Origin of the sequence: Algibacter pacificus (assembly GCF_008033385.1) — a bacterium.
Taxonomy (GTDB): Bacteria; Bacteroidota; Bacteroidia; order Flavobacteriales; family Flavobacteriaceae; genus Algibacter; species Algibacter pacificus.
Map to the genome: position 1 here is coordinate 1 of NZ_VOGY01000006.1, position 57,671 is coordinate 57,671.

Below are 57,671 nucleotides of genomic sequence, written 5' to 3' on the forward strand. Positions count from 1 at the left end.
GTAGGTCTAAGGTTGGTTTATTTCCTTGGCTGGTGCTTGCGGGAGCGATAGTAGTGGCATCCTTTTTACGAATGACTTTATGGTATTAATGGTTTTGAGACTTTGGTTAAGCATGACTACTCATAAGCAAGTTGTAAATACACTCGTAAAAAGATATAACGGATAGCGCGGTTTTTATTTTTCTTAAAAACCCGCCCTAAAAAATAGTATTAATGCTCGTATACCTAGTTTTTTATAGCACGCGGGGTGTTAATCTATGGCATTTTTGGTGACATAATGACGCCAGGCTATTATAGCTAATTGTAGTTTTGTAGCTTTTGCTAAATTAATTTGTTTTTTTGAATAACTTGGTAGTACTGCTTTGTTAACCTTTGCTAAAATTTTGAATGCTTGCTTTTTCATGGTAACCACTTTTTTGTAAAAATAGTAAAACTTATTCTAGACTAAGTTTTACTGGTTTTGTGGTTAAATGCTTGTAATGATTGTAATGATTGTGATTATTAAATCGATTACAAGTTTTGCAAGGGTCATCATAGATTTTTGGTTTTAAAGGTTAATATTATACTCGGTTTCTTGATTGAGTTTTCAATATATAAGTTTAGGATGTTCCCTTGCAAGTGGTTTGCTATAAATTGGTGAAATTGAATACGGATTTGTAAGTGTAAAAATGATTTTTGTTTTAATATTTGAGTGACGTTCTTCAACAAAGTTTTAGATTGTTATTAAAGTCGTTTTATTTGTTTTAGATTGAAATAATTAAAGGGCTTTTTGGGGTTGTGTTAGTGAAACCAAGAGGTTTTTTGTATAAAACAGAACTGTTTTTGATAGTTTCGTCTTTTTTGAATTTCAAAAGATAAAAAAAGACACTCATTTCTGAGTGTCTTAAATTCTTATTTTATTGAAACGTAATTACTATTTTATAAAGAATTCTATAACGCCTTTTAAAATTTTATAGAATCGTTAACTTTTATATTGTTCATTGGTTTCCCAATTATAAAACGAGTTTGCCATTTTTTGTTGTAATTTCTATAACACCGTTTTTACCTTTGTTGCCGTATTTTTTAGTTGCCGTTATTCCTTTAAGAACGTTAAAACGTTCTATATTTTTTGGATTAAGGGATTCTACTTCTTTAAGTGTTGTTTTCTTACCATCAATAAACATTAATATTTCATTGTTTTTTATTTTAAGTATGGCATTACTATCATAAGTAATTAGGCTTCCTTTTTCAGAGGTAATTGTTTTTGCTTTGTTAATTAGACTTTTATTGTTCATTTCAATTTTGTGTTCTTTATTTGTAGTACCAGCATTTATTTGAGACTCTGAAGTTAGTTCCTCTTCTTTATCTTGAATTTCGGAATTGCAGCTTATTGAAAAAGCTAGTAAAAACGGGACTACAAAAACATACTTAAATAAATTAATGTTCTTCGATTTTGATTTGTGTAACATAACGATTCGTTTTTTGATTAATGATGTGTGAAAATTATTGGTTAAAGCCATTTGATGCGATGGCAAGCTTGTTTTTAATAATGTGGTTTGATAACTTTTTTTACAATCTATTCGATGTTGGGTTTCATGGTCTGCTATAAATTCTAAATTTTGCTTTAGCGCTTTGGTATAAAACCAGATAAACGGATTAAACCATAACGCAATGCAGCTAAGTTGCGCGATTAAAACATCGATGGAATGCTTTTGATTGGCATGAATTTTTTCATGAATAATTATTTGTTCTAACTCGCTGTCGTTAAAACTATTTGGGGTGAAAATAATCCAGTTGAAAAACGAAAAAGGCGATTGGTCTTTGTGTGTTTTAATGTAAGTGTATTTTCCGTGCTTTTCTTTTTTACTTTTAAAAAGAACTATTCCTAAAGCGGTGAGTTGAATTAAAAAACGAATGGAGAAGCAAGCGACACCGAGTAAATATATTGTAGGTAGATAATTGAATATACTAAAGGAGGCTTGTATGTTTTCATTGGCTGTGATTAGAAGAGGATCATAATTTGTGATATCTACAGGTGTATATTCAGCATAAATAGGGATCACTAAAAAAGGTAAAGCAAAAGCTGTAAAAATACCTAATATTAAAAACGCCCTGTTTTGGTTGAAGAAGGTATCGCGTTGTAAAAATATTTTATAGCAGACATAGAAAATGGTAATTACTGCACTTACTTTTAACAGGTATTCCATGGTTATTTGTTCTTTTCTATTAATGCAATAATCTCTTTAAGCTCGTCTACACTTATCTTTTCTTCTTTAGCAAAAAATGACACCATGTTTTTGTAAGAGTTATTAAAATAATTGTTAATGGCGGTATTCATAAACCCTTTTCTGTAATCTTCTTTAGAAACAATAGGGAAGTACTGGTGAGTTTTGCCGTAAGCAGTATATGCCACATATCCTTTTACCTCCAAATTTCTAATTATAGTAGAAAGGGTGTTATAGTGGGGATTATCATTTTTAATTTCTTTTAGTACATCTTTTACAAAAGCTTTTTCGAGCTTCCATAAAATATGCATAACTTCTTCTTCTTTGTTTGTTAATTTCTCCATTGATACAAAATCTTAATTATCAGAATAAAGCAAATATATAACTATATTTGTAGTTGTAAAACTAAATTAATAGTTATTTAACTATATTTTAAGTTTTCAAAAAAATGTATTGCATATTACTTTTCATTTTACTTATAATTATCTTCGCAAAAAAATATAGTTATGAGTATCCTTTGGGTTGTCCTTGGTTTTATTTTATTAGTTGTTGGTGGAGAGTTTTTAGTACGCGCATCGGTGGCTTTATCTTTTAAGTTTAACATCTCGAAAATGGTTATTGGGATGACGGTGGTCTCCTTTGCCACATCGGCACCAGAGTTATTGGTGAGTTTGCAAGCGGCATTATCTGGTTCTCCGGCTATTGCTATAAATAATGTTGTGGGGTCTAATATTGCAAACATTGGTTTGGTATTAGGAATCACGGCTATGGTAAGTGTTATTGCTGTAGATAAATCGTTTTACAAGCTTAATTGGCCCGTGATGATGGTGTTTTCTATAGCGTTGTATTATTTTCTTAAAAATGATAATGTATTATCGGCCATAGAAGGCGGAGTGTTATTTTTAGGTCTAATTGTTTTTTTAGTGTATTTAATTCGAAGTGCAAAAAAAGACGCGGTTTTAGATGATGTTGATGATACTTTAGCGGTGGTTTCAAACTTTAAAATTGCAATATGGTTGTTAATTGGAGCAGGAGCGCTTTATTTTGGTAGCGAATGGTTGGTAGATGGTTCTAAGGCTATTGCACGTTCTATAGGGGTGTCCGAAGCTGTTATTGGTGTGTCTTTGATAGCTATTGGAACGAGCGTGCCGGAATTAGCGGCATCGGTTATAGCAGCAGCAAAGCAAGAAAAAGCCATTTCTTTAGGGAATTTAATTGGTTCTAATATTTTTAATATTGCTTCTGTCCTTGGTTTAACAGCTATGGTAAAACCTATTCCGGTGACTGAAGCTTCCATTTTAAGTACCGATATGTTTTGGATGGTTGGTTTTTCGGCAGTTTTAATTCCGTTAATTTTTCTTCCACAGCGTTTACAAATTAGCCGTCTTAAAGGCTTTGCTTTAGTAGTTGGGTATGGGGTTTTTATGTTTTTAGTGTTTACTGCTAAGTAGCGCTTTAAAAAAAGAAATATTAATAACTTATTTTCATAATTTACTTGTAAGAAAATGAATTTATTCCTAATATTGGAATTGATTTTTTAGGAATAAATTATTCGGGATGTGGCGCAGTCCGGTTAGCGTACACGGCTGGGGGCCGTGTGGTCGCAGGTTCAAATCCTGTCATCCCGACAAAATGAATATCAAGAGATGTTAATAAAATATATTTGTTTGATATTTAATGGTTGTTTTTTCAGCTTTATAAAATGAGTTGAAATATCAAAAATAAAATTAGCCTATTCTTCTATCTGCTTTCGGTTAAAACTTTTATTATAAAGGGGAGTTTCCATTTCACTTCAATTTGATTTTATATAACGTATTATTTATCATCAACCTAGAGCAAAGGCGGGTTAAAATTCAATAGAAAAACTTTTGAATAGGAGTTTCAAAAAACAGGTAGAACGATTATGAATTTGTCCTGATTATACGCTTAATAATATGAGGTAATTTAGGTGTTTTTTTACAAAATTATTCGCTGGATACTAACCAAAAAAGCAAGGCTAATTATTGTACTACCATTACTTGTAATTATAGGTTTAACTATACCGATAATCAATGGTTTTTTTAAAATGGAGTTTATTCAATCTAAAGTATAGTCTAATTTGTGCTTAGTGAAAAATAAGCTACAACTACATAAAATATGGATAAAGCTACGAGATACTCCATTGAAATGTGGAGAGATTTTGGACCATTAGAGGGTGGTGATATATATTATAAATTAGGAATAAATTAAATATTAATTACTTAACCTTGAGAGGTGTATTATAGGAATGAGTTTTTTTATAAAGAATGAGGTTTGCTATATGTTTTGTTTTATTTTGTAAAACGTAAAAAATAATTAACACAAAGTATTTAACAGTTTTCAATATTCGTTATTCGATAGAAACAAAACAATATAGCAGCAATTAAAAAGAATCTTCTTAACGTATTCTTTACTTTTAGGTAATCTTGGTTCCTTGTATTTTGATTTCTTTTGCTTCATGCATAGACCATCTAACAATATTAATTTCTACAAAGAATTAATGTCCAAGATTAAGCGCTCAGATGAGTCTGCTTTCACCGTACTGTATGATAAATTATGGGAAAGTATGTATGCCCTTGCTTTTTCGTTATTAAAGAATAAAGAGGTGTCTAAAGATTTAGTTCAAGAGGTTTTTGTCGATTTTTGGATTAGACGATCGGAAATAGAAAACAATAATATAGAAGCGTATCTTAAAAAAGCAATACGGTTTAGAGTATATAAAGAATTGAGAGATACAAAGTTTAATAACAATATAGATTTATTAGATTCAACTAAAGTACCACAAGCTAGTGGGATATTAGATAATCTTCAATTAAAAGAAACTAAAAACCGTATAGATAAAGCTATAGGGAACTTACCCAAAAAACGCCAGCAGGTTTTTACGTTAAGCCGTTATAATGAGCTTAATAATTTAGAAATATCTCAAAGGTTAGGTATTTCAAAACGAACGGTTGAAACTCAAATTTCCTTAGCAATTAGAAGTATTAAAAGCGAAATAAATTTTTAAAAAATTTGTTTTTAAATACTTTTTTTATCAGTGATTAATTGAAATTACTCTAATTTCAAATGGTATTATCCCGCCTTAAATAACTTCAAAATTTTATTTATCGTAAAAAAACATATTTTTTTTACGTGTAAACTATCTATTTGGGTATCTATCTATAGATACTTTATTATGACTGAAAAAGAGTTTAAAATCCTTTTGGATAAATTTTTAAATGGAACGATATCCAAAGAAGAAGAGGCACAGTTAATAGCTTACGAAGAACAAGCTATTAACGATACTAAAGCAGATCTCTTTTTAAGTGATTTAGAAAAAAAGGAAGTAAAAAAAAACATGTATTTCGCTATAAAAAAGAAGATAAAACCCAAACGTGTCTTTAAAATAAGTATTGCGGCATCTATTGTTTTGCTTATAGGTTTAGGTAGCATGTTGTTTTTTAAACAGCAAAAAACTTTAGAACAGATAACGGTATCCAACAACTCGAATGGTGTTAAAGAAGTTATTTTAACCGATGGTAGTTTGGTTATTTTAAATAAAAATAGTGCATTAAAATATAATAATAACTTTAATGGTACAAGGCATTTAGACTTGGTTGGAGAAGCTTTTTTTAAAGTAAAAAGAAATGAGAAAAAACCTTTTATTGTTAAAACGCAAAATGTAAACACCAAAGTTTTGGGAACTAGTTTTAATATCGCAGATCACGATTCTATAATAAATGTTACTGTGGCAACTGGTTTAGTACAGGTTTTTGATGCCAATTATACTGTATTGTTAAAACCTAACGAACAAACGATATATAAAACAGCAACAAAATCTTTTACAAATAAAAAAATACAGCATGAGCTTTTTGTATCATGGTTTAAAGAAACCACTTATTTAGAAAAAGTAAGTATGAAAGAATTAACCGATTTTTTTAAACGAAACTATGGCGTACAGGTTGATTTTTTAAATCAAGATTTGGAAAACGTCCAAATGTCTATCACTATAAATAAAAATGAAAGTCTAGAAAGCCTCTTGAAAAAGATTAATTATATCAGCGAATTGAAACTAACCTTAAAACAAAATAATATGATTGAAGTTAAATAAAGTTAAGCAAAAAAAAAAGAAGAGTCTGCGGTCACAGACCCTTCCGGTAAAAGCGTCGAATATATCACAAAACAACACTTAAAATGAAATTTAAAAATTACTTATCTAAGTTAATTATACTATTTATTATAATAAGTTTAATTCCTGTTGCTAGTTATGGAAATAACGATAAAAATGTATTGGAATTAAAAATAAGCATTAAAATAGAAAATGCTAAACTAACAACTATTTTTTCAAAATTAAAGAAAGAAAACCATATTAATTTTTCTTACGGGCAAGAAATTATTGAGGATTACTCTAAATACACTGTTGAATATAAAGAAACTGAACTTGTTAATGTTTTAAATGATTTAGCCTTAAAAGGACACTTTAAGTACCAAATTGAAAATAATAATGTTTTAATAAAAAAAACAAAATCAATTGAAGTACAGGAAACCGTAAAAGGTAATATTATAGATGTAAATGGGGTGCCGCTTCCGGGAGCTTCCGTTATAGAAAAAGGAACAAACCACGGTACAACATCTAATTTTGAAGGCGAATTTTCTTTAGTGGTTTCAAAAGCAAATTCTGTATTGGTTATTAGTTTTATAGGTTATAAAACAAAAGAAGTGACTTTGGCTAGTGAAGAAACTACAGATATTGTTTTACTCGAAGATATTAACGAACTGGATCATGTATTAATTGTTGGATATGGTAAACAAAAAAGAAGAGATATAACAGGAGCTATTTCTTCAGTTTCTAATACAGATATTTCCGAAGTTCCATCAACAAATGCTATACAGGCTTTAAAAGGTAAAGTGGCTGGTGTCGATATTTATAATGGAGGGAATGAACCTGGATCTAACGTAACAGTTAGAATTAGAGGGCAGCGTTCTATTGGTGCCAATAATGCTCCGTTGGTGGTTTTAGATGGTATTCCTATTATTGGCGGACTTAACGAAATAAACCCGAACGATATTGCTTCTATTGAGGTTTTAAAAGATGCGTCTGCTACTGCTATTTATGGGTCGAGAGCATCCAATGGGGTTATTTTAGTGACAACTAAAAGAGGGGTTACAGGACAAACATCGGTAAATTTTTCTTCATATTATGGGCAAACATCGGTTATCAATCATCTAGATGTAATGAATGGTGAAGAGTTTGCAAACCTGAGAAGAGAGGCCGAAAGAACGGTGAGCAGCGATGGTGCTTACCCAGAAGATAGTGCTATTTTCGATAATATTGCTTTAGAATCTCTTGCCGAAGGAAAGGAAACCGATTGGCAAAAATTAGCTTACGGTACAGGAAGTAAACAAAATCATCAGTTAGGGATAACTGGGGGTAATGAAAAAACGCAGTTTAATACCTCTTTAAATTATTTTAAAGAACAAGGTGTTGTTGAGAATTCTAAATTTGAAAGAGCCTCACTTCGAGTAAACCTTGATCATAAAATAAACGATAAACTTAAATTTGGTGTATCATCATTTATAAGTAGAACAAAACAAAATGTCACTCAAAATGATCTTTTCGATAATGTATTGCGCTTAAATCCGTTAGGAAAAGCTTATGATGATGACGGATCGATTTTATTTAGACCAACAAATGATGAAAGTCAGCGTGTAAATCCATTGTCAGATATCGAAAATTCGGTTAATGAGAATTTTAAAACTAGAGTTTTTGCTAGTTTGTTTGCCGAGTATAAATTGTTAGATAATTTAAGTTATAGATTAAATGTTGGTCCAGATCTTCAATTTAATAAAAGAGGATATTTTTATGGTAGCAACACCACTAATAATCAAGGAGGAGCGTCTACGGCTGGTATTAATAATGCAGATGTTACCTCAATAGTTATTGAAAATATTTTAAACTATAATCCTAATTTAGGCGATAAAAATACGTTGTCTACCACATTGGTTCAAAGTTATCAGAATCAGATACAAAAAACCAATTACACCAATGTTAAAAACCTACCATACGATTCTCAAACCTATAATAATTTAGGGTCGGCAGGCGAAGTAACAAGCATTGGTAGTAATCATCAAAAATGGCGATTGCTTTCGTATACAGCAAGATTTAATTATCAATTCGATCAACGTTACTTGTTTACATTAACAGGTCGTGCCGATGGGTCCTCTCGATTTTCAGAAGGTAATAAATGGGGCTTCTTTCCTTCAGCAGCATTGGGTTGGAGACTATCAAAAGAATCATTTTTTAATGTACCAACTCATATTATTTCAGATTTAAAATTTAGAGTAAGTTATGGTGAAACGGGGAATACTGCAATAGAACCTTACCAAACATTTAGTACGCTAGAAAAAAGTTATTACGCATTTGGTAATACGGCTGCTCCTGGTTTTGTTCCTGGGTCTATTTCTAACCCGGAGCTTAAATGGGAAACTACAAAACAAACTAATATAGGTGTAGATTTTGAAGTTTGGAATCATAATATAAGTGGAAGTGTAAACTATTATAAAGCAGATACCGAAGATTTATTGTTGCCAAGAAGTTTACCCACAAGTTCTGGGTTTACTACGGTTTTAGAAAATATTGGGTCGACAAGAAATACAGGTTTAGAGGTGAATTTATCATTAAACGATATTATTCCTTCAAAAGATTTTAAATGGGAAGCCGATTTCACGTTTTCAACTAACAAAAATAAAATTACTAATATTTATGGCGATGGAAAAGATGATATTGGAAATTTATGGTTTGTAGGACAGCCTATTAATGTATTCTACGATTATAGAAAAATAGGTATTTGGCAAACAGATGAAGCTGAAGAAGCGGCATCTTACGGGTTTGAACCGGGCCAGATAAAAGTAGAAGATATTAATAATGATAAAACCATCGATGCTAACGATAGGGTAATTTTAGGATCGCCAACTCCGAAATGGATAGGAGGGATGACCCAAAGATTTTCTTATAAAGGATTTTTACTTTCTGTAGTTATGCAAACCAGACAAAATAACCTAATAAGTTCTGAATTTTACGGAAATAATAACAGACTTGCAGGACGTTATAATAACCTTGATGTGGATTATTGGACTCCCGAAAATCCTACCAACGAAAACCCAAGACCTAACGTAAGTCAGGAAAGTGTGTATTTAGGTTCTACGCTTACTTATAAAGACGTAAGTTTTGTAAGGGTAAGAAATTTAATGTTGAGTTATTCGGTGCCAGAAACGGTATTAAAACGTATGAATCTAACAGGTTTAACCTTTAATTTTACAGCCGAAAATCCTTTTACGATAACAAATTATGAAGGTTTTGATCCGGAATTTGAATCTAATGGAGAACGCGCATTATATCCTTCAACTAAGACCATTGCTCTTGGTGTAAATATTAATTTTTAAATAGTATTAAAAATGAAAAATAGACTCTATTATTTAGTAATCTGCTTATCAATTTTTTTAATAAATGGATGTAGCTTAAAAGAAACGCCTTTATCTGAAGCGGCTCCAGACTCAATTTTTAGTACAGCTTCTGGAATAAAAGATGGGGTAAATGGTGTGTATGCATCGTTAAGAAAGATATATGGTACTCAGGAAGGATTTTCTGTAACAACATTTGGAACCGATCTTTTTCAACACGGAAAAGACGGTGGTGCCAAGTTTATGGATACCTATTCCACCGAATTAAACTCAACAGAAACATATTTTTATAGAATATGGACCTATTCGTACGCTGGTATTAATGCCGCAAATACTATTTTAGATAGAATTGATGCCGTTGACGGTTTATCGGAAGATCAAAAAAACACCTATAAAGCAGAAGTCCGTTTTTTAAGAGCGCATTATTACTATTGGCTTACACTACAGTTTGGCGATGTGGTACTTAGAGATAGCGAAACCAAAGGTGTTAATACAGAAGATTTGCCGACAGATAAAAAAGAAATTTGGGAGTTTATGAAAGCCGATACGCAATTTGCTATTGATAATTTAGACTATACAACCTCGGATTATGGGCGAGTAACTAAAGGCGCTGCCTTACATCAATTAGCGCGTATATTATTGCTTTTAGAAGATTATAAAGGAGCGGAAGAGGCTGCGAAAACGGTTATTAATGATGCGCCTTACGAACTTCAAAATAATTATTCAGATATTTTTGAGTATGATAATCAAGTGAATTCTGAAATTATCTTTGCCGTTCAGTATTTAAATGATGCCTTAAATAATGGAAGTGGTAACCAAGGGCATTTATTTTTTACCCCAGCCTACGACCAGTTTGCGGGTTTAACACGCGATGTTACCCAAGGAGGACGTCCTTATACCAGATTTAGACCAACCGAGTTTTTTAGAAACCTTTTTGAAGAAAATGATTCCCGTTTCGATGTTACTTTTAGATATACCTGGTATTATAATAAAGCAGAAACGCTTCCCGAAGGTAAAACGCTTGGAGAGCCAGTAGAATGGGAAATAGCGCCTAATGTTTTTTCTTATATTGCACCAAATACAGATAAAATGCATTGGGGAATGAAAAAACACGACGACCCAACTAGAGCAAGTTTTCAAGATAAAGCAGGTTTTAGAGATTTCTTTGTCTTTCGACTTTCTGAAACGTATTTAATAGCTGAAGAAGCCTTAGTAAAGCAAGGAAAACAAGAGGAAGCTGCTGGTTTTGTAAATAAAATTAGAAATAGAGCGGCTAAACCAGGAAAAACAATGACGCAAGTTAAAGCAGAAGATATGGATATTGATGCTATTTTAGATGAAAGAGCATTAGAATTGGGAGGCGAAGCATTACGATGGATGGATTTGGCACGAACAGGAAAACTAGTAGAACGTGTAAAACTTTACAACCCAAATGGCGCACTAAACATAAAAGATTATCACGTATTGCGTCCAATTCCTCAGGACCAAATAGACCTAAGTACCGTTGAATATCCTCAAAATACGGGATATCAAAAATAAGAATAAACACTAAAAATGTACTAATGAAAAATTTATTAATTGTAGGCCTTCTTTTTTTGAGTTTTGCCACTCAGGCACAAGCCACCAAAGTCGATAGTATTTTAAGTAATTTTTATGCCAATAAAGATGTGCTTGTTGCATCGCATAGAGGAGCACATCAAAATTATGCTGAAAATTCCATAAGTGCAATAAATGAATGTATTCGCTTAGGAGTTGATATTGTAGAACTGGATGTTAGGGAAACTAAAGATGGCGAATTAATTATCATGCATGATAGATTAATTGATAGAACAACCAACGGAACCGGAAAAATAATAGATTTAACTTGGAGTGAATTACAGAAATTTAATCTTGTTGTAAACGGAAAAGCATCCAGCGAAAAAATTCCAACGTTGGAAGAGGTTCTCAAAATAACTAAGGGAAAAATAATTATTGATATCGATTTTAAAGCCGATAGTGAGGAGGCTATAAAAAACACGTTAGCTTTAATTAAAAAGTACGGTATGCACGAGCAAATTTTATTCTTTTTATACGATTACAAGCAAATCCCTTTGGTGCGTAGTATAAATTCTAGAGTTAAAATTATGCCTCGAGCTTATAGTAAAAAGGATGTGAAAAATATTTTTAGATATGAAAGTATTTATATAACACACATAGATAAGAGTTTTTACAAGTCTAAATTTATGAAGAAAATGATTGATAAGGGCTCTCGAGTTTGGATAAATGCTCTTGGAAAATATGACGATATGGAAAGACAAGAAAAAAATTCTGGGTTTGATAAGCTTTTAAAAATGAAATATGTCAATGTGATTCAAACAGATTTACCAGAGCAATTATTAAAATATCTTAGAGAAAAAAACTTACATAAATAAAACCAACCTATTTATGTAAAATTTTGTTTTGTTTTAATTATTTTTTTCTGGCGCAATAGTAATTTACTATTGCGTCTTTTTTTAATATGGATTGATGTTCCTCAAATAAAACCTGTTATAAATAACACTTTTTTTAATTCAATTACGGCTGATTGTTTTATATAAAACCATTAATTTCGTTCAATATTTTGAGGATGGAAATTGAAACAATTTGTAGGATAACAATTGAACAATGGTTCGCTATTAGGTTTAAATGAGATTTAGTTTTTTTATAATATGGTTAAAATAATAAAAGCCACCGTTAACGATTCTGCATTAATTTCTAAACTAGGCAGTCAAACATTTTTAGAAGCTCATGGTGATAGTGGCACAAAAAGTGAAATCGAGAATTTTTTAGCAGAAATTTATCATGAAAATGCGATAGCCAAGGAGTTTGAAAACCAAAATGTATTGTACTACCTTATTTTATTTAATGATAAAGTAGCCGGATATTCAAAAATTGAAATACAAGTGGGAAATGAATTAGTTGAAGCTGAAAATATAGCAAAACTAGATCGATTTTATCTTTTAAAAGAATTTTACGGACAAAATTTAGGATTACAATTTCTTAAATTTAATATTGAAATTGCAAAGCAGAATGCCCAAACCGGACTTTGGTTAAGGGTTTGGACAAAAAATATTCGAGCCATAAAGTTTTATGAAAAAAACGGATTTAAAAATGTTGGAGGGTGTTATTTTAAAATTTCGGATACTCGTATAAACCCTAACCATACGATGTATTTAGAATTCTAATTTACTTAAAAAAGGTATCTAATAATTTAATATGGTTTTACTATTTTAAGACTTTCTGTTTTTTTAGAGACAATAATACTTAAATTTGTAGTTTGATATTTTATACATGGCAAACACTTTAGAAGCATTAAAATCGGGGCAATTAATTGGCTCCAAAACACTAAAATTAGCTTGTGGTTTAGAAGAATTTCCTGAAGAAATTGTAACTCTGGCAGATACTTTGGAAGTGTTAGATTTATCGGATAATAATCTGTCCAAATTACCCAAAAGTGTCGCTCAATTAAAACATTTGCGAATTATATTCTTTGCACGTAATAATTTCACGGAGTTTCCTAAAATACTAGCGCAATGTCCTAAGTTGAATATGATTGGTTTTAAATCCAATCACATTAAAATGGTACCTGAAAATGCTTTTCCGCCGTTATTAAATTGGTTGATTTTAACCGATAATAAGATTGAGAAATTACCAAAAAGTATTGGAGATTGTTTGTGGCTTCAAAAATGTGGATTGGCAGGAAATAATATTGAAGAGTTACCCGATGACATGCAGCGTTGTGTGAATTTAGAACTTCTAAGAATTTCTGCTAATAAATTAAAACCCATTCCAGATTGGTTGTTTAAGTTGCCTAAATTGTCTTGGGTGGCTTTTGGAGGAAATCCAGCGTCTCATAACGTTGAATTAAATGGTGATTTTAAATCGTTTTACTGGGATAACTTTACAATTAAAGAGTTGTTAGGAGAAGGGGCTTCGGGATTAATATACAAAGCTTTTTGGGAAATGAAAGAAAAAGAGGTTGCTATCAAGGTTTTTAAAGGAGATGTTACAAGTGATGGCTTACCTGAAGATGAAATGGCAGTATCTATTGCAGCAGGCACTCATGAAAGTTTAATTCCTATTTTAGGAAAAATTCAAGGGCATCCCGAGCAGAAATGTGGTTTAATTATGCAATTCATATCGCCAACTTATATTAATTTAGGTAATCCGCCAAGTTTAGAAACTTGTACCCGCGATGTGTTTGATAAGACTTGTGTTTTTACGGAAGTAGAACTATTAAAGATTGTAAAAAGTATGGCCTCAGTTAGTGCTCAATTACATAAAAAAGGGATTAATCACGGCGATCTTTATGCGCATAATATATTGGTAAATGATAAAGCAGAATGTCTTTTAGGAGATTTTGGAGCGGCTTCTTTTTATAATGTAAATACCAATATCGCTAAAAATATAGAACGTGTTGAGGTGCGTGCGTTTGGGTGTTTAGTAGAGGATATTTTAGGACTTGTAAGTAAAAATAAGATAGACAATAGTGCCAACCAAAAATGGGAAAAATTAATATTAAATTGTACACAAGCTTCTGTTGAAAAGCGTTTATGTTTTTCTGAAATTTTAGAAGTCCTAAATGCATTTTAATGGGTAGGTCGTTTTAAGTACAATTTAATTCGGGTTTATAATATTGAAGATATTTTTTGTAAAATAAAAGCGCTAACAAATTCATGTTAGCGCTTTTATTATGAACAAAATATGATTTATTGTGTGAATTATATTTTAGCAGATTTTACTGTTTTAATAATTCTTCCTGCAATTTTGTATGGATCTCCGTTAGAAGCAGGTCTTCTATCTTCTAACCATCCTTTCCAACCTTTCTCTACAGTAATAATTGGAATACGAATTGAAGCTCCTCTATCTGAAATTCCATAAGAGAAATCAGTAATAGATGCTGTTTCGTGTAAACCTGTTAAGCGTTGGTCGTTAAATTCTCCATAAACTTCAATGTGCTCTTTTACAACTGGGCGGAAAGCTTCACAAATCGCTTCGTAAGTTTCTTTAGAACCACAAGTTCTTAATGTTGTATTAGAGAAGTTGGCGTGCATACCAGAACCATTCCAATCCATATCTTTACCTAATGGTTTTGGGTGGTAATCAATATAGTAACCATATTTTTCAGTTAAACGATCTAGTAAGTATCTAGCAACCCAAATTTCGTCACCAGCTTTTTTAGCGCCTTTTGCAAACAATTGGAATTCCCATTGTCCAGAAGCCACCTCTTGGTTAATACCTTCAAAGTTTAAACCAGCATCAATACATAAATCTGCATGCTCTTCAACTAAGTCTCTTCCGTGTGTGTTTTTTCCTCCTACAGAACAGTAATACATACCTTGTGGTGCTGGATATCCTCCTACAGGGAAACCTAAAGGAAGCTGAGTTTTAGTATCCATAATAAAATACTCTTGCTCAAAACCAAACCAGAAATCATTATCATCATCATCAATAGTCGCTCTTCCGTTAGACACGTGTGGCGTACCATCAGCATTCATAACTTCAGTCATTACTAAGTACCCATTAATTCTGTCTGGATCTGGATAAATAGCTACAGGAACTAATAAACAGTCAGATGAGCCTCCTTCTGCTTGTCTAGTTGATGAACCATCAAAAGACCAGTTTCCTATTTCTTCTAAAGTACCTTTAAAGTCTTCATGCTCTTCTACCTTAGTTTTACTTCTCAAGTTTTGTGTAGGGAAGTAACCATCTAACCAAAGGTATTCTAATTTAATTTTTGCCATAATGAATATTTTATAATTGAAATATTGATAATTATATCACAAATATATATTTTTAAATTTTTACCACGAATTTATTAGGGGTCTTTTCGTAAATCGCCAACTTGTTTTTATTTATACCCTACTTTTTTAAGGATTATTTTAAAAAAAGATGATTTTTTATTGAAAATACTGAAAAAGTGTTAATAATATATTTTTGTTTTTCCTTGAATTCTTGATTTTGCTAGTTATTTTTGCGTTAAATTTCAGAATACTTAATAAGTTAGGTTTGTTTTTGGAGTAATATTGATAAATTGTTAAAATATATATAAAATATTTAGGGAATGTCTACATTAAGGTTTCATGCAGTAAAAGAGTCGTTGGCTTATAAACCTGTTCATATTGAAGAAAAGGAAAAACGCTCAGATTTATTTGGAAGCAATGTGTTTAATGAAAATACCATGCGTCAATATTTAACCAAAGATGCTTTTAATGGTGTAATGAATGCTATAAGTCATGGTAAAAAAATAGACCGTAGTATTGCCGATCAGGTGGCATCTTCTATGAAAGATTGGGCACTGTCTAAAGGGGTTACACATTATACGCATTGGTTTCAACCTTTAACAGGAGCAACAGCCGAAAAACATGATGCTTTTTTTGAAACTATAGGAGGAGGTATGGCCATTGAAAAATTTGATGGAAACCAATTAGTACAGCAAGAACCCGATGCTTCGAGTTTTCCAAATGGGGGAATCCGAAACACATTTGAAGCGCGTGGTTATACCGCCTGGGACCCCACATCTCCAGCTTTTATATACGAAACCACCCTTTGCATTCCTACTATTTTTGTGGCTTACACAGGGGAAGCTCTAGATTTTAAAACCCCTTTATTAAGAGCATTAAATGCGGTTGATACTGCAGCTACAGCGGTGTGTCGTTATTTTGATAAAAATGTAAAAAAAGTAACCAGTTCGCTAGGTTGGGAGCAGGAGTATTTTTTAATCGATAAAATGTTAGCAACAAGTCGTCAAGATATCATGATAACGGGGCGTACTATGCTTGGGCATTCTGCCGCAAAGGGGCAGCAGTTGGACGATCATTATTTTGGGTCTATACCTAATCGCGCTTTAAACTTTATGCGCGAATTAGAAACCGAATGTATGCTTCTAGGAATTCCTGTTAAAACAAGACATAATGAGGTCGCTCCTAATCAATTTGAGTTAGCACCCATTTATGAAGAAGCTAATTTGGCCGTAGATCATAATTCCCTTTTGATGGATTTAATGGGACGTGTAGCAGCGCGTCATAATTTTAAAGTGTTATTTCACGAAAAACCATTTATCGGTATGAATGGTTCGGGCAAGCATAACAATTGGTCGCTCTCAACAGATACCGGGGTTAATTTATTGGGGCCAGGTAAAACACCTATGAGTAATTTACAGTTTTTAACCTTTTTTATTAATACTATAAAAGCGGTTTATACCCACGAAGCTTTGTTGCGAGCTACAGTTGCATCGGCAAGTAACGATCATCGTTTGGGAGCTAACGAAGCGCCTCCAGCCATTATGTCGGTTTTTATTGGGGCACAACTTACTAAGGTTTTAGATGAGTTGGAAGGGGTAACCAAAGGAAAGCTTTCTCCCCAAGAGAAAACAGAGCTTAAACTAAACGTTATTGGTAAAATTCCCGATGTTTTGTTGGATAATACCGATAGAAATAGAACGTCGTCTTTTGCGTTTACAGGAAATAAATTTGAATTTAGAGCTGTAGGTTCAACAGCTAACTGTGGAAACCCTATGACGGTTTTAAACACTATTGTTGCCAAGCAATTAAAAGATTTTAAAATAGAAGTAGATGCGTTAATTAATAAAAAGGATTTAAAAAAAGATGAAGCCGTTTTTAATGTGCTAAGGGAATATATTAAAGATACTAAAGCCATCTTGTTTGAAGGTAATGGTTATGGAAAACCTTGGGAAATTGAAGCTAAAAAACGTGGGCTAAGCAATAATAAAACAACTCCCGAGGCGTTAAAAGCAAAAATATCAAAACAAACCATTGATTTATTTGAAGAAATGAATGTAATGAGTAAAATTGAAACGCAAGCACGTTATGAAATTGAAATGGAAGCTTACTGCAAGCATATACAAATTGAGGGCCGGGTTTTAGGAGATATGGCTAGAAATCATATTGTGCCTACTGCAATTAAATATCAAAATGTTTTAATAAAAAATGTTAGAGGATTGAAAGAGATTTTTGAAGAAAAATATCAAGATGTTTCTAGAGAGCAGGTACTTTTAATTGAAGAAATTTCTAATCATATTGCAGTAATAAACTCTAATGTAACCAAAATGGTAGATGAACGAAGAAAAGCTAATGTGATGACCGATATTGAAAAACGCGCTTTAGCTTATGCTCATAAAGTAAAACCATTTTTTGATGATATTCGGTACCATTGTGATAAGTTAGAAATGTTGGTTGATGATGAAATTTGGCCATTAACAAAATATCGAGAGTTGCTGTTTACACGATAATTAAAATGTTATGTGTTTTTTATCGTTGAAAAAAATAACTATGTTACTTTTCTATATTTTCTCTTAAAATGATGTATAAATATAAAATAAAAAAAGGTTTAACCTATAAAATATTAAAACTTCCAAAATCCTACTTCAAAAAAGTGGGGTTTTTTTGTTTAAAAAGGTAAATTTGCAACACAATAGAATATTATGAGTCAAGAAGTTTCAAAAAGATACGCACAAAGAGGGGTTTCAGCATCGAAAGAAGATGTTCACAATGCTATTAAAAATATAGATAAAGGCTTGTTTCCAAAAGCCTTCTGTAAAATAGTTCCAGATTATTTAACTAACGATGACGAGTATTGTTTGGTAATGCATGCTGATGGTGCGGGCACCAAATCGTCTTTAGCTTATATGTACTGGAAAGAAACTGGTGATGTATCGGTTTGGAAAGGTATTGCTCAAGATGCGTTAATTATGAATATTGACGATTTATTATGTATTGGTGCTACCAATGATATTATGTTATCATCCACCATAGGTAGAAATAAAAGTTTAATTCCAGGTGAAGTCCTCTCGGCTATAATAAACGGTACAGAAGAACTTTTGGAAGATTTAAAATCCTTTGGGGTAACAATCCATTCAACAGGTGGTGAAACGGCCGATGTTGGAGATTTAGTAAGAACTATAATTGTAGATTCTACCGTAACAGCGCGAATGAAACGTAGTGATGTTATCGACAATGCCAATATAAAAGCAGGAGATGTTATTGTTGGTTTAGAAAGTTTCGGACAGGCAACTTACGAGAAATCTTATAATGGTGGCATGGGAAGCAATGGGTTAACTTCAGCAAGACACGATGTGTTTAGTAAGTATTTAGCCGAAAAATATCCCGAAAGTTTTGATGCTGCTGTTCCAGAAGAGTTAGTATATTCTGGTGGTGTAAAATTAACCGATGCTGTTAAAGATGCCCCAATAGATGCAGGTAAATTAGTATTATCGCCAACACGAACTTATGCGCCCATAATCAAGAAAATTTTATCGGAACATAAAAGCGATACCATTCATGGTATGGTGCACTGTTCGGGTGGTGCGCAAACTAAAATACTTCATTTTGTAGATCAATTTCATATTATAAAAGATAATTTGTTCCCAATTCCACCACTTTTCAAATTAATACAAGAACAATCTAAAACAGATTGGAAAGAAATGTATCAAGTGTTTAATTGTGGTCATAGAATGGAATTATATGTAGATCCTAAAGTTGCTGAAGATATAATATCTATATCAAAATCTTTTAATGTAGATGCTAAAATAATTGGTAGAGTAGAACCTTCGGAAACAAAAAAATTAACCATAAGATCTGAGTTTGGAGAATTTGAATATTAATTTAAGTTAGAAATATAAGAGATTTGAATTTAAGAAAACTTAATGTAATATATAATATATTGTTTCCTTTTTAATTGGCACAACTTTTGATGTTATAAGAAGTTTAAAAATAACCTAACATAGCCATGAAAAATTCTTTTTTAATTATTGCTTGTTTTCTTTTTCAATACACCTATGCCCAGCCAGATTCATTATTCTTAAAAGCAAAGAAACCGAAATATGAAGGGCCGCAATGGGTAAATAAAAACAAAATGACTTTCGATTTAAGTGAAGTGACTTTTGTTAATTGGAATTCGGGAGGAAGTAATTCTATTTCTGGATTGGTTGGGATTGAAACCAGCGCAAATTACAGTGATAAGTATTTTTATTGGAAAAACGATGCACGTTTAAGGTATGGTATTAATAAGCAAGAATCTAGAGAACTTCGTAAAACAGACGATATTATTCAGATAAACTCTAGTATGGGGTTTAAGCCAGATGTAAATTCTAATTGGTTTTATTCTGCTCAGTTAAATTTTAGTACACAGTTAACAAACGGGTATAAGTATCCAGATACAGACAACCCTATATCACGACTTTTAGCGCCAGGATATTTATTCTTTGGTGGAGGTATGGAATATGGTAAGGAAATTAAACGTTTGTCTTTTTATTTTTCACCACTTACCTTGAAAGCAACTTTTGTTTTAGATGAAGAGTTAGCCAATGCGGGGTCTTTCGGCGTTACACCTGCTATTTACGATTCAGAAGGTAATATCGTTAGAGAAGGTGAGCAGTTAAAAAAAGAAGTTGGTATTTTAATGACCAATAGTTACGAAATGGAATTGGCCAAGAATATAAACCTTAAAAATCAGGTTAGTATGTACTCCGATTATGTTAATAATTTTGGAAATGTAGATGTCGATTGGCGTGTAGATTTCGATTTTAAAGTAAATAGTTTTGTAAGAGCTACTTTAGGCTCGCACTTGCGTTATGATGATGATGTTAAAACTACCATAGAAACCGATATTGAAGGAGAAACCGAAGAGGCGGGAGCAAAAGTGCAATGGAAACAGTTTCTTGGCGTTGGTTTTGCCGTCGATTTTTAATATTCAAATAAAAAAGGATATATATAAAGTGTTCCATTTATTTTCTACTTTAAATCTATAAGTTGTATTAGTAACCTCCAAGATTTAAAAATTTTAACAATCTTATTTTATTTAGCTTATTTAGTTAATGGCTGTAAATTGTAGTAATATAATTACAGAATCTGTTAAAACCAAATCTACTTTAGTTTGTGTTTCTGTTCTTCTTAAAACAGACACAGTCTTTAAACCTTTTTTTAAGAAACTTTAATTAACTAGTCTGTTTTAACCTTTTTGTAAGAAATATTAATTTTTTTAATGTTTTTTCTTGCATTTTAGTTTTTTTATCAGTAAAATTATTCATTTTAATTGGTAAATCTTTAATTTTGTATGTAGATTTGATATATTATAACTGTTTCATGTATTGTAATTAAATAGTATAATAAAATTGCGCTAATCAGAAAAAAACACACTTTGTCTACTGTAACCGTTAAAAACATATTGAAATATAGAACTATAGTGGGGCTAATAGCTATGCTTTCATTTATTATAAGTTGTTTTTGTTTGTTTTATAATCGTATCAATGCTATTTACACGGTTAATTTTTTTACAGAAACTGCATATTTTATAATGTTTCTAAAATATAGGAAAACTAAGGCATGGCCAGTTCTTTTGTTTTGGATGAGTTTTTATTTAGCAGCTTTGTCTATTTGTTTTTATAAAGATATTGCCTATAGCGAAATAACAACAGGTTCAAAATTATTGGGGTATATCGCTCTTGTTATTTATATTTTTCCTAAGCAAAAAAACATAAAGTTTAAAAGGTTAGATTTTTTAGTGTATGGTCTTGTTTTTGTTGTTAATATTTATGTCGTTTATGAAGTGGTTAAAATGATATCTGGTTTTATTCCAACACCACATATGGTTGTGTTGTATTCTTTTTATGGTGTTGTTTTAATCTCTCTGTATATGTTAGCGTTTAGATACCGCCTGCTATATCATTCACGTTCTAAAGATGTCTTATTGTTAACAACCTTTTTAACAGCGGCCGAAATATTAGGCATTATAGCTTTCTTTTTGGAATATGAATTTTTATATTATTTCGAGAATTTTTTCTTTTTGTTTGGATTAGGTTTTGGCGTTACCGCTTTTATAGATGAAAATAAAAAAGGGCGACTCCATAGATTGATGAAAACAAGACGTATTTAGTTTTTATAAGTTGAATCCCGTTTTCTTGTATACAAAACGCATGGTTGTATCCTTTTATAATAGAAACAATTTCTTGCTTTTTTACAACAAACAACCATTTTTAATATTCAGAACAAACTTAAAAATGGTAGTTTATTCAAAAGAATACAGAGTTCCATAAAATGAAATCATTAAATTTTCATAAATTATCGTATTTTTGGTTTCCAATTAAAAAAGGTAGATGTTAGAGAAGTTACAAATAGTAAAACAACGTTTTGATGAGGTTAGTGATTTAATTATCCAGCCAGATATTATTTCAGATCAAAAACGTTACGTAGAGCTTAATAAAGAGTATAAAGACTTGCGGATCCTTATGGATAAACGTGAGCAATATTTAGAGTTTACAAATAATTTAGCTGAAGCTGAAGAAATAATTGCAGATGGTAGCGATGCCGAAATGGTCGATATGGCTAAAATGCAATATGATGAAGCTAAAGAAGGGATTCCAAAATTAGAAGAAGAAATAAAAGTACTTTTAATACCGAAAGACCCTGAAGATTCTAAAAATGCCGTAGTAGAATTACGAGCAGGAACTGGTGGTGATGAAGCTAGTATTTTTGCTGGAGATTTATTTAGAATGTACAGTAAGTATTGCGAAAGTAGAGGTTGGCGTGTAGATACCGTAGATTTTAGCGAAGGGACGAACGGCGGGTTCAAAGAAATCCAATTTGAAGTTTCAGGTGAAGATGTTTACGGGACTTTAAAATTTGAAGCCGGTGTGCACCGTGTGCAACGTGTACCACAAACAGAAACTCAAGGGCGTGTACATACCAGTGCTGCAACGGTTATGGTGTTTCCAGAAGCTGAAGAATTTGACGTTGAGATTAATCCGAAAGAAGTTCGAATCGATTTTTTCTGTTCGTCTGGTCCTGGTGGGCAATCTGTAAATACAACCTATTCTGCGGTACGTTTAACACACATTCCTACAGGGTTAGTGGCGCAATGTCAAGATCAGAAATCGCAACATAAAAATAAAGAAAAAGCCTTTAAAGTATTGCGTTCACGTTTGTACGAAATGGAATTGGCTAAAAAGAACGAAGCCGATGCTGCTAAACGTGGTAGTATGGTGTCTTCGGGAGATAGATCTGCGAAAATTAGGACCTACAATTACTCGCAAGGGCGTGTTACCGATCATAGAATTGGATTAACACTTTACGATTTATCAAACATTGTAAATGGCGATATTCAGAAAATTTTAGATGAATTAATGTTAGCTGAAAACACAGAGAAGTTAAAAGCGAATACAGATATTATATAGTAAAAAATTCAGCATATTCTAAACTCATAGAATATGCTGCGTTTTTTAATATCATATAAAACGTGATTTCTTGTTTTAAGGAAGTAATCACATTAAATATTTTTCTACAAGAAAATTAAAGCAGGATGACAACAAAGCAACTTATTGAGCAAATAAAAATTAAAAAATCCTTTTTATGTATAGGGTTGGATGTCGATTTAAATAAAATCCCACAACATCTTTTAAAAGAAGAAGATCCTATTTTTACTTTCAATAAAGCTATTATTGATGCCACCCATCATTTATGTGTTGCTTATAAACCAAACACGGCTTTTTATGAAGCTTATGGTATTAAAGGTTGGCAGTCTTTAGAAAAAACAATACAGTATTTAAATGAAAATTATCCTGATATTTTTACAATTGCTGATGCAAAACGTGGCGATATAGGGAACACGAGTACCATGTATGCTAAAGCTTTTTTCGAGGATTTAGCATTCGATTCTGTTACCGTTGCACCATATATGGGGAAAGATTCAGTAGAGCCTTTTTTAGCATTTAAAGATAAACATACAATAATGTTGGCTTTAACCTCTAACCAAGGCGCATTCGATTTTCAAACTAAAACCATTGAGGGTAAAGAACTATACAAACAAGTATTGGAGACTTCTAAAACTTGGCATAACTCCCAGAATTTAATGTATGTTGTTGGTGCTACAAAAGCAGAGTATTTTGCAGATATTAGAAAAATTATTCCAAATAGTTTTTTATTGGTTCCAGGTGTTGGAGCTCAAGGCGGAAACTTGCAAGACGTGTGTAAATATGGCATGAATGATAACGTCGGTTTACTTATTAACTCGTCGAGAGGAATTATTTATGCATCGGAAAACGATGATTTTGCTCAGGTAGCGGCGTTAAAAGCAGCCGAGCTTCAACAAGAAATGGAGTTTGTTTTAGGATAATTTCTCATTATAGCTTATTATGTTATAGCGCCTAAATGTTTTGTGGTAGCTGTAAATAATCATAAGAAAGAAAAGCGACTTAGAATTATTCTAAGTCGCTTTTCTTTCTTATTTAGGTGAAATCTACTTCACAAATATAGTTAAACTTAAAGCACCGTGTGCCCCAATAACCAAAGACTGTTCAATGTCGGCCGTTTTGGAAGGACCTGCAATAAATACTCCAAAACCCGAAGTGTCGCTTAGTTTTTCATAAGCTTGATGCATGTATGGTACCACGTTTTCTTTTGAAACCACAAGTACTAAATGTTTCGTTATAAACGGCAGTACGCGCAGTGGTAACTGCTTGTCGCTTACCCAAACGGCTCCATTTTCGGCTACAGCCAAGTCGCTTTCAATTATTAAAATATCAAGGTCTTCTAGGTCTTGAGATTTTTTTATAGTTGTTAAATCAAGAGTGTTAAACGCTTCCGTGCCAGCTATGGTAGAATATTTTATTTGAGCATCTGGAAATATAGTTTCTACTTTAGAAATAACAGCATCGTTAGATGTCGTTTCTAATACATTACCCCCAACAACTTCTACTTTCTTAATAAATTCTGCCATAACATTTAATCCGGCATCAAATATAGAAGCATCAATGTTTGGAAGCGTTAAGAGTTCTGGTTTATTGGCGTTAATTCTATTTAATATATGGTCTCTACTGCTCATTACTTAGTCGTTTTTGGTTTTGTTAGCTTCTCTGTTTTTGTACCAATCGTCAAAACTTTCTTTTGGTCCTAGTGGTAAATCTCTGGCTTTCCCCCAAGCATTTGGTTTGGAGTTAATCATGGATTTTGGTAAAGATCTAAGCGACCAACGCGCTATTTTTCCAACGGTTTCAAATTGAGAAGGTTTGGCAAAAATACTACCCATAATCTCCATCGATTTCTTTTTAATAAAAGGCTGTGGCGTTTCTTTAGTAATAATTTGGCGCCATTTATAAAGTTGTGCATGAATGTCTATTTTCACAGGACACACATCCGAACAAGATCCGCAAAGGGTTGAAGCAAAAGGTAATGTGCTATATTGTTTTAAATCTTTCCCTGGTGATAAAATAGAACCAATAGGGCCTGGAATTGTGGCATCATAGCTATGCCCACCACTACGGCGGTAAATTGGGCAGGTATTCATACAAGCACCACAACGAATACAATGTAATGACGCTCTAAAATCTGGGCGGCTTAATTGTTCCGATCGGCCATTGTCAACAATAATAATATGCATTTTTTTACCATCGGCTGGTTTTTTAAAATGCGATGAATAGGTGGTTACTGGTTGTCCTGTAGCCGAACGGGCCAACAACCTTAAAAACACCCCTAAATGTTCTTGTCTCGGGATAATTTTTTCTACACCCATACAAGCAATGTGCACAGGCGCTAAATGCGCACCCATATCTGCATTCCCTTCATTGGTACACACTACAAAGCCGCCAGTTTCTGCAATGGCGAAATTTACGCCTGTAAGTGCTGCATCGGCTTCTATAAATTTTTGTCTTAAATGTTTTCTGGCTTCTCCAGTTAAATATTGTGGATCGCCATCGCAAGGTTTTGTTCCTAAATGTTCTTGGAATAATTCATCAACCTCATGTCTATTTTTATGTATCGCCGGCAGTACAATATGACTTGGCGGTTCTTTTGCTAATTGCACAATACGCTCACCTAAGTCGGTATCAATAACTTCCAAACCTTCGGCTTCTAAGTAAGGATTTAGATGGCATTCTTCCGTTAGCATCGACTTACTTTTTACTATTTTTTTAGCGTTATTTTCTTGTAATATTTTTAAAACAATTTGATTGTGTTCTTCTGCATTTGCAGCCCAATGCACTTCAACGCCATTTTTATTAGCATTGGCTTCAAATTCTTTTAAATACACATCTAAATTAGAAAGCATGTGCGCTTTTATGCCGTGGCCAAGATTACGGAGTTCCTCCCAGTTTTTTACCTCATGGACAGATTTATCTCTTTTGTGGCGTACAAACCAAAGGGCTTTATCGTGCCAATCGACTTTTTTTTCGTCTTTATTAAATATGCTAGCTAGTTGGGAATGACTCATAATATCTTGTTTTATGAAACGTTTTGGCAGTTAAAATTAAAGGGAGCTGTTTAAAATTTCGGCGATATGCAGGATTTTTAAAGGTTGCTTGTTTCTGTTAACCAAACCTTCTAAGTGCATCAGACAAGAGGTATCAGTGGCTGTTATAACTTCCACGCCGCTTTCTAAATGGTCTTTAATTTTATCTTTTCCCATTTTTACAGAAACAGCCTCTTCGGTAACAGCAAATGTACCACCAAAACCGCAGCATTCATCGCCTCTTTTTATTGGCATTATTTCTACGCCTTTTACTTCTGTTAACAATTCTTCGATGTATGAAAATTTAGGTCCAACAACTTCAGAACAAGATCCTAAACGTAAGCCTCTTAGTCCATGGCAGCTTTTGTGTACACCAACCTTGTGTGGGAATGATGCTCCTAAATCTTTTACTTTTAATATATTTAATATGAAATCGCACAATTCGTAAACATTAGTTCTAACTTTAGTAACTTCTTCAGTTTGTGGAATAATATCGTAATGTTTTTTTACATGGTAGGCACAACTTCCAGAAGGAGTTACAATGTAATCGAAATCTTTAAAATTATTTACAAAATTGTGGCAAGCGCCTTCGCCTTCGTATTCGTAACCCGAATTAGCCATGGGTTGCCCACAACAGGTTTGTCCAGAAGGATAAACAACATCTACTTTTAGTTTTTCTAAAAGTTCTATCGTGGCCTTGCCGACTTGTGGATAGAGTTGATTGATGTAACAAGGAATAAATAAACCTACTTTCATAAAATATTTAATTTAGATAACTTTTGGCGTTTTAATTATGGCTTATGCGGCCTTTTTAATTGCGCTGCACAAAATTAATAGGAAAAAAGATGTTAGTCTTCCTAAATTTTGATAGTACATAATACTTTTTTTGCTTTTTATGCTTGTTGTTTGCTTAATTAGCAAATTTAATCATATTTAGTTTTGTGTTTTTCTAGGTATTCTGTTGGCGTATATTTCATAACCAATTTAAACTGCCGGTTAAAGTTTGATATGTTATTAAAACCAGATTCGTAACAGATTTTTGAAATATTGAATCGGTTTTCTAAAAGGAGTTTACAAGCATAACCAATGCGAATTTCGGTAACATATCTAGAAAATGTTTTTTTGTTTACGCGTTTAAAATACCGGCTAAAAGCCGATGGATTCATGTGTGCTACTTCTGCGGCTTTGTTTAATGTGATGTTTTTGTCGAAATTTTTAAAAATATAGGCTTGTACATTGTCTTGGGTGTTACTCTTAGCTGTTTTAAATGAATTTATAAAGCCTTGACTGGATAATTGTTTTGTGTTTTTATGCTTTGCTAAAACATGAAGTATATTTAAAAATGCAATAGTTTTTTCAAAACCTTCTAAGTCGAGCATGTTTTTAATATCGTCAATTAGTTTTTTATTAATATTTAAAAATTTAAGCCCATAATTAGCACGTTTAAATAACTCCAAAATATGAATCATTTCAGGAGTTTCAAAAAATTTAGATCCTAAATAATCTTCTTTAAAATGAATAGCAATAGCTTTTGTGGTTTGTTCGGAGGTTTGTTTAAAATACCCTTCATCGTTTTGCCACATATGCGGTAAGTTTTTACCAATTAAAACAACATCACCAAAGCTAAATTTTTCAACGCTATCGCCTATAAAACAGGTGCCTTCACTTTTTAAAACAACCACAAGTTCCAGCTCCGGATGATAGTGCCATATCTTTAAAAAATAGGGGTATTCATTAATTTTTGTGGTAAACGAACTGTTGGTTAAGTTGCTACGGTCTAAACGGTGTAATTTCATTATTAGAGCATAAATGATGATATATAAACCTAAAATAACAACAAATGGATGTATTAAGCAAAAATAATATTAAAAATCTGTAATGTTGATTAAAGTGATTGGATACACGTAATGTTTGTCTTAAATATTATTATGGAAGCTTTACTTGTTTGTAAAATATTTTTTACGATTTGTTTGTTTTACTTTATATAAAATCGAGTTATAATATTATAAAAACTGTTGATAACTTCTATGTAAGGATTCAATCAAAAATTCTACTTTTGTTAAACCAATTTCGTAGTTAAATTGGTTTTAATTAAAAATTTAATAATGATGTCTGATACAATAGAAAAAGTAAAATGCTTAATTATAGGGTCGGGACCTGCAGGTTATACTGCAGCAATTTATGCGGCTAGAGCCAACATGAGTCCTGTGCTATATCAAGGGATACAACCAGGCGGACAATTAACAACCACCAATGAGGTTGAGAATTTTCCTGGATATCCAGAAGGTATTACTGGACCAGAAATGATGATGGAATTGCAAAAACAAGCCGAGCGTTTTGATACAGATGTGCGTGATGGCTGGATAACGAAGGTTGATTTTTCTGGCGATGTGCATAAAGTTTGGGTGAATGATACTAAAGAAATTCACTGCGATACGGTTATTATTTCAACAGGAGCTTCGGCTAAATATTTAGGTATCGAGTCTGAACAAAAATATTTAAAACTTGGTGGAGGTGTTTCTGCTTGTGCGGTTTGTGATGGCTTTTTCTACAGAAACCATGAGGTGGTTATCGTTGGAGCAGGGGATTCTGCTTGCGAGGAAGCGCACTACTTATCTAAGCTTTGTAAAAAAGTAACCATGTTGGTAAGACGTGATGAGTTTAGAGCTTCTAAAATTATGGCTGCTCGTGTGAAAAACACAGAAAATATTGAAATATTATTCAACACAGAAACCGAAGAAGTTTTAGGAGATGGACAAGTAGTAACTGGTGTTCGTGTTGTGAATAATAAAACCAAGGAAACAAAAGATATTGCTGCAACAGGATTTTTTGTAGCTATTGGGCATAAACCTAATACAGATATTTTTAAAGACTATATCGATATGGACGAAACGGGATACATTAAAAATGTACCCGGTCGTGCTTTAACAAATGTAGATGGTGTATTTGTTTGTGGCGATGCTGCCGATCATGTATATCGTCAGGCTGTTACAGCGGCAGGCACAGGTTGTATGGCAGCTTTAGATGCTGAACGTTATTTAGCAGCAAAAGAGGCTTAAAACAAAATAATCTTTGTGTTTAAAACAAAAAAAGACGGCTTTTCTAAGTCGTCTTTTTTGTTTTTATTTGAAATGTTAACGCGCTTTATCTTAAGAGTCGTTGTTAAATTTTCCCAGTACGTCCTCTGCTTAATAGTTTATAACCTTCGTAACATTCACTAATAGCATCTAGAATTTGTAAATCGTTTGCTTTTTGTATAAAACCTTTAGAATAATCACATTGGCTAACAATTTCATCCAAATCTACACGATCTACTTGCAGTAAAACCAAGAGCATTTCTCTATCAAATTTTCCGGCTAGAAGATTTCTAATTTCATCATCTTCTTTCATCTTTTTAAGCTTTCTAAGCTCGTTGCCTTTCTTTCCAAACATTCGGTTTAAAAAATCGGCAGGATTAAATATTGAACCAATAACCTTGGTTAGTCCAGATTTATTACTCGCTTCGTAACCCGTGCCTTCCAATCCAGAAATACTATATCTATAATTACTGTTTATGGTAGGGACTTGTTTAATATCAACTTCTAAAAATCCGGTTAGTTTTAATTGGCTCACTACAACTTCTTCCAGAGCTAAGGCTAATTCTGTTAATTCTATATTAGAGCTGCCATATTTTAACCAGTCGTTGGTAACTCTAACTTTTATGGATTTAAAACCTAAATAAGAAAAATGTAAAGTATCGTTTGCTTTTGCAGCAATTGTAAATTCACCGTTGTCGTTAGTTGTTGCTCCAATAACTTGGTTTAAGTTTACAATATTTACACCTTCTAAAGTAGCATCGTTTGATGCATTTATAACTACTCCAACCACTTTACTAGCTTCTTGAGCTAAAGCAATAGTCGAGCATGCTAAAAAGAAAAAAAGTAAGATGTAGTTTTTCATATTTAATATATTCAAAATCAAAAATACTAAACAAATCACCAAAAACGGGGGTTCTTATTTATTTTTGACTAAAAATTAACAATTAAATAGTCATCAAAAAGAATGCCTTAATCAAGTAGTTAAGGCATTTTTTTGTGTTTATATTATATTTAGATAACGATTAAATTGAAAGTTAGCGTCTAGAACGTCTTGGTCGAGAAAAATTTCCACCACTAGAATCAGAATCCGAACGTCTTGGTTTAGAACCACTATCACTACCTCGTCTGCGGTCGCTTCTGTTACCAGAACCACCTCTTCTATCATCACTGCGTCTTCCGCCACCACGTTTGTCGTCGCGTCTTCCGCCACCGCCACGTCTATCGTTACGTCTTCCACCACCGCGGTTTTCAGAGACTTCAACATTTACAAAACGCCCTTCGTGCTTAAAGTCTGTAAAGTGCGCTAAAACCTTTTCTTTAGTTTCGTTTTCAGTATTAAAGAAAGAGAAACTATCTTTTACTTCCACTTTAAACACATCATCTCTACCAAGTTGTAATTGGTCTTTTAAGAAATCTTTCAATTTCATCCAATCGAAACCATCTTTTTCACCAACATTAATAAAGTATCTCGTCGAGTTAGAGTTTCCTCCAAAAGCACGACCACCTTCGCGTCCGCCATCTCTAGAGCCTTCAGCTACGTTTAAGTTTTTAGATTTTTGGTAATAGTTAAAGAAACGTGTAAATTCTACAGAGAAAAATTTCTTAATTAATTCCTCTTTGCTTGTTTCTTCAAACATTTCATTAATACTTGTTAGGTATTGATCAATTTCATGATTAACCTCCGTATTATGAATTTTATTAGCTAACGACATTAACTGTACTTCGCAAATTTCCATCCCATCAGGAATGTCTTTCTTTTCGAATTCGCGCTTAATAATGCGTTCAATACTTTTTATTTTTCGAACCTCACTTTTCGAAACAATAACCATAGAAACTCCAGTTTTTCCAGCACGTCCGGTACGTCCAGAACGGTGGGTGTAGGTTTCAATTTCGTCTGGTAATTGGTAGTTTATCACGTGAGTAATATCGTCTACATCAATACCACGAGCCGCAACATCGGTTGCAACAAGCATTTGTATTTGGTTTTTTCTAAACGATTGCATCACCAAATCCCGTTGGTTTTGACTTAAATCACCGTGTAAAGCACCAGCGCTATACCCGTCTTCAATTAAGTTTTCGGCTACTTTTTGAGTATCGCGTTTTGTTCTACAAAATACGACCGAAAAAATATCAGGATTGGCATCTGCCAAACGTTTTAGCGCTTGGTAACGATCTCTAGAATTTACTAAATAATATTCGTGCGATACATTACTTGTACTTTCATTTTTATTTCCAACCGTAATTTCTTGCGGGTTGTCCATAAATTTTTTCGCAATTCGTGCCACCTCTCTAGGCATCGTTGCAGAAAATAACCAAGTGCTTTTGTCTTCTGGAGTATGCGATAAAATATCGGTAATATCCTCTTTAAAGCCCATGTTTAACATCTCATCGGCCTCATCTAAAACCGAATATTGAATTTTAGAAATATCAACCAATCTACGGCTAATCATATCTTTCATTCTACCCGGTGTTGCCACAATAATTTGTGCACCACGTTTTACCTCACGTGCTTGGTCTGTAATGCTAGAACCACCATAAATGGCTACTACATTTAGACCTTTACAATACTTGCCGTATTGTTTCATTTCGTTGGTAATTTGTAAACAAAGCTCACGCGTTGGGCTTAAAATTAAACCTTGCGTGGTGCGGCTGTTTACGTCAATTTTCTCCAACATAGGGAAACCAAACGCCGCCGTTTTTCCTGTTCCGGTTTGGGCCAGTGCCACTAAATCGGTTTCAGAATTTAATAAAATTGGGATTGCTTTTTCTTGAACTTCACTAGGCTTTTCAAATCCTAAATCGGTAATTGCATGCAATAGGTCGTCATTAAGACCTAATTCTTGGAATGTGCTCATTCTTGTATAAGTATTCGATTTTGTTATGTGGTGTTACATAAGAAAGCGAATCGACATACTTAACCTTAAACTTCCAGTAACACATCCTCACTCTGAGGAATATAAACCCATTTTTCTGAGTTTCAAGCTGCAAAGGTAATCAAATTTTTGGATATTCAATTTTTTGGGCGTTTTAACACGCTTTCCGCTGTATCTTTTTTGTAATTAAACCTATTGCTTTTTTAGAGATATTTTAACCGTTTTTATAATTAGTAACTGTTTTAAAATAACTGGCCTTTAACAAAAAAGGATGCCGCTGCAATCGTTAACGCGGGTTTGGGCTGGGGTGGAAGGTTTTGTTATTGTGTTTTTAATTGGCTTAGTTATCAGGTTTTTACGAAATTGATATATGGTCAAATAATAAAATAATTACCGTTTTGGTAACTTTTTTGTTATATTTCAAAATGAAAATCTATTATTGAACTAAAAGCAGATTTTCTAAGTGCCAGTATTTATCAATAAAGGCAACAATTATCGGTTAATTGTAAAATTCAATTTTGAATACCAAATATGCTGGATTAGGTTTATAGGGACTCACGCAGAATACGATAAAATAGACGCAAATACTATCTAATTATGAAAATTACACCCATTAGAAACGATAAAGATTATCAAAATGCACTCAACAGACTTGAAGATATTTTTGATGCTAAAAAAGGAACGGACGACGGCGACGAATTAGAAATTCTCTCCATTTTAATAGACCGTTACGAAAATGAGACGTTTCCTATCGGGATGCCAGACCCCATTGAGGCTATAAAATTCCGAATGGAACAAATGGGAATGAAACAAAAAGATTTGGCAGAAGTTGTTGGGTTTAAAAGTAGAGTGAGCGAAATTTTAAGTAAAAAACGTAAACTAACTTTAGGAATGATAAGAAAACTGAACACAACACTTCATATTCCAACGGAAGTTTTGGTTCAGGATTATTGATTGAGGGTGTCTTTGTTTGAGGGTAATAAGTATGGTATTTGTAAATTTTAGGTTTTTAGACACCATCTTGAATACATATTTTTATATTTCGAGCTTGACTTTTAATTAAACAAAAGCTTTCTGTTTTTTTAGATTTCATTGTATGATTAAGCTTATCCCTTTAGGAGCTTTTCAATTAATTTGTATACATGTGAACCTAGTTTTTTGGGATATGACTCTTTATAATTGTCTAGGTTTTTGGCTCTTTCAATGGCTAGTTTGGTTCGAGGTAGATATATTTCAGGATTAGGTTTTTTATTATAACCTCTACCTTGTAATTCGCCAAGGACTATATCAATGTGGTTTTTCTTGCTAGTTATTTTTAAATTTTCAAACAGCTTAGTTTTTTCAACATTGTTATACTCAGAAATATCTTTTAAGTGCATTATTAGCCAAATTTCAAAGCAAGGATTACTCATAGCTAAGAAGAAATTATTTTCTTTTTTGCAATCAGCTACTAATTTGTCAAAGTCTATTTTATGTATAGTTTCCCAATGGTCTCTATCTATAATAAGCCAAAACTCATCTGTTTTCTTAAATTGAAAATCTAATTTAGCTTTTTTGAGTAATTTTTTAACACTTAAGGGGTCTGTTCCTGAGTTTTCTTCTTTTTTTAATGGGACAATTTCAATTAAACCTGAGTCATTAAAAAATCTAGATTCTCGAAAGTCATTAAAATATTTCTTTTCACTTACAGTTCCTTCATAGGATAAAACGAATAACTTTTCAGCATCCAAAAAACCTCCTTTTCTTATTAATGGTATTGGTTCTCTTGGCATACTTAATTTAATTGAGGGATAACTGTTAAGTTTTCTCGGTTTCCAAATTTAGGAACACCTCTATATCTACCTAAAAGATAGTCTCGTCTCACTTCTTTGTCAAATCTAATACTGTAATCCTCTAATGAATGTAATCTACTTGCTCCCATGTTATCTTTAACAACAAACCAAATTTCATCTTTTCGTAGCAATTTTTGAGTCAAAAGTGTTGATTCGTGGCTGGCAACAATAAACTGACTATTAACATCGTTGCATTTAGAGAGGAAGAAGTCAAATAAGTCGTATATTAAATTAGGGTGTAAACTTCTTTCCATTTCGTCAATTACAAAGACATTATCCCCTTTGAAAAAATCAATTATTAGTGGGATTAAATCCATGATTCTTCTAGTACCATCTGATTCATCTCTTAAATCGAATAGTTCATAACCACCTCCTTCAATTTTATGTTTTGTTTTCAAAAGTTGAGCCCTTAACGTTCTGTCTTTAAGTATAGAAATAACATAGTATTTATCATCTTGTATATTAGAAATAAAAGCATTAGTTTTTTCTGATTTATCTCCCAGTAAATCATTTTCGATATCTTTTAAGATTTCACTTGGAATATCAATTTTCTCAATATCTACTTCTTTAAATTCTATTCCATCAATACCTGTGTCAAAATACCCAAGCATTTCAGTAAATACTTTGTTTAAATCCGTGTCTTCTAGTAGTTCAAACTTTTTGCCTACATTTTTAGAATTCGGATAAATAACTGTCAATGCATTTTGAAACCAATCTATAACATTGATAAGGTCGTCAATATTTGAAACATTTTCCTTTACTTTTCGTGTTCTTATTTCAGATAAAAAAAGTTGGTTTTTTTGAGTTCCTTTTGCTGTGAATTCTAAAAATTGTTTTTCTTCGTTTTTTTTGTTTTTGCTAAGTATTGCGTCTAGGTCAAATTCTTTTGATCTATTTTTATCTCTTGTGAAAATCTTTTTTTCAGATTTTTTAGATATTTCAAAAAGCCATTCTTCTATTATTTCCTTAGAATTGAAAACAAATCCATAAGCATAATTTTTGTTCTTATGTTGAATCTCGTATTCAATTCTAGAGTTTTGTTTTAATAGCGATTTATCTAATTTGAAGCTGCTAAACTTTATAGGTTGCTCTGCCTTGTTTCCTTTTAAAATCAACTCTTTTCCAAACTCGATAGCTTTAATTAAATTCGATTTTCCAGATGCATTTGCACCATAAACTACTGCTGTTTTAAGAGCCGAAGTTCCTTTTATAGATTTAGATTTATGGTGTGATTTTAGAGTTCCCCTCCCAGGGATAAGTGAAAAAACTTCTCTGTCTTTAAATGATAAAAAATTCTCAACTGTAAATCTTATTAGCATAATTTTTATTGTTATTGATGCAAATGTAGTGAAAAAATCACATTTTGATGATTTTTAAGAGATTAGATTACCAACAGATATCAAACCATTTCAATACCCAATCTCAAACGAAAGTAGCTAAAAACTTTCATAAAACAACAACAAACCCAAACGAAAATCCATCAATACGACCAACTTAACCCAACCAATATTATGTGATTTCTCCTAAGGTCGAAATGACAAAAAAAAAAGAAGTGGTTTACTTTCTTAAATTTCCAATACGCTGTAGAAGTGTAGGGTGCGAGTAATGCATAAAAACATAAGCTTTATGCGGTGTTAAATTACTTAAGCTATTTTTAGAAAGCTTTTTTAACGAGCTAATTAAAGGTTCCGCTTTATAGGTGTTTTTAGCGTAATCATCGGCTTGGTATTCAAAGGCTCTCGAAAACATGTTCATGATTAAACCGGTAATTTCCGAAATAGGAGCGTAGAGCATACCGAAAGCAATTAATCCAATATGGAAACTTGGAATTTGCACACCCAAAGCTTGTGATAGCATGGGATTAGAAATAAAAAGTGATAATATAAAAAGCGTTAATCCGGTTAGTAAAATAGACATAACCAAATTAAAAATAATATGTTTCTTTTTGTAGTGGCCAACTTCGTGGGCAAGTACGGCAACAATTTCTTCTTCGTCTAAATCGTTAATTAAGGTATCGTAAAGGGTTACGCGTTTTTCACTTCCAAAACCAGAAAAATAGGCATTGGCTTTTGTGCTGCGTTTAGAGCCATCGATTACAAATATTTTATCGAGTTTAAAACCCACGGTATTGGCATACGCCGATATTTTATCGCGTAAACTTCCAGCTTCCAACGGACTTTGCTTATTAAAAAGAGGAACAATAAGTTTGGCGTAAAACATATTCATAAACAAACTAAAAACTGCGACCAAGGTCCAAGCATACAACCAAAAGCTGTCGCCTGTAACTTGATAAAACCAAATAATTAAAGCGAGAATACCACCGCCCACAATACCCATCATAAACCAACCTTTTAGTTTATCTAAAACAAAAGTTTTAAGCGTGGTTTTATTAAATCCGAATTGCTCTTCAATAACAAAAGTGCTGTAATAAGAAAAAGGCGTGGTTAAAATATCGCTGCCAATCATAATTATTCCGAAGAAAATTAAGGCAATTCCTATAGGGTTTTCGGTGTAGCTTCGGGCTATATTATCTACAAATTCAAAACCATCGAACCATAAAAAGCCTAAAGTTAAAAGCACCGAAAAAGTAGAAGTAAGTACCCCGAATTTATAATTCGTTGCTTTGTATTGTTGCGATTTTTTATATTCCGCCGAATCATAAACATCTTGTAATTCTTCAGGAAGAGCATCATTAAAGTGTTTCGCATTTAAAGCATCCAAAATTTGGTCTACTATAAAATTGATGATAATTATGGCGATTATAATATAAAAAAGAAGCGTTGCGGTCATGTTGTATATTTGCTTTCAAGTCTAATAAATAGCTTGTTATTTTTGTAAAGTCGTTTTATTTAAAACCCCGTTGGCGTTTGGCTTCAAAAATAAGAATACCTGCAGCCACAGAAACATTCATAGAATCTATTTCGCCTTGCATAGGGATGATAATATTTTGAGTGGAATTTACACGCCATTCATCACTTAAACCTGTTGCTTCGGTACCCACGACGATAGCTGTGGCTTGGGTGAAATTTTGTTCGTGATAGGGGATTGCCGATTGTAAAATAGCACAATAAATAGAAATGTTTTTAGCTTTTAGAAATTCTATAATTTCGCTAGTTGTTCCAGTGGCCACGTGGTTTGTAAATACACAACCTACGCTGGAACGAATAATATTGGGGTTGTATAAATCTGTTTTTGGGTTGGCAATAATTACGGCATCCACGTTAGCCGCATCGGCCGTGCGCAGAATGGCGCCAATATTTCCCGGCTTTTCTGGGGCTTCAGCAACTAGAATTAACGGGTGTTCGGTTTTAAATTCTAAATTGTTAATGCTGTGGTTTTTCGGTTTGGCAACCGCAAGAATACCTTCCGTAGTTCCTCGGTAAGCTAGTTTTTCGTAAACTTCTTTAGAAAGTTTTATCAAGCTTTCGTTACCCGTGGCAAATTGGTTTAATTGATGTTCCGGAAATAATTCCGAATAAAATAAAATAGTATCTATTTGGTAACCGCCTTTTAGAGCGAGTGCTATTTCTCGAATCCCTTCAATTAAAAAAAATCCCGATTTTTTACGTTCACGAGATTTATCTTTTAATTGGACGAGCTGTTTTATATAGGCATTTTGGGTGCTGGTAATTTCTTTCATCATAATTGTTAACAAAAATAATTTAAATATTGTAATTACAAGTTGTTAATTCCGACTTCATGGTAAATTAAAAAATTTACCATGAAACATATTCTATTTTTATTGATTACTATTTCAATTTTTTCTTGTAAAAACGACCCGAAAAATCAGGTTGCAGAACCCGTAACTTCAGCCGTTGAAAAACAAGTAGCAAACACAAAAAGCTATCCGGAAGCTTTAGTGAAAGTTTTTGATGCTCACGGCGGTTTAGATTTGTGGAACAGCATGCAATCTTTAACATACACGCAGCCAAAAGAAACAGGTAACGATGTCACCATCACAAATTTAAAAAATAGAAAAATTTTAATCGATATGCCAAACCACGCTATTGGGTATAATGGTAAAGATGTTTGGTTACAAAATAAAGGGGAAGCGCAGTATAAAGGAAAGCCAAAGTTTTTCTATAATTTAATGTTTTACTTTTATAGTATGCCTTTTATTTTGGCGGACGATGGTATTAATTACGGAGAAGCTGCTCCATTGGAGTTTGAAGGTGTAAGTTATCCTGGAATTAAAATATCTTATAATGATGGAGTAGGGGAATCATCGGGCGATGAGTATGTGTTGTATTATAATCCTGAAACGTATAAAATGGCATGGTTAGGCTATACGGTAACCTTCTTTTCAAAAGAAAAAAGTAAGGATTTACATTTTAGACGCTATCAAAATTGGCAAAACGTAAACGGTTTATTGTTGCCAAAAACCATGGCTGGTTATAATGCAGAAAACAATGTGCCAACCACCATGAAAAACGAAAGTGAATTTATAAATGTAAAATTATCTACCGAAAAACCAGATTCTACTTTGTTTGAAGTTCCAGAAGGTGTTACGGTTGTAGAATAAAAAATATATTTTAAACCTAATAATAAAAAAGCAAGCTGAGAAGCTTGCTTTTTTTATTGGTATTAATTGGCTTGATACTTTTCGGAATAACGTTTCCATAATTCGGTTTGGTGTGTTTCCAAACTTATTAATCGGCCATCGATATAGGCATGCGAAATAATATTGGTACGCATATCTAAGGCGTCGCCCTCACTGATAAATAGGGTAGCACTTTTACCGGTTTCTAATGAACCATAACGGTCATCGATACCTAATATTTCTGCTGGATTTATTGTGATTAATTGTAAGGCTTGTGCTTTAGTTAAGCCATGAGCTACCGTAGTTCCTGCATAAAAAGGAAGGTTTCTAGAGTTCATACGTTCCATTTGTCCATTGGCTTGTAATGCCACTTTTATACCTTTATCTACTAATAATTTTGCTGTTTTGTATGGTAAATCGTAATCATCGTCGGTTTGGTTTGGTCGTGAGTGTACTCTATTTAAAACAACAGGCACCTGGTTTGCTTTTAATAAGTCGGTAACCTTATAAGCCTCTTGACCTCCAACAATCACCATATGACTCACCTTATTCTTTTTTGAAAAATTAACGGCATCAATAATGCCTTTTTCGTCATTTACATTAATGTATAGTTTTTTAGAACCATCAAAAAGGCCTTCTAAGGACTCATAAGGTAAATTGGTGATCGACGGATTGGCTTTAGAATAGGCTTTAGCGTTATTAAAGTAATCTTCAATTTCTTTAATTTGGTTGGCATAAGCTTTATTCATTTTTAAACCCGGATCTTCACCCAACCAACTGCGTCCTCTTGAAAAATTATTTGGCCAATTTATATGGATGCCATCATCAACTTTTACGGCAGCATCTTCCCAGTTCCAGGCATCAAATTGCACGACAGACGAGGTGCCTGAAATACGACCACCTTGCGGTGTGATTTGTCCCAATAAAACACCATTGGGTCTCATGGATTCTACCACTTTCGATTCGGTATTATAAGCAATTAAACTTCTAATGTTTGGATTCCATGTCCCCATTTCGGAGTCGTCTTTACTTGCTTTTACAGCATCAATTTCAACTAAACCTAAAGTAGAATTTGCAATAATAAACCCAGGATAAATGTGTTTGCCTGTTGCATTAATTACCGTGCCCATGCGGGCAATTCTCATATTGGCACTTCCAACGAAAGTGATTTTGCCTCCATCAAACATAATAAGGGCATTTTCAATTACCTCACCGTTTCCTAAATGGGCTGTGGCACCTTCAATAGAAATGGCTTGGGTTTGTGCTTTGGCTGGTGTTTGTTGCGCATGTATTGATCCAAAAACGATAAGGCACGCGACTGTTATATATATCTTGAAATATTTCATTTTTTTAATTTTAATTAATTTGAGTTTCTATATAATCGCAATGCATATCTACTTTTTCTTTTTTCTTAATAGGTTGCGTTTTTAAACCTTTGTTTTTAGCTTTCAGCATTTGATTGATAAGGATGTTTTTTTCTTTTTTAATTTCTGCACGAATGTTTTGGTCGCGATCTAAATCAAAATAAGTGGCACCTTCAATAATTGTTTTTTCTGCTTTAGCATAAATAGACATGGGATGGTCGGTCCATAAAACCACATCGGCATCTTTTCCTACTTTTATACTTCCCACGCGGTCATCAATATGTAATAATTTGGCAGGGTTTAAAGTGACAAACTTCCAAGCGTCTTCTTCGCTAATACCACCATATTTAACAGATTTTGCAGCTTCTTGATTTAAACGTCGAGACATTTCTGGATCGTCACTATTAATAGCCACCGTAACCCCTGCGTTATGCATAATGGCGGCATTGTAAGGAATGGCATCGTTAACCTCGTATTTGTAGGCCCACCAATCGCTAAACGTGGAACCACCAACGCCGTGTTCTACCATTTTATCGGCTACTTTATAGCCTTCTAAAATGTGGGTAAATGTGTTGATTTTAAAGTCGAATTGTTCTGCAACTTTCATCAACATATTAATTTCACTTTGAATATAAGAGTGACAAGAAATAAAACGTTCGCCATTCAAAATTTCAGAAAGCACCTCCATTTCAACATCTTTTCGATACGGTTTACCACTTTTTCTTAAAGCATCATATTCTTGTGCTCTAGTGAAATAATCGATATAAACTTGCTCGACACCCATTCTAGTTTGTGGAAAACGCACACCATTGGAATGTCTGGTTTGCTTTACGTTTTCACCTAAAGCAAATTTGATAAACTTTGGGGAATCGTCATAAATTAAGTTGTCGGCAGATTCTCCCCATTTTAATTTTATAATAGCCGAACGACCACCAATTGGATTTGCAGAACCGTGCAATACTTGGATAGACGTTACACCACCGGCAAGATTGCGATAAATGCCAATATCTTCATTATTGAGTACGTCTTCGATAGTTACTTCTGCTGATGAATTTTGTCCACCTTCATTAACCGAAGCTGTTGCAATATGAGAATGTTCGTCTATAATTCCTGCGGTTAAATGCTTTCCTGTAGCATCAATAATTTCAGCATGCCCTTCGGAAAGGTTTGTGCCTATTTTTGCTATTTTTCCATTTTTAATAAGGACGTCTGTATTTTTTAAAACACCATCTGCTTCACTCGTCCAAACTGTGGCATTTTTAAAAAGAATGGTTTCTTTTTTTGGAAGTGTTTTAAACCCATAAGCCGTATTCGGGTAGGTTACAGCAGCTATGTCGTTTAAAGTATCGTCTTCCTTTTTTTCTTTTTCTTCGGAATCGTCTTCGACTTGATCTCTTTTTTTAGCTGAAAAAGGTGTTTCGCTGCCATTTGGTAAAATGGCTTTTCCTTTTAATAAATCATCGTTTTCAACATGAGCTACAATACGAATAAATTCTTTAGAAAGCGAGTCTGCTGTGGTCATAGAAACTTGTATCCAGCCATCGCTATAGCTCATTTTAGAACCTAGAGTTTTATTGTTGCTTGTAATTTTAGATTTTAGTTTTTTAATATCACCTTCAATGGACATTTTGTAAGTGTCATCGGCTATGCTAAACTCATAATCTCCATTAATAGATTTAGTATGCATGTTGGTAATCACGTTCTGTTGGCCTTGCACCCAATTTTCATAAAGTTTAGTTTTCTTCTCAAAAATATCGCCAGAAGTAATTAAAAAATTGGCATAAGTTCCATTATTTAGGGTTCCTATTTTATCAGCTTCTCCTAATAATTGAGCAGGAATACTTGTTAAAGCTTCTAGTGCTTTGTCTTTAGAAAGTCCGTATTTAATAGCTTCCATTAATTTCTCTTTAAAATCTGTTGGCGATTTTAATAGATGTGTGGTTAATGCAAAATTGATGTTATTATCGGCTAAAACCTTAGGATTCGTAGGTTCTTGATTCCAAGCGCGCATGTCACTAAGTTCCAAAGCGCTTGTTAAAAAACTATTTTCAACATCATAAGCATCTTGAAAATTTATAGGTAATATTAATGAGGCATTCGTGTTTTTAATGTCATCAATACGTTCATATTCATCACCGCCACCCAAAATAACATATTGAATACCAAATTGATCTCCAATTTTGTCGGCTCTAAGAATATTGGTTTTATCACCTGCTTCAAAAATTTGAACTAAACCTTCATTTTTGTTTAAAGCTTCAATAGATAAATCTTTGGTTTTGCTCAGTCCTTTTTTATACCAAGCGGCATCGTTATACAACTGGCGCAGTAAAGCGATACTGCCCATAATAGAATTTGGATAGGCTTGTCTCGATAAAGCGCTTCTGCTAAAAGAAAGGTATTGTGCCGAATTTTCTTTAAGAATCCGTGTTTCGTTACCATTCTTATTATTTAAAGCCACAAGTGTACCGGTGCCACGATGAATACCGTCTTGAATATGGGTACTCACTACGCCAAAACCAGCGTCCAATAATGCTTTAGCTTTTTTAGAGTCGTATTTAAATTTAGAAAGCGCCTCATTTTCAGGCATCACATGGTCGTTCCAATAATATCCTGTTCTACTGGCATCGTATTGTGGTGTCTGACCTCTGTTTCCGCCAGCGCTTTTTGGTTTTTCAATGCCAAAATCAGAGTACATATCAATAAAAGAAGGATAAATACTTTTACCTTCTAGGTTAATAATTTTTGTGTTTTTAGGGATTTTAACATCCGTTCCAGTTGCTAATACTTTGCCGTCTTTTATTAACAGAATACCATTGTTAATAGTGTTGTCGCTGGAAACGTGAATTTTAGCATGTGTAAATGCCGTGTAATTGGTGTTTGTGGTTTTTACACCATCATTTTTTGGGAAATAATCTTGAGCAAATAGGGAGCTGCAACAAAAGAAGCTCAAGATTCCAATACATTTTTTAATCATAGTTAATAAGGGGTTAGTTTTTAGCTAAAAATAAGAATATCTATTAAGAACCCGAGGTGTTTTATATATAAAGTTGAAATGTTTAGTAATTTCTCATTTTTATTCAAAATAATTGACCAATAACGCCACAACATAGCTATAACTCTTCATACCTTTTGTCTGTTTGTTCGCTTTTAAAAAGCCATTATAAAAACTTTTAAACAACGGTTCCGTTGGATTTTGGTGCGCTTCCCAAAACAAACGGACTTCTTGATAATTCTTTAAAATGCCAATGTTAATGGTTTTAGAAAGCGCTTCATATTGTGCTTCATCCCTGCGGTAAATTTCATTTAAACAATAGCGCAATCCAAAAGTATAGCCACAATATTTAAAATATATATTGTCGTGATTTATAGCCGCCAAGCAACCAATAAAATTCGCTTCATTTTCGGCAGCAAAACCCAATTGGTGGGCGATTTCATGCGTTGTTGTGGTTGCAAATTTAAACTTCGGAATCAAGCCATCAACTTGCGCTTCATTGGTTAACGGATTTAAATATCCACTAAAACCCATATAGGTTAGCGGGTAACTAAATAAAGATTTTTTTACACTTTGCGGCGAGTATTCCAAATCTGGAAACACTTGTTTTAATCCCAAATACCCATCGGGAGCCAGCTTTAAAATATCATGTTTAGATAGCGGAACATCAACTTTTACCGTGTCATTTTTTGCAATCTCTAAATGCAAGGCATTGGCTTTTAAAATAAGTTGTTCAGTTACTTTTACCAGCTGTTCCGTAGAATATTCAGCATTTAAATTCAAACTTTTGTGCAGCGGTAATCGGTAATAATTAACCCCCCAGAATAAGTGAAAAGCAAAATATAATACCGAAACCGCCGAAAACACATCAACAAACCACTGTTTGGTATCCGTTTTTAAGCGTTTCCAATTCTTAAAAAACCAGCGAATAATATAAATTAATCCCACAGCATACACCAAATCACCAAAAGAAAATGGCAACCAACCCAAGCAAAACCGAAACATTTTCGATACATAAACATACAGTCCATTACTGTAATACGCTTCCACAAATTCGGGGTAATCCGCTAAAAATTTCACAAAAAAATACTGAGGAATCAGCAACAGCGCAATAATCGTTTTTTTTTCTTTCAACATAGCTCAAAAATACTAAAAATTTGTACCCAAAATGCAGTTCTAATTTATAAAGGTTTCTTCCTGCTTTCCGTTATATCTTTCTGCGAAGCCGTCCCGAATTTGTTTCTGGCTCTCATCAAGATTGCTTTTTTGTTGCTAGGGCATGCTGTTTAATAAATAGTTCGCATAAAGGATGCCACTTCAATCAGGAGTAGCTGCCAATATCTAGGTAATTTTGCTAACTTTGCATTAAAATGTAAACAAAATGAGCGCAGAAATAAGAAATTTAAAACCCAAAGCACTTTGGAATAAATTCGCCGATTTAAATGCCGTACCACGTCCGTCAAAAAAAGAAGAACGTGTTATTGCTTTTATGAAAGCCTTTGGTGAAAATCTTGGTTTTGAAACCATGGTAGATGAAGTGGGTAATGTCATTATAAAAAAGCCCGCCACGGCAGGTATGGAAAATAGAACCACAATCGTTATGCAATCGCATTTAGATATGGTGCACCAAAAAAATAACGATACTGAATTCGATTTTGATACTCAAGGCATCCAAATGTATGTCGATGGCGATTGGGTTCGCGCAAAAGGCACGACGTTAGGAGCCGATAACGGATTAGGAGTAGCCACGATTATGGCTATTTTAGAAAGTAGCGATATTCCACATCCAGCTATTGAAGCCTTGTTTACTATAGATGAAGAAACAGGAATGACGGGAGCTCAAGGCTTAAAAGGTGGTTTGCTTACTGGCGGTATTCTTTTAAACTTAGATACCGAAGAAGATGATGAAATTGGTGTAGGTTGTGCTGGTGGTATCGATGTGACTGCAACACGAACTTACGAACAAGAAGAAACGCCTGAATTTAAAATAGGTTATAAAATAACCGTAAAAGGATTGCAAGGTGGCCACTCGGGAATGCAAATTCACGAAGGTTTAGGAAATGCTAACAAAATAATGAACCGTGTCCTTTTTGATGGTTTTGAGAATTTTGGTTTACGAATTTCTGAAATAGATGGTGGAAGTTTACGCAATGCCATTCCTCGTGAAAGTAATGCCATTGTTGCTATCGATGGAATTCACGAAGACGCTTTTCTTCTTGAAATGAAAGAGCAGGAAGCACTACTAAAAGCCGAACTTAAAACCATGGAGCCTAACTTAGAAATTGTAGTTTCTAAAGTAGAATCTCCGGAAAATATTATGGATTTAGGGGTTCAAGAGGGTTTAACACGTGCTATTTATGCGGCATGGAATGGTGTGTATCGCATGAGTGCCGATATTCCGGATTTGGTAGAAACATCAAATAATATAGCGCGAGTTATTGTAAAAGATGGCCATATAAAAATTGGTTGTTTAACACGGTCTTCAGTGGAGAGTTCTAAGTGGGATTTAGCAAATACGCTGCGGGCTACTTTCGAATTAACAGGTTGCGAGGTTGAGTGTAATGGAGATTATCCAGGTTGGACACCAAATATGGATTCGGCTATTTTAAAAGTATTAGATGGTTTGTACGAGAAATTACATGGCGAAAAAGCTCATATTGCCGCATGTCACGCTGGTTTAGAATGTGGTATTCTTGGTACTAATTATCCAGAAATGGACATGATTAGTTTCGGACCAACAATAAAAGGAGCACATTCTCCAGATGAGCGTGCTCAAATTTCATCGGTTCAAAAATATTGGGAGTTTGTTTTAGAAATTTTAAAAGAGATTCCTGTAAAAGCTTAGGTTTAAGTTTTTTAATATTCAAGTTGTAAAACCTGTTTCTAGCAAAACTTTTTGTTTGAAATGGGTTTTTTATTTTTAGTCGCAGTCGCAGTCGCAGTCGCAGTCTCAGTAGCAGTCAAAATTTTTGTTCAGAATGTCATGCCGACGCTAGGAGGTATCACACGCGATTCCGTAAGTGTGAGCATAGCTTTATGTGATTTCTCCTCACGTCGAAATGACAATGGGAGGTTTTATTAGGGTTGGGCGTATATTAAAAAAAATCAAGGTAAAGTTTAGGTTTGCAGTTTTTTTTGCTCAATGATTATTGTTGTTACGGTTAAATTTTTAATTAGGAATGTCATGCCGACGCTAGGAGGTGTCACACAGGATTCGGTAAGTGTGAGCATAGCTTTATGTGATTTCTCCTCACGTCGAAATGACAATGGGAGGTTTTATTAGGGTTCGGTGTGTATTAAAAAAAATCTAGGTAAAGTTTAGGTTTGGAGTTTTTTTGCTCAACGACTATTATTGTTACGGTTAAATTTTTGATTCAGAATGTCATGCCGACGCTAGGAGGTATCACACAGGATTCGGTAAGTTTGAGTATAACTTTATGTGATTTCTCCTCACGTCGAAATGACAATGAGAAACTGTTAGTCGTCATCCTTTTCCGGAACGGGGTCGTAGCCTGAACCTCCCCAGGGATGACAACTAAATATCCGTTTTATCGCTAACCAGCCACCTTTAAATAATCCGTGTTTTTGTAGCGCCTCTTTGGCGTAATGGGAGCAAGTAGGATGGAACCTACAGGTTGCCGGTGTTAATGGTGATATCAAATTTTGATAGACCTTTATTATAAATAAAAACGGTGCTATTAAAATTTTTTTCAACATCATATTTCAAATCTTAAAATGTGAATTCCTATAAATTCAGGAAAGGGCTGTTTTAGTTCACCGAATAGGTGGTGCCGTCTTTTCCGTCTTTTAAAACAATACCAACTTCGGCTAATTCATCACGTATTTTATCCGATAAAGCAAAGTCTTTATTCGCACGAGCTTCTTGTCTTAATTTTATTAAAACACTTACAGCTCCCGATAATTTATCGGTTCCAGAATCATTTTTAGCCGTATTTTCTAAACCTAAGACATCAAAAACAAAACTGTTTAAGGTGTCTTTTAAGGTGTTTAAATCTTCAGCAGAAACTGTTTCGCTACCTTCTTTTATTTGATTGATATATTTAACAGCTTCAAATAAATGAGCGATTAAAATAGGCGAATTAAAATCGTCGTTCATCGCATCGTAACAAGATTGTTTCCATGCGTTGATGTCGATAGATGATGTTTCAGAGGCTTTTAAATCTTCTAATAAGTTAACGGCATCCATCAATCTGTAAAACCCTTTTTCACTGGCTAATAAACCGGCATCGGTTAAATCGAGTACACTGCGGTATGAGGATTGTGCTATAAAAAAACGAATGACACTTGGTGCGTAGGCTTTACTAAAAAAGTTATTGTTTCCCGAAAGTAATTCATCAGGATTAATAGTATTTCCAGTAGATTTAGACATACGTTGTCCGTTTAATTCCAACATATTGGCGTGCATCCAATAATTTACAGGCGATTTGCCTTTGGCAGCTTCATTCTGTGCTATTTCACATTCGTGGTGCGGGAATTTTAAATCCATCCCACCACCGTGAATATCAAATTGATCCCCTAAATATTTTGTACTCATGGCAGTACATTCCAAATGCCAACCTGGAAAACCATCGCTCCACGGTGAAGGCCAACGCATAATGTGTTGTGGTTCTGCTTTTTTCCAAAGGGCAAAATCTTGTGGATTTTTTTTATCGCTTTGTCCGTCGAGTTCGCGGGTGTTATGTATTAAATCTTCTACCTTTCGTTTACTTAGTATGCCGTATTCATGAGATTCATTGAATTTATGAACATCAAAATAAACCGATCCGTTTACTACGTATCCAAATCCATTTTCAATAATGGTGGAAATAAGTTCAATTTGTTCAATAATATGTCCCGTTGCCGTAGGTTCTATACTTGGCGGTAAAAAATTAAAAGTATTTAATATATTATGAAAATCTACGGTGTAGCGTTGCACCACTTCCATAGGTTCTATTTGTTCTAAGCGCGCTTTTTTAGTGATTTTATCTTCACCAGCATCGGCATCATTTTCCAAATGCCCAGCATCGGTAATATTGCGTACATAACGCACTTTGTAGCCTAAATGTTTTAGGTAACGAAATACCATATCGAAGGACATAAACGTTCTCACGTTTCCTAAATGGACATTGCTGTAAACCGTTGGGCCGCAAACGTACATGCCAACATAACCGGGTTCAATAGATTTAAAGGTTTCTTTTTTTCCTGTAAGTGTATTGTATATTTTTATGGGGTTATGCTCGTAAAGTTGCATGGGTTTGTTGTGGAGTTTATTGTTAATCGAAATAAAAATCTTGATGAAATATTCTGGCTAAAAACTTTCTTAAGAAGGAAGTCTTACTAAAATTTAGTTTCCATTTTAATGTATTCTAAAAGCTCTCTTCTGGTCGCTTCTTCTTTAAATTTACCGCCAAATTCTGATGTTACGGTGCTACTTTCAATATCGCGAATACCTCTAGAATTTACACATAAATGTTTGGCATCGATTATACAGGCTACATCTTGTGTGTTTAAAACTTTTTGAAGTTCTTTTACAACTTGAATGGTTAAACGTTCTTGAACTTGAGGGCGTTTGGCGTAATAATCGACAACGCGATTCATTTTAGATAAACCAACTACGGTGCCGTTAGAAATATAAGCAATATGGGCTCTTCCTACAATGGGTAATAAATGGTGTTCACAAGTTGAATATACGGTAATATTTTTTTCAACAAGCATTTCGCCGTATTTGTATTTATTATCAAACGTGGACGCTTTGGGTTTTTTCTTAGGATCTAAGCCACTGAAAATTTCGTTTACAAACATTTTTGCAACACGATTTGGCGTGCCATTTAAGCTATCGTCTGTTAAGTCTAGGCCTAAAGTTTCCATGATATGGCGTACATCGGCTTTAATAAGTTCTATTTTTTCAGAATCAGAACGTTCGAATGCATCATCTCTTAACGGCGTGTCTGAAGAAGTGCCAATATGATTTTCACCTATAGCATCATATTCTTCAATATTATTTTCAATTTTCATATGTGAAAAAATCTATTTTTTAGTCTGCAAAGATAAGTAATTACGTTTTATCTTAATAGATAATTGTTATTTGTAATTGGTCTGTTTTTTTATGGATATATTACAATAAAAAACAAAAAAGCTTAAACGTTTTATGGTTTAAGCTTTTTATAGTATTTGTGGTCTGTTTAAGTTTTAAATATTGAAGCTTAAAGAGAGTGTAAGATTCGAATTTTTATTATCAATATCTACCAAGCCAAGATTGTGTATGGTAGATTGGTAAGAGCGTTTAGCTTGATCGAAGGTAACGTCTAGTTTTGTGTTTCCAAAGTTATAACCAAGACCTAGTGAAAACCCGTTTAAATCGCCAACCGTAACGCCATTGGCATAAGGGCTTTCTTCGTATCGGTAACCACCTCTAAAACTGATTTGATTCACTTTATATTCACCACCAAGGCGGTAAGTTGACGCTGAGGTTAATTCGTTGCTCATGTCTCCGGTTAAATAGGCATACTCAGTTTCTGTTTGTGGATCATTAAAACCTTTTCCTATTTTAAATTTAGTGTTGCCATAATTTTTGTTTGAATAATCGAAACTAATTAAACCGCTTCTACCAAAGATATAGGCTAAACTTCCTGTGTATTTTGCAGGGGTTTGTAATCTGTATTCTGGATAAACGTTTATTACGTTCGGATTTAAAGCATCAATGTTTTGGTTTAATAACTCGCTAGTATCTAAAAACTGAGTTGTTTCCTCTTTTATAGTGTACCAAGTAGGAGAACTATATGTTAATCCCACTCTAAATTCTGGAGTCACTTTTAAAATACCTCCCACTTGTAAAGAAAAACCGTTTCCTGTGGTAGATAATGAATTATCGAAATCAATAGAGGTTATTAATCCCCCGTTATTATTATCTTCAAGAAGCGATGTGGTTCTTTGGTAATCAATAAAATGAGAATTTAAGTTTACACCTATATATAAATTATCTTCATATTGTGTTGCAAAATTAAAGCTTATTTTTCCGTTATAACCTGTTTCAATATTGGTGTAACGGTGTTCAAAATTACCAGTATTGATGTTGGCTGTGTATGTTGTGTTTGCATCATCAGTTAAATCATCGGGTTCTAAAATAAAAGATTCAAAACCTAAAAAAGCTTGCTGATAGGCAAAACCATATTGACTGTTAATTCTTGCGTAAGCTCCTGAAATTGATTCATTAGATGAAGCTGAAATTTGATCTAACCGTCTGCCGTCGGCATAATCATAAAAATAACTTGCTATAGAATTACTAAACTGTCCGTCGTCTGCTGTATTGATTCCCGCAGCATACCAACTATCATTATGGTCATTAGTTCTATCATAAGCAACACCTAATGTGAATTTTCTCCAAGGCGAATTGTTGTTATTGTTTCTAAATACGAAAGAAGCCCCACCTTGACTTAAATCGAATTTAGAATCATTAGTTTTTTGGGTGTTGCCAAAGTAAGTTGCCTTATTATTTTTATCGGCACTTACAAAAGATAGAGCGGCATGGCTTTGACTAAAAACAGCAGAGCCTGCTGGGTTAATACTAACGGCGCTCATGTCACCTCCTAGGGCTCCAAAGGCACCACTTAGCCCTCTAAATCTTGCGCTTCCCATAACTTCGTCTTGCGAGTATCTTAGGGCATCAGTAATATCTTGTGCATATATAGTAGACATAGAAAGTAATCCTATGGCTAGTAAACTTAACTTTTTCATATATAATGTTCTTTTTTTTAGTATGAATTAACGACGTCTTCCACTACTTGATGATCTTGAAGCCGAACTGGAGCGGCTAGATGAACTTCTCGTTGTAGTACTTGGTGTATAGGTTCTTGAACTAGTAGATGTTCTACTACGATATGTAGGTGTTGATGTTCTACTACTTTTTGATGGTGTATATGTAGAGGTACGTCTAGTTGTTGTTGATGTTGATCTTGTTGTTGAATTTGTAGATGGTGATCGTGTTACGGTAGTACTAGGTCTTGAAGTGCTCGTGGTTGTCGTGCTACTTCTTCTCACAGTACTTGTAGAGGGTGTCGTACTTCGTCTTACCGTTGTGTTTTTACTGCCAGAAGTTACAGCTGTGCTACTTCTTCTTGTGGTTGTATTGTATTTTGAAGTTGAATTTCGTGATGATGATGGAGTTGATACAGTACTTCTACGTGATGTTGTACCGCTTGTGTTTAAACTGTTGGTGCGGCGAGATGTTGTTGCATAAGAACCTCTTCTACTAGCGCTATACGACACTCTGTTATTGTAGTATCTGTTGTTATTGTATCCGTTGCCGTAGTATCCGTGAAATCCATTATTATACCAAGGCCGGCTATAACCCCAACCGCCATAAAACATACCGCCAAAATAAGGATTGTATCTGTAAGGATTATAATAGCCCCAACTGTTAAATCTGTTATATCCCCAATTGTTGTAAAGGTTCCATTCCCAACTATTATATCCCCAAGTGTTCCATCCATAATTGTTCCAACCGTTATTTATATAGTTTATAGTAACGTTGTCGGTTTGTTGTCCCCATCCTGCATAGCCTTGGTAATCGTTTTGGTAGTTGCTATCATCTGTAATAACATCATTTTCAGCGTAATTATTACTTTCGTAGTTGTCAATATCCGTAAATATTTCGCTGTTTTCTATCATTTGTTCGGTTGCTAAGGCCCCGTTTTTGAAATAATTTTGATAATATTCACTATTAGAATAACTTGGTGCATCAATGACTGCTTCGTTTTGAACAACGCGAACAGTTTCATCTCCATAAATCCCATCATTGTCAACACCTACGTATTGATATGAGCCACAAGATGACAAGCCAATTAACAAAGCAAGGAGTGCTAAGTTTGGCATTTTTTGTTTTAAGTAGCTATTTAATTGCATATCTGTATAATTTTATTGTTGGACATTACAAAAATAGTTAGTTTTGCTGAACTATTTTATTATTTAACATAATCACAATTTTTGTGCCAAAACATCAATATGAGCAAAAAACTTACTAGTAGAGCGGAAGATTATTCTAAGTGGTATAACGAACTGGTTGTAAAAGCAGACATGGCAGAGAATTCGGCCGTTAGAGGTTGTATGGTAATTAAGCCCTATGGCTATGCTATTTGGGAGAAAATGCAAGCGCAATTAGATAAAATGTTTAAAGAAACAGGACATCAAAATGCTTATTTTCCTCTTTTCGTTCCTAAAAGTTTATTTGAAGCAGAAGAAAAGAATGCCGAAGGTTTTGCTAAAGAATGTGCCATTGTTACACATTATAGATTACAAAACGATCCTGATAAACCTGGGAAGTTACGTGTAGATCCAGAGGCTAAATTGGAAGAAGAACTTATTGTTAGACCAACTTCCGAAGCTATTATATGGAATACGTTTCGTGGATGGGTGCAATCGTACCGCGATTTACCTTTACTTATTAATCAATGGGCCAATGTGGTGCGTTGGGAAATGAGAACACGTTTGTTTTTGCGTACAGCTGAATTTTTATGGCAAGAAGGTCATACTGCTCACGAAACAAAAGCAGAAGCATTGGCAGAGGCAAAAACCATGAATAATGTATATGCCACATTTGTAGAAAAATTTATGGCTATTCCAGTTGTACAAGGGGTGAAAACAGAAAGCGAACGTTTTGCTGGTGCCGATGAAACTTATTGTATTGAAGCTTTAATGCAAGACGGAAAAGCACTGCAAGCAGGAACGTCTCACTTTTTAGGACAAAATTTTGCGAAGGCATTCGATGTTAAATTTGCCAATAAAGAAGGGAAACAAGATTATGTTTGGGCAACCTCATGGGGCGTTTCTACACGATTAATGGGCGCTTTAATAATGACGCATAGTGATGATCTTGGGTTGGTTTTACCTCCAAGCTTAGCACCTAATCAAGTGGTTATTGTTCCTATATATAAGTCTGAAGAAGATTTAAACGCTATTACCGAAGTCGCTAATACTATAATGAGCGATTTACGAGAAAGACACATGACGGTTAAATTTGATAATAGAACCACACACAGACCAGGGGCGAAATTTGCACAACACGAATTACAAGGTGTGCCTTTACGTATTGCTATTGGAGCCAGAGACCTCGCAAATGGTACGGTTGAGGTTGCTAGACGTGATACGTTAACAAAACAAGTTGTTCCGTTAGCCGATTTAACAGAAGTTATTGATGCTCTATTAAAAGAAATTCAAGACGCTTTATTTAAAAGAGCTTTAGATTTTAGAAATTCTCATATTACAGAAGTGAATTCTTTTGAAGAATTTAAAAATGTTTTAGAAAATAAAACAGGATTTATTTCTGCACATTGGGATGGTACTACAGAGACAGAAGATAAGATAAAAGAGATTACAAAAGCGACCATTAGATGTATTCCATTGAATTTCAAAGAAGAAGCAGGTGAGTGCGTGTATTCGGGAAAACCATCAAAAGGACGCGTGTTATTTGCAAAGGCTTATTAATTAAAAAAAAGTAAAAAAGTTTTTAAAAAATACTTGCAGAACTTAAATTAAGATGTATCTTTGCACCCGCAATGGAAAACATTGTAAGTTATTTGAAAGTATTTAAAAAAATAAATTTGCAGATTAAAAATAAAGTTTTATATTTGCACACTCAAAAAATAATGGCCCGTTCGTCTATCGGCTAGGACGCCAGGTTTTCATCCTGGTAAGAGGGGTTCGATTCCCCTACGGGCTACAATTTAAAAAATTAAGAAAAACAAAATGGCAAATCATAAGTCAGCATTAAAAAGAATTAGAAGTAACGAAGCAAAGCGTTTAACTAATAAGTATCAGCATAAAACTACTCGTAATGCTATTAAAAAATTACGTGAGTTAACTGATAAAAGTGAAGCTGAGGCATTTTATCCTTCAGTTATATCTATGTTAGATAAATTGGCTAAGAAAAATGTTATTCATGCTAATAAAGCGGCTAACCTTAAGTCTGGTTTAGCAAAACATGTTGCTGCACTTTAATTGATTTAAAGTTTATGATATTAAAAAGCTTCTCAGAAATGAGAAGCTTTTTTTTTGTATTATTTTAAGACGCTTATAGTGTAAAAAGTAATTTAAAAATATAAATTTGCAAATAGAATACGTTTATTAATCATATAATATTATCTCAGTTGGAAAATCAAAAAGCAAATAAATTAGTCGATAAAATTCTTAAAGATCTGGATAAGTCAGGTATTAATAAAGAAACATTAATCGATGATATTAAGGAATTAAGAGCTTATGCTTTAGAAGAAAAAGTACCGTTGGTGGTAAAAATATTAAGGTATACTTATGAGCATTTGGAAGCCAATAGTACCTTTCTAATTCCTATTCTTGATGATGAGCCTTTAGATGAAGAAGAAGCTCCAGCTGTAAACGAATTGGATACGCCAGTAGAAAGTTTAAAGTATTTAATAGCACTTACAAAAAACCTGAACAATAAAGGTAATATTGCCGATTTAAGAGAATATAAAGAACTTTTTGCAAAGTATTAATAGTCATGTGATGACGTTAAAACCAGTAATAGGTTTTATATTATAAACACAAAAGCCTAAATATTATTTTTTAATGTTTAGGCTTTTATGTTTACTTCATTAATGGATTTAAAAAACCGAATAATAAAGCTTTTGTTTAGATTTAAATATTTAATTTTAAGCTTTAATTAATCGATATCGATTAATTAAAAAAAGAACGTAAATTACTTACTGAAATAATTAACAAAGAGTTTTTTTGGAGTACGCCTCCGAAATTTTATCTTTTTAAACGTATTATGAACTATATACTTTTCGACGGACCATCAAGAAACAATTTATTGCCTTTCACTTTTACGCGTCCTGTTGCAGATATTAGGGTGGGAGTTTTAACCATTCGTGAAAAATGGGAGCATTATTTAAGTTGTACAACGACTACAATAACGGAAGATTATTTGGCAGATAAATACCCAATGGTGGAAATGGAATTTAATATTATGATTAATGCATCATACCTTCCAAATCCGGATTTAGTTGAAATAATTAAAGATTTAAAAGAAAATCAAGCTATTTTTCAAGATGAAGATGTTATTGCTTTTTATGCTGTAGAAGGGCAAGAGGATATCGATTTTGATAGCTATGATGCTATTGAATATCATCAGGAGGTTATAAAAATTGAAAATACTTGGGATATTTTTAAAAAAAATAAAGCAGCCATTCAAGAAGATTTTAATTTATTAACGGCAGATCGCGAATCGGAACCTATTTCTGATACTAATAGATTAATAGCACCCGAAAATATTTTTATAGAAGCAGGTGCCAAACTTGAATTTGTAAGCCTTAATGCAACCGATGGACCTATTTATATCGCTAAAGATGCAGAAATAATGGAAGGTGCGCTTATTCGTGGGCCATTTGCATTATGTGAATCTTCAACAATAAAAATGGGCGCTAAAATTTACGGACCAACTACTATCGGGCCATTTAGTAAAATAGGTGGGGAAGTAAGTAACTCTGTTGTTTTTGGGTATTCTAATAAAGGACATGAAGGATTTTTAGGGAATTCAGTGCTTGGGGAATGGTGTAATTTAGGTGCCGATACTAATAATTCGAATTTAAAAAACAACTATGCCGAAGTGCGTTTATGGGATTATCAATCGGAAGGTTTTGCAAAAACAGGGCTTCAGTTTTGTGGACTAATGATGGGAGATCATAGTAAATGTGGTATAAATACCATGTTTAATACAGGTACTGTTATTGGGGTAAGTGTGAATATTTTTGGAACTGGATTTCCACGTAATTTTGTGCCGAGTTTTTCTTGGGGTGGCAGTAGCGGTTTTTCAACATACGGAACAAAAAAGGCTTTTGAAGTTTGTGAAAAGGTTATGGAACGACGACAAGTTGAGTTCTCCGATCAAGATAAAGCCATCTTGGAACAAGTTTTTGAAGACACTCAAAAGTATAGAAGGTATTAGTAAAATAATTGAATACGTCGTAAAGTACCTGGAATTCAAAAATGTAATATTGATGAAGTGGTGACACATAATTAATAATATTTCTCGTAGTATCGAGTTGGTTTTTTTGTGTTGTTTACGACTTATAATTTTTAAGTTGTGTTATGAAAAAAACAAAGTTTTCTATTAGCAATATTATTTTTGTTATTCTAATTGTGTTATTAATTATTCCACAAACGCGATTGCCTATACAGGTGTTTTTACATAAAGGTTTGGCTTTAATTAGTCCTTCGGAAATTAGCGAGAATAAACAGGAAACCTTAGCGTCCTATTCCGGTTGGGATTTAATCGATTCCAAAGGGCAACGTTTCAATTTTAAAGAAGCAAAAGGCAAGGTTGTTTTTATTAATTTCTGGGCTACTTGGTGTCCGCCGTGTATTGCAGAAATGCCAAGTATCGATCATTTATATAAAGATTATAGCGATCGTGTCGTGTTTTTGCTTGTTTCAAATGAAGAAGCTAAAGCCATTACTAACTTCCAAAGTAAAAATGACTATAGTTTTAAATTTCATCAACAGTTAACTCAGGCGCCAAAAGTGCTTCAAACTAGTAGTATTCCGCAAACTTATATTATTGATAAAAAAGGGCATATCGTTATGGATAAAACAGGGGCTGCTAATTGGAATAGCGACAGCGTACGTAATTTATTGGACGATTTATTAAAATCTGAATAAAGCGGTGTTTCAAAAATACGATAAGCCGCGAGCTCCTTTTGATGTCTAATTAATCTTGTTTTTTCACCCTTTTTAATTCCAATAAATTAATAGGATTAATCCCTAAACCAGTAACGTTTTTTCGTGTAAAACGTACAACTTCATCATAAAACATGGGGATAATAGGTGCTTCTTGCATTACTAAAGAATCCATTTTTTTGTAAAGTAGGGCTCGGTTTTTAGGTTTGGTTTCTGTAAAAGCGCGTTCGTACCACGTATCGAATAAGGCATTCTTAAAATGTGTGTAGTTTGGGCCATGTGGCGCAAAGTTTTTACTGTAATATAGAGAAAGGTAATTTTCAGCATCGGGATAATCGGCCACCCAACTGGCTCTAAACATATCGAGTTTGCCATTCGCTTTTCCTTCTTTTAAAGTGGCTGCCGGAATCACATCAATATTTACTGTAAGTCCTGTTTTTTGGAGCTCACGCTGTATAAATTCACAAAAACTTAAATAATTACCAATCGTTGTTATGGTAATTTCAGGGTTTGGAATCCCGCTTTCTTTTTTAAATTGTTCAATAAGTTGTTTAGCTTTTTCGGGTTTATAGCTAAACCCTGCCGTTTCGTTATAGCCGGGTAGTCCTTTCGGGATAAAACCACCGTTTGCAGGAATGCCAACCCCATTACGTAAATAGATCATCATTTTTTTACGGTCGAATCCATAATTAACTGCTTGTCTTAATAATTTCGACTGTATTTCTGGTGTTTCAGAATCCATGTAAAACGCTAAATATTCGGTATTTAAATAAGGGCCTCGAATGAGGGTTGTGTTTTTTTCATATTTATCGCGTAATGCTCCACTGGCGGTTAAAATTTCATCTTTATATGATGCGTCTAATCCGGATACAAAATCGATATTTCCTTGAGCAAATTGCATAAACTCACTCTGTTTGTCTGGTAAAAAAGTAATGGCAACCGCTTCTAAATACGGTAGAGGCTTTCCTTTTTCATCGTATTCGAAATAATTGTTGTTTTTTCTAAAAACGAGTTTAATATTTTCTTCCCAACGTTTAAATTTAAAAGGACCTGTGCCAATAGGGTTTGCTCTAAAATCGGATTGGTAGTGCTCCACAATTTCTTTAGGAACCACCGAGCAATATTTCATAGTTAATAACCCCAAAAAAGCTGGAAATGGTTGTTTTAGTTTTATTTGAAAAAGGCTGTCGTTTATGGCTTTAAAACGGTCTACTTTGTTTAAAATCCAACTTCCGGGTGAGGCTATTTGTTTATCGAGTAAGCGGTTTAAACTGTATTCAAAATCGGAAGCTTTTACGGTTCTTGTAGAATCTTTTCCGAATAATTCATGTTTATGAAAAAACACATCATCGCGTAAATTGAAAATATAGGTTTTAGCATCTTCGGAAATCG

General features: G+C 33.6%; 47 protein-coding genes, 2 tRNA genes and 1 pseudogene (1 of these 50 running past the window's edge). 27 read left to right on the forward strand and 23 right to left on the reverse strand.

Features of this window, described 5'->3' with window-relative positions; translation table 11 throughout:
• Positions 1 to 249: 249 nt before the first annotated feature.
• The 3 genes from FQU21_RS10170 to FQU21_RS10180 form a co-directional block, all read right to left on the reverse strand.
• Entirely contained in the window at positions 250 to 402 is a 153-nt protein-coding gene (locus FQU21_RS10170; RefSeq protein WP_147677902.1) for an SsrA-binding protein, read from the reverse strand.
• Positions 403 to 991: 589 nt separating this feature from the next.
• On the reverse strand, positions 992 to 2,185 hold the full coding sequence (locus FQU21_RS10175; RefSeq protein WP_147677903.1) for a M56 family metallopeptidase: 1,194 nt from the start codon (positions 2,183 to 2,185) through the stop codon (positions 992 to 994).
• A 2-nt stretch (positions 2,186 to 2,187) separates the two neighbouring features.
• Entirely contained in the window at positions 2,188 to 2,547 is a 360-nt protein-coding gene (locus FQU21_RS10180; protein ID WP_147677904.1) for a BlaI/MecI/CopY family transcriptional regulator, read from the reverse strand.
• A gap of 162 nt (positions 2,548 to 2,709) precedes the next feature.
• Between FQU21_RS10180 and FQU21_RS10185 the strand changes: the two genes are divergently transcribed.
• The 9 genes from FQU21_RS10185 to FQU21_RS10225 all read left to right on the forward strand — a co-directional run bounded on the left by FQU21_RS10185 (position 2,710) and on the right by FQU21_RS10225 (position 14,272).
• Complete coding sequence (locus tag FQU21_RS10185) at positions 2,710 to 3,654, forward strand: calcium/sodium antiporter (protein WP_147677905.1); 945 nt, start codon at positions 2,710 to 2,712, stop codon at positions 3,652 to 3,654.
• A 102-nt stretch (positions 3,655 to 3,756) separates the two neighbouring features.
• Positions 3,757 to 3,831 (forward strand) — tRNA-Pro (locus tag FQU21_RS10190).
• Positions 3,832 to 4,721: 890 nt separating this feature from the next.
• The gene (locus tag FQU21_RS10195) at positions 4,722 to 5,228 is read left to right on the forward strand and encodes a sigma-70 family RNA polymerase sigma factor (protein WP_187269366.1); all 507 of its coding nucleotides are present in this window, start codon (positions 4,722 to 4,724) and stop codon (positions 5,226 to 5,228) included.
• 168 nt (positions 5,229 to 5,396) lie between these two features.
• Positions 5,397 to 6,311 (forward strand): FecR family protein, encoded by a 915-nt coding sequence (locus tag FQU21_RS10200; RefSeq protein WP_147677907.1) that lies wholly within the window; start codon positions 5,397 to 5,399, stop codon positions 6,309 to 6,311.
• A gap of 83 nt (positions 6,312 to 6,394) precedes the next feature.
• Positions 6,395 to 9,643, forward strand: a complete 3,249-nt coding sequence (locus tag FQU21_RS10205) for a SusC/RagA family TonB-linked outer membrane protein (RefSeq protein WP_147677908.1) — start codon at positions 6,395 to 6,397, stop codon at positions 9,641 to 9,643.
• Positions 9,644 to 9,655: 12 nt separating this feature from the next.
• Positions 9,656 to 11,200 carry a RagB/SusD family nutrient uptake outer membrane protein gene (locus FQU21_RS10210; protein ID WP_147677909.1) on the forward strand — a complete coding sequence of 515 codons (1,545 nt, stop codon included), beginning with the start codon at positions 9,656 to 9,658 and terminating at the stop codon, positions 11,198 to 11,200.
• A gap of 23 nt (positions 11,201 to 11,223) precedes the next feature.
• Positions 11,224 to 12,072, forward strand: coding sequence for a glycerophosphodiester phosphodiesterase family protein (locus FQU21_RS10215; protein WP_147677910.1), 849 nt, complete (start codon positions 11,224 to 11,226; stop codon positions 12,070 to 12,072).
• 276 nt (positions 12,073 to 12,348) lie between these two features.
• Positions 12,349 to 12,864 carry a GNAT family N-acetyltransferase gene (locus FQU21_RS10220; RefSeq protein ID WP_147677911.1) on the forward strand — a complete coding sequence of 172 codons (516 nt, stop codon included), beginning with the start codon at positions 12,349 to 12,351 and terminating at the stop codon, positions 12,862 to 12,864.
• A gap of 106 nt (positions 12,865 to 12,970) precedes the next feature.
• Positions 12,971 to 14,272, forward strand: a complete 1,302-nt coding sequence (locus FQU21_RS10225) for a leucine-rich repeat-containing protein kinase family protein (RefSeq protein WP_147677912.1) — start codon at positions 12,971 to 12,973, stop codon at positions 14,270 to 14,272.
• Between the two features lie 128 nt (positions 14,273 to 14,400).
• Here FQU21_RS10225 and FQU21_RS10230 read toward each other — a convergent pair whose 3' ends face one another.
• Positions 14,401 to 15,423 carry a glutamine synthetase beta-grasp domain-containing protein gene (locus FQU21_RS10230; protein WP_147677913.1) on the reverse strand — a complete coding sequence of 341 codons (1,023 nt, stop codon included), beginning with the start codon at positions 15,421 to 15,423 and terminating at the stop codon, positions 14,401 to 14,403.
• 320 nt (positions 15,424 to 15,743) lie between these two features.
• On the opposite strand from FQU21_RS10230, the gene FQU21_RS10235 reads away from it, so the two are divergent.
• From FQU21_RS10235 to pyrF, 6 genes are all read left to right on the forward strand, one after another.
• The gene (locus FQU21_RS10235) at positions 15,744 to 17,930 is read left to right on the forward strand and encodes a glutamine synthetase III family protein (RefSeq protein WP_147677914.1); all 2,187 of its coding nucleotides are present in this window, start codon (positions 15,744 to 15,746) and stop codon (positions 17,928 to 17,930) included.
• A 192-nt stretch (positions 17,931 to 18,122) separates the two neighbouring features.
• A complete protein-coding gene (locus tag FQU21_RS10240; protein WP_147677915.1) occupies positions 18,123 to 19,301 on the forward strand; it encodes an AIR synthase related protein in 1,179 nt (392 codons plus the stop codon).
• Between the two features lie 125 nt (positions 19,302 to 19,426).
• Complete coding sequence (locus tag FQU21_RS10245; protein WP_147677916.1) at positions 19,427 to 20,386, forward strand: DUF3078 domain-containing protein; 960 nt, start codon at positions 19,427 to 19,429, stop codon at positions 20,384 to 20,386.
• Positions 20,387 to 21,043: 657 nt separating this feature from the next.
• On the forward strand, positions 21,044 to 21,571 hold the full coding sequence (locus FQU21_RS10250) for a hypothetical protein (RefSeq protein ID WP_147677917.1): 528 nt from the start codon (positions 21,044 to 21,046) through the stop codon (positions 21,569 to 21,571).
• A 220-nt stretch (positions 21,572 to 21,791) separates the two neighbouring features.
• Positions 21,792 to 22,868 carry a peptide chain release factor 1 gene (prfA, locus tag FQU21_RS10255; protein ID WP_147677918.1) on the forward strand — a complete coding sequence of 359 codons (1,077 nt, stop codon included), beginning with the start codon at positions 21,792 to 21,794 and terminating at the stop codon, positions 22,866 to 22,868.
• A 125-nt stretch (positions 22,869 to 22,993) separates the two neighbouring features.
• On the forward strand, positions 22,994 to 23,806 hold the full coding sequence (pyrF, locus tag FQU21_RS10260) for an orotidine-5'-phosphate decarboxylase (RefSeq protein ID WP_147677919.1): 813 nt from the start codon (positions 22,994 to 22,996) through the stop codon (positions 23,804 to 23,806).
• A gap of 123 nt (positions 23,807 to 23,929) precedes the next feature.
• On the opposite strand, the gene FQU21_RS10265 is transcribed toward pyrF, so the two are convergent.
• The 4 genes from FQU21_RS10265 to FQU21_RS10280 form a co-directional block, all read right to left on the reverse strand.
• Positions 23,930 to 24,514 carry a LutC/YkgG family protein gene (locus FQU21_RS10265; RefSeq protein ID WP_147677920.1) on the reverse strand — a complete coding sequence of 195 codons (585 nt, stop codon included), beginning with the start codon at positions 24,512 to 24,514 and terminating at the stop codon, positions 23,930 to 23,932.
• 3 nt (positions 24,515 to 24,517) lie between these two features.
• Complete coding sequence (locus FQU21_RS10270) at positions 24,518 to 25,897, reverse strand: lactate utilization protein B (protein ID WP_147677921.1); 1,380 nt, start codon at positions 25,895 to 25,897, stop codon at positions 24,518 to 24,520.
• Positions 25,898 to 25,933: 36 nt separating this feature from the next.
• A complete protein-coding gene (locus FQU21_RS10275; RefSeq protein ID WP_147677922.1) occupies positions 25,934 to 26,671 on the reverse strand; it encodes a (Fe-S)-binding protein in 738 nt (245 codons plus the stop codon).
• A gap of 167 nt (positions 26,672 to 26,838) precedes the next feature.
• Entirely contained in the window at positions 26,839 to 27,711 is an 873-nt protein-coding gene (locus FQU21_RS10280) for an AraC family transcriptional regulator (protein ID WP_147677923.1), read from the reverse strand.
• 312 nt (positions 27,712 to 28,023) lie between these two features.
• On the opposite strand from FQU21_RS10280, the gene trxB reads away from it, so the two are divergent.
• Positions 28,024 to 28,974, forward strand: coding sequence for a thioredoxin-disulfide reductase (gene trxB, locus FQU21_RS10285; protein WP_147677924.1), 951 nt, complete (start codon positions 28,024 to 28,026; stop codon positions 28,972 to 28,974).
• A gap of 103 nt (positions 28,975 to 29,077) precedes the next feature.
• Here the strand turns inward: trxB and FQU21_RS10290 are convergent, their stop codons facing one another.
• Positions 29,078 to 29,854, reverse strand: a complete 777-nt coding sequence (locus FQU21_RS10290) for a carboxypeptidase-like regulatory domain-containing protein (protein ID WP_147677925.1) — start codon at positions 29,852 to 29,854, stop codon at positions 29,078 to 29,080.
• A gap of 172 nt (positions 29,855 to 30,026) precedes the next feature.
• Positions 30,027 to 31,847, reverse strand: a complete 1,821-nt coding sequence (locus FQU21_RS10295; RefSeq protein WP_147677926.1) for a DEAD/DEAH box helicase — start codon at positions 31,845 to 31,847, stop codon at positions 30,027 to 30,029.
• A 487-nt stretch (positions 31,848 to 32,334) separates the two neighbouring features.
• On the opposite strand from FQU21_RS10295, the pseudogene FQU21_RS10300 reads away from it, so the two are divergent.
• Together FQU21_RS10300 and FQU21_RS10305 are read left to right on the forward strand one after the other, a co-directional pair.
• Positions 32,335 to 32,460, forward strand: a pseudogene (locus FQU21_RS10300) (type II toxin-antitoxin system HigB family toxin); the annotation flags it as partial.
• A gap of 2 nt (positions 32,461 to 32,462) precedes the next feature.
• On the forward strand, positions 32,463 to 32,819 hold the full coding sequence (locus FQU21_RS10305; protein WP_147677927.1) for a helix-turn-helix domain-containing protein: 357 nt from the start codon (positions 32,463 to 32,465) through the stop codon (positions 32,817 to 32,819).
• Positions 32,820 to 32,971: 152 nt separating this feature from the next.
• Here FQU21_RS10305 and FQU21_RS10310 read toward each other — a convergent pair whose 3' ends face one another.
• Positions 32,972 to 33,637 (reverse strand): RloB family protein, encoded by a 666-nt coding sequence (locus FQU21_RS10310; RefSeq protein ID WP_147677928.1) that lies wholly within the window; start codon positions 33,635 to 33,637, stop codon positions 32,972 to 32,974.
• A 2-nt stretch (positions 33,638 to 33,639) separates the two neighbouring features.
• On the reverse strand, positions 33,640 to 35,016 hold the full coding sequence (locus FQU21_RS10315; RefSeq protein WP_147677929.1) for an AAA family ATPase: 1,377 nt from the start codon (positions 35,014 to 35,016) through the stop codon (positions 33,640 to 33,642).
• Positions 35,017 to 35,063: 47 nt separating this feature from the next.
• Between FQU21_RS10315 and FQU21_RS17800 the strand changes: the two genes are divergently transcribed.
• Positions 35,064 to 35,195 carry a hypothetical protein gene (locus FQU21_RS17800; protein WP_262712757.1) on the forward strand — a complete coding sequence of 44 codons (132 nt, stop codon included), beginning with the start codon at positions 35,064 to 35,066 and terminating at the stop codon, positions 35,193 to 35,195.
• Between the two features lie 59 nt (positions 35,196 to 35,254).
• Here FQU21_RS17800 and FQU21_RS10320 read toward each other — a convergent pair whose 3' ends face one another.
• Both FQU21_RS10320 and FQU21_RS10325 read right to left on the reverse strand, forming a co-directional pair.
• A complete protein-coding gene (locus FQU21_RS10320; RefSeq protein ID WP_147677930.1) occupies positions 35,255 to 36,487 on the reverse strand; it encodes a M48 family metallopeptidase in 1,233 nt (410 codons plus the stop codon).
• 55 nt (positions 36,488 to 36,542) lie between these two features.
• Positions 36,543 to 37,337 carry a TrmH family RNA methyltransferase gene (locus tag FQU21_RS10325; protein WP_147678121.1) on the reverse strand — a complete coding sequence of 265 codons (795 nt, stop codon included), beginning with the start codon at positions 37,335 to 37,337 and terminating at the stop codon, positions 36,543 to 36,545.
• 81 nt (positions 37,338 to 37,418) lie between these two features.
• Between FQU21_RS10325 and FQU21_RS10330 the strand changes: the two genes are divergently transcribed.
• The gene (locus FQU21_RS10330; RefSeq protein ID WP_147677931.1) at positions 37,419 to 38,219 is read left to right on the forward strand and encodes a DUF6503 family protein; all 801 of its coding nucleotides are present in this window, start codon (positions 37,419 to 37,421) and stop codon (positions 38,217 to 38,219) included.
• Positions 38,220 to 38,281: 62 nt separating this feature from the next.
• Here the strand turns inward: FQU21_RS10330 and FQU21_RS10335 are convergent, their stop codons facing one another.
• The 3 genes from FQU21_RS10335 to FQU21_RS10345 form a co-directional block, all read right to left on the reverse strand.
• Entirely contained in the window at positions 38,282 to 39,583 is a 1,302-nt protein-coding gene (locus FQU21_RS10335) for an amidohydrolase family protein (RefSeq protein WP_147677932.1), read from the reverse strand.
• A gap of 10 nt (positions 39,584 to 39,593) precedes the next feature.
• Positions 39,594 to 42,575, reverse strand: a complete 2,982-nt coding sequence (locus FQU21_RS10340) for an amidohydrolase family protein (protein WP_147677933.1) — start codon at positions 42,573 to 42,575, stop codon at positions 39,594 to 39,596.
• 99 nt (positions 42,576 to 42,674) lie between these two features.
• On the reverse strand, positions 42,675 to 43,730 hold the full coding sequence (locus FQU21_RS10345; RefSeq protein WP_147677934.1) for a DUF3810 domain-containing protein: 1,056 nt from the start codon (positions 43,728 to 43,730) through the stop codon (positions 42,675 to 42,677).
• Between the two features lie 244 nt (positions 43,731 to 43,974).
• Between FQU21_RS10345 and FQU21_RS10350 the strand changes: the two genes are divergently transcribed.
• Positions 43,975 to 45,438, forward strand: coding sequence for an aminoacyl-histidine dipeptidase (locus FQU21_RS10350; protein WP_147677935.1), 1,464 nt, complete (start codon positions 43,975 to 43,977; stop codon positions 45,436 to 45,438).
• 632 nt (positions 45,439 to 46,070) lie between these two features.
• On the opposite strand, the gene yidD is transcribed toward FQU21_RS10350, so the two are convergent.
• The 5 genes from yidD to FQU21_RS10375 form a co-directional block, all read right to left on the reverse strand.
• Positions 46,071 to 46,310 carry a membrane protein insertion efficiency factor YidD gene (gene yidD, locus FQU21_RS10355; RefSeq protein WP_187269373.1) on the reverse strand — a complete coding sequence of 80 codons (240 nt, stop codon included), beginning with the start codon at positions 46,308 to 46,310 and terminating at the stop codon, positions 46,071 to 46,073.
• 52 nt (positions 46,311 to 46,362) lie between these two features.
• Positions 46,363 to 47,844, reverse strand: a complete 1,482-nt coding sequence (gene cysS / locus FQU21_RS10360) for a cysteine--tRNA ligase (RefSeq protein WP_147677937.1) — start codon at positions 47,842 to 47,844, stop codon at positions 46,363 to 46,365.
• Positions 47,845 to 47,930: 86 nt separating this feature from the next.
• Positions 47,931 to 48,608, reverse strand: a complete 678-nt coding sequence (folE, locus tag FQU21_RS10365; RefSeq protein ID WP_147677938.1) for a GTP cyclohydrolase I FolE — start codon at positions 48,606 to 48,608, stop codon at positions 47,931 to 47,933.
• Positions 48,609 to 48,782: 174 nt separating this feature from the next.
• Positions 48,783 to 50,327 (reverse strand): OmpP1/FadL family transporter, encoded by a 1,545-nt coding sequence (locus FQU21_RS10370; RefSeq protein WP_187269367.1) that lies wholly within the window; start codon positions 50,325 to 50,327, stop codon positions 48,783 to 48,785.
• 27 nt (positions 50,328 to 50,354) lie between these two features.
• Positions 50,355 to 51,494 (reverse strand): hypothetical protein, encoded by a 1,140-nt coding sequence (locus FQU21_RS10375; RefSeq protein WP_147677939.1) that lies wholly within the window; start codon positions 51,492 to 51,494, stop codon positions 50,355 to 50,357.
• A gap of 99 nt (positions 51,495 to 51,593) precedes the next feature.
• Here FQU21_RS10375 and proS point away from each other — a divergent pair, with 99 nt between their 5' ends.
• The 6 genes from proS to FQU21_RS10405 all read left to right on the forward strand — a co-directional run bounded on the left by proS (position 51,594) and on the right by FQU21_RS10405 (position 56,261).
• Positions 51,594 to 53,072, forward strand: a complete 1,479-nt coding sequence (gene proS / locus FQU21_RS10380) for a proline--tRNA ligase (RefSeq protein ID WP_147677940.1) — start codon at positions 51,594 to 51,596, stop codon at positions 53,070 to 53,072.
• Between the two features lie 163 nt (positions 53,073 to 53,235).
• Positions 53,236 to 53,307 (forward strand) — tRNA-Glu (locus FQU21_RS10385).
• A 26-nt stretch (positions 53,308 to 53,333) separates the two neighbouring features.
• Positions 53,334 to 53,585, forward strand: a complete 252-nt coding sequence (rpsT, locus tag FQU21_RS10390) for a 30S ribosomal protein S20 (protein ID WP_147677941.1) — start codon at positions 53,334 to 53,336, stop codon at positions 53,583 to 53,585.
• A gap of 149 nt (positions 53,586 to 53,734) precedes the next feature.
• Positions 53,735 to 54,097 carry a hypothetical protein gene (locus tag FQU21_RS10395; RefSeq protein ID WP_147677942.1) on the forward strand — a complete coding sequence of 121 codons (363 nt, stop codon included), beginning with the start codon at positions 53,735 to 53,737 and terminating at the stop codon, positions 54,095 to 54,097.
• 275 nt (positions 54,098 to 54,372) lie between these two features.
• A complete protein-coding gene (locus tag FQU21_RS10400; protein WP_147677943.1) occupies positions 54,373 to 55,548 on the forward strand; it encodes a GlmU family protein in 1,176 nt (391 codons plus the stop codon).
• A 143-nt stretch (positions 55,549 to 55,691) separates the two neighbouring features.
• The gene (locus FQU21_RS10405; RefSeq protein WP_147677944.1) at positions 55,692 to 56,261 is read left to right on the forward strand and encodes a TlpA family protein disulfide reductase; all 570 of its coding nucleotides are present in this window, start codon (positions 55,692 to 55,694) and stop codon (positions 56,259 to 56,261) included.
• A gap of 49 nt (positions 56,262 to 56,310) precedes the next feature.
• On the opposite strand, the gene FQU21_RS10410 is transcribed toward FQU21_RS10405, so the two are convergent.
• Positions 56,311 to 57,671: the 3' portion of an ABC transporter substrate-binding protein gene (locus FQU21_RS10410; RefSeq protein WP_147677945.1), read on the reverse strand. Its footprint extends 262 nt past the window's final position; the window shows 1,361 of its 1,623 coding nt (coding positions 263–1,623); its start codon lies off the right edge, out of view — the gene reads right to left on this strand; the stop codon is at positions 56,311 to 56,313.

Excerpts from the sequence above, each read along its gene's own strand:
- rpsT (WP_147677941.1), top strand. The coding sequence starts at position 53,334 with ATGGCAAATCATAAGTCAGCATTAAAAAGAATTAGAAGTAACGAAGCA.
- FQU21_RS10340 (WP_147677933.1), bottom strand. The coding sequence starts at position 42,575 with ATGATTAAAAAATGTATTGGAATCTTGAGCTTCTTTTGTTGCAGCTCC.
- FQU21_RS10335 (WP_147677932.1), bottom strand. The coding sequence starts at position 39,583 with ATGAAATATTTCAAGATATATATAACAGTCGCGTGCCTTATCGTTTTT.
- FQU21_RS10180 (WP_147677904.1), bottom strand. The coding sequence starts at position 2,547 with ATGGAGAAATTAACAAACAAAGAAGAAGAAGTTATGCATATTTTATGG.
- FQU21_RS10310 (WP_147677928.1), bottom strand. The coding sequence starts at position 33,637 with ATGCCAAGAGAACCAATACCATTAATAAGAAAAGGAGGTTTTTTGGAT.
- folE (WP_147677938.1), bottom strand. The coding sequence starts at position 48,608 with ATGAAAATTGAAAATAATATTGAAGAATATGATGCTATAGGTGAAAAT.
- FQU21_RS10250 (WP_147677917.1), top strand. The coding sequence starts at position 21,044 with ATGAGTTTTTATTTAGCAGCTTTGTCTATTTGTTTTTATAAAGATATT.
- FQU21_RS10265 (WP_147677920.1), bottom strand. The coding sequence starts at position 24,514 with ATGAGCAGTAGAGACCATATATTAAATAGAATTAACGCCAATAAACCA.
- proS (WP_147677940.1), top strand. The coding sequence starts at position 51,594 with ATGAGCAAAAAACTTACTAGTAGAGCGGAAGATTATTCTAAGTGGTAT.
- FQU21_RS10210 (WP_147677909.1), top strand. The coding sequence starts at position 9,656 with ATGAAAAATAGACTCTATTATTTAGTAATCTGCTTATCAATTTTTTTA.
- FQU21_RS10185 (WP_147677905.1), top strand. The coding sequence starts at position 2,710 with ATGAGTATCCTTTGGGTTGTCCTTGGTTTTATTTTATTAGTTGTTGGT.
- FQU21_RS10195 (WP_187269366.1), top strand. The coding sequence starts at position 4,722 with ATGTCCAAGATTAAGCGCTCAGATGAGTCTGCTTTCACCGTACTGTAT.
- FQU21_RS10220 (WP_147677911.1), top strand. The coding sequence starts at position 12,349 with ATGGTTAAAATAATAAAAGCCACCGTTAACGATTCTGCATTAATTTCT.
- FQU21_RS10230 (WP_147677913.1), bottom strand. The coding sequence starts at position 15,423 with ATGGCAAAAATTAAATTAGAATACCTTTGGTTAGATGGTTACTTCCCT.
- FQU21_RS10175 (WP_147677903.1), bottom strand. The coding sequence starts at position 2,185 with ATGGAATACCTGTTAAAAGTAAGTGCAGTAATTACCATTTTCTATGTC.
- FQU21_RS10225 (WP_147677912.1), top strand. The coding sequence starts at position 12,971 with ATGGCAAACACTTTAGAAGCATTAAAATCGGGGCAATTAATTGGCTCC.
- FQU21_RS10370 (WP_187269367.1), bottom strand. The coding sequence starts at position 50,327 with ATGAAAAAGTTAAGTTTACTAGCCATAGGATTACTTTCTATGTCTACT.
- FQU21_RS10245 (WP_147677916.1), top strand. The coding sequence starts at position 19,427 with ATGAAAAATTCTTTTTTAATTATTGCTTGTTTTCTTTTTCAATACACC.
- FQU21_RS10305 (WP_147677927.1), top strand. The coding sequence starts at position 32,463 with ATGAAAATTACACCCATTAGAAACGATAAAGATTATCAAAATGCACTC.
- FQU21_RS10350 (WP_147677935.1), top strand. The coding sequence starts at position 43,975 with ATGAGCGCAGAAATAAGAAATTTAAAACCCAAAGCACTTTGGAATAAA.
- FQU21_RS10235 (WP_147677914.1), top strand. The coding sequence starts at position 15,744 with ATGTCTACATTAAGGTTTCATGCAGTAAAAGAGTCGTTGGCTTATAAA.
- FQU21_RS10325 (WP_147678121.1), bottom strand. The coding sequence starts at position 37,337 with ATGAAAGAAATTACCAGCACCCAAAATGCCTATATAAAACAGCTCGTC.
- FQU21_RS10400 (WP_147677943.1), top strand. The coding sequence starts at position 54,373 with ATGAACTATATACTTTTCGACGGACCATCAAGAAACAATTTATTGCCT.
- FQU21_RS10270 (WP_147677921.1), bottom strand. The coding sequence starts at position 25,897 with ATGAGTCATTCCCAACTAGCTAGCATATTTAATAAAGACGAAAAAAAA.
- FQU21_RS10205 (WP_147677908.1), top strand. The coding sequence starts at position 6,395 with ATGAAATTTAAAAATTACTTATCTAAGTTAATTATACTATTTATTATA.
- FQU21_RS10240 (WP_147677915.1), top strand. The coding sequence starts at position 18,123 with ATGAGTCAAGAAGTTTCAAAAAGATACGCACAAAGAGGGGTTTCAGCA.
- FQU21_RS10170 (WP_147677902.1), bottom strand. The coding sequence starts at position 402 with ATGAAAAAGCAAGCATTCAAAATTTTAGCAAAGGTTAACAAAGCAGTA.
- FQU21_RS10320 (WP_147677930.1), bottom strand. The coding sequence starts at position 36,487 with ATGACCGCAACGCTTCTTTTTTATATTATAATCGCCATAATTATCATC.
- FQU21_RS10215 (WP_147677910.1), top strand. The coding sequence starts at position 11,224 with ATGAAAAATTTATTAATTGTAGGCCTTCTTTTTTTGAGTTTTGCCACT.
- FQU21_RS10200 (WP_147677907.1), top strand. The coding sequence starts at position 5,397 with ATGACTGAAAAAGAGTTTAAAATCCTTTTGGATAAATTTTTAAATGGA.
- FQU21_RS10375 (WP_147677939.1), bottom strand. The coding sequence starts at position 51,494 with ATGCAATTAAATAGCTACTTAAAACAAAAAATGCCAAACTTAGCACTC.
- FQU21_RS10330 (WP_147677931.1), top strand. The coding sequence starts at position 37,419 with ATGAAACATATTCTATTTTTATTGATTACTATTTCAATTTTTTCTTGT.
- FQU21_RS17800 (WP_262712757.1), top strand. The coding sequence starts at position 35,064 with ATGATTTTTAAGAGATTAGATTACCAACAGATATCAAACCATTTCAAT.
- FQU21_RS10275 (WP_147677922.1), bottom strand. The coding sequence starts at position 26,671 with ATGAAAGTAGGTTTATTTATTCCTTGTTACATCAATCAACTCTATCCA.
- cysS (WP_147677937.1), bottom strand. The coding sequence starts at position 47,844 with ATGCAACTTTACGAGCATAACCCCATAAAAATATACAATACACTTACA.
- trxB (WP_147677924.1), top strand. The coding sequence starts at position 28,024 with ATGTCTGATACAATAGAAAAAGTAAAATGCTTAATTATAGGGTCGGGA.
- FQU21_RS10295 (WP_147677926.1), bottom strand. The coding sequence starts at position 31,847 with ATGAGCACATTCCAAGAATTAGGTCTTAATGACGACCTATTGCATGCA.
- FQU21_RS10345 (WP_147677934.1), bottom strand. The coding sequence starts at position 43,730 with ATGTTGAAAGAAAAAAAAACGATTATTGCGCTGTTGCTGATTCCTCAG.
- prfA (WP_147677918.1), top strand. The coding sequence starts at position 21,792 with ATGTTAGAGAAGTTACAAATAGTAAAACAACGTTTTGATGAGGTTAGT.
- yidD (WP_187269373.1), bottom strand. The coding sequence starts at position 46,310 with ATGTTGAAAAAAATTTTAATAGCACCGTTTTTATTTATAATAAAGGTC.
- FQU21_RS10290 (WP_147677925.1), bottom strand. The coding sequence starts at position 29,854 with ATGAAAAACTACATCTTACTTTTTTTCTTTTTAGCATGCTCGACTATT.
- pyrF (WP_147677919.1), top strand. The coding sequence starts at position 22,994 with ATGACAACAAAGCAACTTATTGAGCAAATAAAAATTAAAAAATCCTTT.
- FQU21_RS10405 (WP_147677944.1), top strand. The coding sequence starts at position 55,692 with ATGAAAAAAACAAAGTTTTCTATTAGCAATATTATTTTTGTTATTCTA.
- FQU21_RS10315 (WP_147677929.1), bottom strand. The coding sequence starts at position 35,016 with ATGCTAATAAGATTTACAGTTGAGAATTTTTTATCATTTAAAGACAGA.
- FQU21_RS10280 (WP_147677923.1), bottom strand. The coding sequence starts at position 27,711 with ATGAAATTACACCGTTTAGACCGTAGCAACTTAACCAACAGTTCGTTT.